This is a genomic window from Actinoallomurus bryophytorum, from assembly GCF_006716425.1.
Taxonomy (GTDB): domain Bacteria; phylum Actinomycetota; class Actinomycetes; order Streptosporangiales; family Streptosporangiaceae; genus Actinoallomurus; species Actinoallomurus bryophytorum.
This window is the reverse complement of the sequence record NZ_VFOZ01000001.1, coordinates 6,434,285-6,491,955: the sequence shown is the minus strand read 5'-3', so window position 1 is coordinate 6,491,955 and position 57,671 is coordinate 6,434,285. Positions and strand designations below refer to the sequence as shown.

General features: G+C 71.0%; 46 protein-coding genes (2 of these 46 running past the window's edge). 25 read left to right on the top strand and 21 right to left on the bottom strand.

What is annotated here, in order from left to right:
- The 4 genes from FB559_RS30355 to FB559_RS30340 all read left to right on the top strand — a co-directional run.
- A protein-coding gene (locus FB559_RS30355; protein WP_141960009.1) for an ATP-binding protein crosses the window boundary here: on the top strand, positions 1–2,374 show its 3' portion. Its footprint begins 1,073 nt before the window's first position; the window shows 2,374 of its 3,447 coding nt (coding positions 1,074–3,447); its start codon lies off the left edge, out of view; it ends in the stop codon at positions 2,372–2,374.
- Between the two features lie 250 nt (positions 2,375–2,624).
- Positions 2,625–3,245 (top strand): response regulator transcription factor, encoded by a 621-nt coding sequence (locus FB559_RS30350; RefSeq protein WP_141960007.1) that lies wholly within the window; start codon positions 2,625–2,627, stop codon positions 3,243–3,245.
- A 213-nt stretch (positions 3,246–3,458) separates the two neighbouring features.
- Complete coding sequence (locus FB559_RS30345) at positions 3,459–4,226, top strand: DUF427 domain-containing protein (protein ID WP_141960005.1); 768 nt, start codon at positions 3,459–3,461, stop codon at positions 4,224–4,226.
- 45 nt (positions 4,227–4,271) lie between these two features.
- Positions 4,272–4,691, top strand: a complete 420-nt coding sequence (locus FB559_RS30340) for a DUF5709 domain-containing protein (RefSeq protein ID WP_141960003.1) — start codon at positions 4,272–4,274, stop codon at positions 4,689–4,691.
- A gap of 398 nt (positions 4,692–5,089) precedes the next feature.
- Here the strand turns inward: FB559_RS30340 and FB559_RS30335 are convergent, their stop codons facing one another.
- The 4 genes from FB559_RS30335 to FB559_RS30320 all read right to left on the bottom strand — a co-directional run bounded on the left by FB559_RS30335 (position 5,090) and on the right by FB559_RS30320 (position 8,781).
- Complete coding sequence (locus tag FB559_RS30335; protein WP_141960002.1) at positions 5,090–6,571, bottom strand: ketol-acid reductoisomerase; 1,482 nt, start codon at positions 6,569–6,571, stop codon at positions 5,090–5,092.
- An 85-nt stretch (positions 6,572–6,656) separates the two neighbouring features.
- A complete protein-coding gene (locus FB559_RS30330; RefSeq protein ID WP_141960000.1) occupies positions 6,657–7,112 on the bottom strand; it encodes an MEKHLA domain-containing protein in 456 nt (151 codons plus the stop codon).
- 26 nt (positions 7,113–7,138) lie between these two features.
- On the bottom strand, positions 7,139–7,573 hold the full coding sequence (locus tag FB559_RS30325) for a cupin domain-containing protein (protein ID WP_141959998.1): 435 nt from the start codon (positions 7,571–7,573) through the stop codon (positions 7,139–7,141).
- A gap of 353 nt (positions 7,574–7,926) precedes the next feature.
- The gene (locus FB559_RS30320) at positions 7,927–8,781 is read right to left on the bottom strand and encodes a helix-turn-helix transcriptional regulator (RefSeq protein ID WP_185792463.1); all 855 of its coding nucleotides are present in this window, start codon (positions 8,779–8,781) and stop codon (positions 7,927–7,929) included.
- Positions 8,782–8,932: 151 nt separating this feature from the next.
- Between FB559_RS30320 and FB559_RS30315 the strand changes: the two genes are divergently transcribed.
- A complete protein-coding gene (locus FB559_RS30315) occupies positions 8,933–9,925 on the top strand; it encodes an aldo/keto reductase (protein WP_141959994.1) in 993 nt (330 codons plus the stop codon).
- A 65-nt stretch (positions 9,926–9,990) separates the two neighbouring features.
- The gene (locus tag FB559_RS30310) at positions 9,991–10,764 is read left to right on the top strand and encodes an SDR family oxidoreductase (RefSeq protein WP_141959992.1); all 774 of its coding nucleotides are present in this window, start codon (positions 9,991–9,993) and stop codon (positions 10,762–10,764) included.
- 63 nt (positions 10,765–10,827) lie between these two features.
- Here the strand turns inward: FB559_RS30310 and FB559_RS30305 are convergent, their stop codons facing one another.
- Complete coding sequence (locus tag FB559_RS30305; RefSeq protein WP_141959990.1) at positions 10,828–12,876, bottom strand: choice-of-anchor P family protein; 2,049 nt, start codon at positions 12,874–12,876, stop codon at positions 10,828–10,830.
- Between the two features lie 144 nt (positions 12,877–13,020).
- Here FB559_RS30305 and FB559_RS30300 point away from each other — a divergent pair, with 144 nt between their 5' ends.
- From FB559_RS30300 to FB559_RS30290, 3 genes are read left to right on the top strand one after another with little or no spacing between them, the layout of a single operon-like run.
- On the top strand, positions 13,021–15,540 hold the full coding sequence (locus FB559_RS30300) for a carboxylate--amine ligase/circularly permuted type 2 ATP-grasp protein (protein ID WP_141959988.1): 2,520 nt from the start codon (positions 13,021–13,023) through the stop codon (positions 15,538–15,540).
- 36 nt (positions 15,541–15,576) lie between these two features.
- Entirely contained in the window at positions 15,577–17,343 is a 1,767-nt protein-coding gene (locus FB559_RS30295; protein ID WP_141959986.1) for an N-acetylglutaminylglutamine amidotransferase, read from the top strand.
- Between the two features lie 54 nt (positions 17,344–17,397).
- Positions 17,398–18,171 carry a class II glutamine amidotransferase domain-containing protein gene (locus tag FB559_RS30290; protein WP_141959984.1) on the top strand — a complete coding sequence of 258 codons (774 nt, stop codon included), beginning with the start codon at positions 17,398–17,400 and terminating at the stop codon, positions 18,169–18,171.
- Between the two features lie 26 nt (positions 18,172–18,197).
- On the opposite strand, the gene FB559_RS30285 is transcribed toward FB559_RS30290, so the two are convergent.
- From FB559_RS30285 to FB559_RS30265, 5 genes are all read right to left on the bottom strand, one after another.
- The gene (locus FB559_RS30285) at positions 18,198–18,629 is read right to left on the bottom strand and encodes a VOC family protein (protein WP_141959982.1); all 432 of its coding nucleotides are present in this window, start codon (positions 18,627–18,629) and stop codon (positions 18,198–18,200) included.
- Positions 18,630–18,897: 268 nt separating this feature from the next.
- Positions 18,898–19,890 carry an NADPH:quinone oxidoreductase family protein gene (locus FB559_RS30280; protein WP_141959980.1) on the bottom strand — a complete coding sequence of 331 codons (993 nt, stop codon included), beginning with the start codon at positions 19,888–19,890 and terminating at the stop codon, positions 18,898–18,900.
- A gap of 44 nt (positions 19,891–19,934) precedes the next feature.
- Positions 19,935–20,561 carry a TetR/AcrR family transcriptional regulator gene (locus FB559_RS30275; protein ID WP_141959978.1) on the bottom strand — a complete coding sequence of 209 codons (627 nt, stop codon included), beginning with the start codon at positions 20,559–20,561 and terminating at the stop codon, positions 19,935–19,937.
- A 19-nt stretch (positions 20,562–20,580) separates the two neighbouring features.
- Complete coding sequence (locus FB559_RS30270) at positions 20,581–22,002, bottom strand: aldehyde dehydrogenase family protein (RefSeq protein ID WP_246122198.1); 1,422 nt, start codon at positions 22,000–22,002, stop codon at positions 20,581–20,583.
- 121 nt (positions 22,003–22,123) lie between these two features.
- On the bottom strand, positions 22,124–22,672 hold the full coding sequence (locus tag FB559_RS30265) for an EF-hand domain-containing protein (RefSeq protein ID WP_185792462.1): 549 nt from the start codon (positions 22,670–22,672) through the stop codon (positions 22,124–22,126).
- A gap of 302 nt (positions 22,673–22,974) precedes the next feature.
- Between FB559_RS30265 and FB559_RS30260 the strand changes: the two genes are divergently transcribed.
- Together FB559_RS30260 and FB559_RS30255 are read left to right on the top strand one after the other, a co-directional pair.
- On the top strand, positions 22,975–23,832 hold the full coding sequence (locus tag FB559_RS30260; protein ID WP_141959974.1) for an SGNH hydrolase domain-containing protein: 858 nt from the start codon (positions 22,975–22,977) through the stop codon (positions 23,830–23,832).
- Positions 23,833–24,110: 278 nt separating this feature from the next.
- Positions 24,111–24,761, top strand: coding sequence for a hypothetical protein (locus tag FB559_RS30255; protein ID WP_141959970.1), 651 nt, complete (start codon positions 24,111–24,113; stop codon positions 24,759–24,761).
- 108 nt (positions 24,762–24,869) lie between these two features.
- Here the strand turns inward: FB559_RS30255 and FB559_RS30250 are convergent, their stop codons facing one another.
- Entirely contained in the window at positions 24,870–25,337 is a 468-nt protein-coding gene (locus FB559_RS30250) for a MarR family winged helix-turn-helix transcriptional regulator (RefSeq protein WP_141959968.1), read from the bottom strand.
- 110 nt (positions 25,338–25,447) lie between these two features.
- Here FB559_RS30250 and FB559_RS30245 point away from each other — a divergent pair, with 110 nt between their 5' ends.
- Both FB559_RS30245 and FB559_RS30240 read left to right on the top strand, forming a co-directional pair.
- On the top strand, positions 25,448–26,431 hold the full coding sequence (locus tag FB559_RS30245; RefSeq protein ID WP_141959966.1) for an NAD-dependent epimerase/dehydratase family protein: 984 nt from the start codon (positions 25,448–25,450) through the stop codon (positions 26,429–26,431).
- A 221-nt stretch (positions 26,432–26,652) separates the two neighbouring features.
- Positions 26,653–28,752, top strand: coding sequence for a M6 family metalloprotease domain-containing protein (locus FB559_RS30240; RefSeq protein WP_141959964.1), 2,100 nt, complete (start codon positions 26,653–26,655; stop codon positions 28,750–28,752).
- Positions 28,753–28,949: 197 nt separating this feature from the next.
- On the opposite strand, the gene FB559_RS30235 is transcribed toward FB559_RS30240, so the two are convergent.
- From FB559_RS30235 to FB559_RS30225, 3 genes are all read right to left on the bottom strand, one after another.
- Positions 28,950–29,822: a LysR family transcriptional regulator gene (locus tag FB559_RS30235; RefSeq protein WP_141959962.1), complete on the bottom strand. Its 873-nt coding sequence runs from the start codon at positions 29,820–29,822 to the stop codon at positions 28,950–28,952.
- A 133-nt stretch (positions 29,823–29,955) separates the two neighbouring features.
- Positions 29,956–30,876 carry a LysR family transcriptional regulator gene (locus FB559_RS30230; protein ID WP_141959960.1) on the bottom strand — a complete coding sequence of 307 codons (921 nt, stop codon included), beginning with the start codon at positions 30,874–30,876 and terminating at the stop codon, positions 29,956–29,958.
- A gap of 142 nt (positions 30,877–31,018) precedes the next feature.
- Positions 31,019–34,300, bottom strand: coding sequence for a glycoside hydrolase family 3 C-terminal domain-containing protein (locus FB559_RS30225; RefSeq protein WP_141959958.1), 3,282 nt, complete (start codon positions 34,298–34,300; stop codon positions 31,019–31,021).
- Between the two features lie 330 nt (positions 34,301–34,630).
- Here FB559_RS30225 and FB559_RS30220 point away from each other — a divergent pair, with 330 nt between their 5' ends.
- The 3 genes from FB559_RS30220 to FB559_RS30210 all read left to right on the top strand — a co-directional run bounded on the left by FB559_RS30220 (position 34,631) and on the right by FB559_RS30210 (position 40,187).
- Entirely contained in the window at positions 34,631–37,546 is a 2,916-nt protein-coding gene (locus tag FB559_RS30220) for a glycoside hydrolase family 3 C-terminal domain-containing protein (protein ID WP_141959957.1), read from the top strand.
- 35 nt (positions 37,547–37,581) lie between these two features.
- A complete protein-coding gene (locus tag FB559_RS30215; protein WP_221640242.1) occupies positions 37,582–39,237 on the top strand; it encodes a glycoside hydrolase family 99 protein in 1,656 nt (551 codons plus the stop codon).
- 152 nt (positions 39,238–39,389) lie between these two features.
- A complete protein-coding gene (locus FB559_RS30210) occupies positions 39,390–40,187 on the top strand; it encodes an SCO4651 family lipoprotein (protein WP_483902903.1) in 798 nt (265 codons plus the stop codon).
- A gap of 73 nt (positions 40,188–40,260) precedes the next feature.
- Here FB559_RS30210 and FB559_RS30205 read toward each other — a convergent pair whose 3' ends face one another.
- Both FB559_RS30205 and FB559_RS30200 read right to left on the bottom strand, forming a co-directional pair.
- Positions 40,261–40,464, bottom strand: a complete 204-nt coding sequence (locus FB559_RS30205) for a PspC domain-containing protein (RefSeq protein ID WP_141959951.1) — start codon at positions 40,462–40,464, stop codon at positions 40,261–40,263.
- 183 nt (positions 40,465–40,647) lie between these two features.
- Entirely contained in the window at positions 40,648–41,529 is an 882-nt protein-coding gene (locus FB559_RS30200; protein ID WP_141959949.1) for a LysR family transcriptional regulator, read from the bottom strand.
- 105 nt (positions 41,530–41,634) lie between these two features.
- On the opposite strand from FB559_RS30200, the gene FB559_RS30195 reads away from it, so the two are divergent.
- Positions 41,635–43,011, top strand: coding sequence for an amidohydrolase family protein (locus FB559_RS30195; RefSeq protein WP_185792461.1), 1,377 nt, complete (start codon positions 41,635–41,637; stop codon positions 43,009–43,011).
- A 7-nt stretch (positions 43,012–43,018) separates the two neighbouring features.
- Here the strand turns inward: FB559_RS30195 and FB559_RS30190 are convergent, their stop codons facing one another.
- A complete protein-coding gene (locus FB559_RS30190; RefSeq protein WP_185792460.1) occupies positions 43,019–44,017 on the bottom strand; it encodes an AraC-like ligand-binding domain-containing protein in 999 nt (332 codons plus the stop codon).
- A 503-nt stretch (positions 44,018–44,520) separates the two neighbouring features.
- On the opposite strand from FB559_RS30190, the gene FB559_RS30185 reads away from it, so the two are divergent.
- The 5 genes from FB559_RS30185 (at position 44,521) to FB559_RS30165 (ending at position 51,875) form a co-directional block, all read left to right on the top strand.
- Positions 44,521–45,324: a LytR/AlgR family response regulator transcription factor gene (locus FB559_RS30185; protein WP_141959943.1), complete on the top strand. Its 804-nt coding sequence runs from the start codon at positions 44,521–44,523 to the stop codon at positions 45,322–45,324.
- A 301-nt stretch (positions 45,325–45,625) separates the two neighbouring features.
- Positions 45,626–45,997 (top strand): hypothetical protein, encoded by a 372-nt coding sequence (locus tag FB559_RS30180; RefSeq protein ID WP_141959941.1) that lies wholly within the window; start codon positions 45,626–45,628, stop codon positions 45,995–45,997.
- Between the two features lie 11 nt (positions 45,998–46,008).
- On the top strand, positions 46,009–47,772 hold the full coding sequence (locus tag FB559_RS30175) for a sodium/solute symporter (protein WP_246122196.1): 1,764 nt from the start codon (positions 46,009–46,011) through the stop codon (positions 47,770–47,772).
- The gene (locus tag FB559_RS30170; protein ID WP_246122194.1) at positions 47,769–48,989 is read left to right on the top strand and encodes a sensor histidine kinase; all 1,221 of its coding nucleotides are present in this window, start codon (positions 47,769–47,771) and stop codon (positions 48,987–48,989) included. Before FB559_RS30175 ends, FB559_RS30170 begins: the two co-directional genes overlap by 4 nt.
- 93 nt (positions 48,990–49,082) lie before the next feature.
- Positions 49,083–51,875 (top strand): AfsR/SARP family transcriptional regulator, encoded by a 2,793-nt coding sequence (locus tag FB559_RS30165; RefSeq protein WP_141959939.1) that lies wholly within the window; start codon positions 49,083–49,085, stop codon positions 51,873–51,875.
- 44 nt (positions 51,876–51,919) lie between these two features.
- Here the strand turns inward: FB559_RS30165 and FB559_RS30160 are convergent, their stop codons facing one another.
- The 3 genes from FB559_RS30160 to FB559_RS30150 form a co-directional block, all read right to left on the bottom strand.
- A complete protein-coding gene (locus tag FB559_RS30160) occupies positions 51,920–52,561 on the bottom strand; it encodes a sigma-70 family RNA polymerase sigma factor (protein WP_246122192.1) in 642 nt (213 codons plus the stop codon).
- Positions 52,562–52,738: 177 nt separating this feature from the next.
- Entirely contained in the window at positions 52,739–53,371 is a 633-nt protein-coding gene (locus tag FB559_RS30155) for a hypothetical protein (protein WP_141959937.1), read from the bottom strand.
- 187 nt (positions 53,372–53,558) lie between these two features.
- Positions 53,559–54,008 (bottom strand): hypothetical protein, encoded by a 450-nt coding sequence (locus FB559_RS30150; protein ID WP_141959933.1) that lies wholly within the window; start codon positions 54,006–54,008, stop codon positions 53,559–53,561.
- A gap of 194 nt (positions 54,009–54,202) precedes the next feature.
- Here FB559_RS30150 and FB559_RS30145 point away from each other — a divergent pair, with 194 nt between their 5' ends.
- From FB559_RS30145 to FB559_RS30135, 3 genes are all read left to right on the top strand, one after another.
- Complete coding sequence (locus FB559_RS30145) at positions 54,203–55,027, top strand: patatin-like phospholipase family protein (protein WP_246122190.1); 825 nt, start codon at positions 54,203–54,205, stop codon at positions 55,025–55,027.
- A gap of 60 nt (positions 55,028–55,087) precedes the next feature.
- Positions 55,088–56,041: a 1-acyl-sn-glycerol-3-phosphate acyltransferase gene (locus tag FB559_RS30140; RefSeq protein WP_246122188.1), complete on the top strand. Its 954-nt coding sequence runs from the start codon at positions 55,088–55,090 to the stop codon at positions 56,039–56,041.
- Between the two features lie 69 nt (positions 56,042–56,110).
- Positions 56,111–56,779: a DUF2238 domain-containing protein gene (locus FB559_RS30135; RefSeq protein ID WP_141959926.1), complete on the top strand. Its 669-nt coding sequence runs from the start codon at positions 56,111–56,113 to the stop codon at positions 56,777–56,779.
- Positions 56,780–56,788: 9 nt separating this feature from the next.
- On the opposite strand, the gene FB559_RS30130 is transcribed toward FB559_RS30135, so the two are convergent.
- Positions 56,789–57,671: the 3' portion of an SDR family oxidoreductase gene (locus tag FB559_RS30130; protein WP_141959924.1), read on the bottom strand. The gene runs 38 nt beyond the window's last position; 883 of the gene's 921 nt are visible here — the last part of the coding sequence; its start codon lies beyond the right edge, outside the window — the gene reads right to left on this strand; its stop codon occupies positions 56,789–56,791.

The window sequence follows — 57,671 nt, the reverse complement described above, 5'->3', positions numbered from 1 at the left end:
GACCGCGGAGACCGAGCGCGCCCTGCTGGCGCAGAACCTGTGGGAACCGGAGCCGGCGGGTTACGGATTCGCCACCCAGGACCCGACGTACGCCCCGAGCCGGCGGCTACGCGAGCACATCGAGGCGCTGTGCGCCGAACGTCCCCTGGTGCTGGTCCTGGACGACCTGCACTGGGCGGACGCGGTGACCCTGCGCCTGGTCGAGCGTCTCCTGCCGGCGAGCGGTGAGATGCCGTTGCTCCTGGTCACCACCGCGAGGTCCGGCTGGAAGGGCACCGGCATGTCCGCGGTGCACGACCGTGTCGCGGCCACCGGCGGGACGGTCGTGCGGCTCGGACCGCTGTCCGCGGGCGAGGCGGACGAGCTCACGGGACACCTGGTCGGCGCCCGGCAGGGGCCGATCCTGCGGCGGCTGACCACCCGCGCCGAGGGGAACCCCCTCTACATCACCGAGCTGGTCCGCGGCCTCATGCGAACGCAGTCGATCGAGATCGTCGACGGCATGGCGACGGTCGAGCCCCGGCAGGCCGGTCTCGCGCCGCGTACATTGCAGTCGGCGCTCGACCGGGCGAGCCGTACGGTGTCCGAGCACTCCCGGGACATGCTGCGCTGGCTCGCCGTCCTCGGCGATGACGTGCCGGTCCAGCGGCTGTTCGAGGTCCTGATGCCCGCCGGGCGGAACGAGCTTCAGGACTCGATCGAGGAGTCCGTCTCCGCCGGTCTGCTGGTCGACGCCGGCGACCGGCTGCGCTTCCGCCACCCGTTGCTGAGAGAGGTCGTCTACGAGGAGATCGCCCGGTCCTTCCGCGGCGTCATGCACGCGCAGGCGGCGAGGGCCCTCGCCGTCACGGGAGCTCCCGGGGTCTCGGTGGCCGAACACCTGGTGGGTGAGGACACCGACATGGACGACTGGGCCGTGGAGTGGCTCTCGGCCAACGCCCCGCACCTGGGAGACACGGCACCTGAGGTGACGGCGCAGCTCATCGAGCGTGCGCTCCTCGAATGCCGGATGGACCGGGCGACCAGGGAGACGCTCCGCATGATCCTGGTCCGCCTGCTCTTCCGGCTGGCGCGACTGCCGGAGTCCTCGATCAGGCAGGTCCTCGCGACCGCGGTGGATCCCGTTCACCTCGCCGAGCTCAACCTGCTCCTGGCGGCGGTACAGCTGAGAGCCGGCCGCCCCGAGGCCGGCGTCGAGACCCTGAATCGCACCCGTTCCGGCCCCCTGGTCCCGCAGGTCTGGGACACACGCCGGCGCCTGCTCATGAGGCACCTGGAGAGGGCGGTCGACGCGAGCAGGTTCCGCGTACCGCGGGCCGAAGGCTCACCTGGAACGCCCGCGGCGGATCCCGTCGCGGTCGTGCACCGGCTCACCGCGTCCTGGTACTCCAACACGGCGGCGAGAAATCATCCGGCCGCGCTCGAGAACGTGCGCGACGCCATCGAGCTGATCCGCGCGCACCCGGAGGCCGACGGCCCGCAGGCCGACCTCCACGAGTTGCTGGTGCACTCCCTGCACTACGTCGACCGGTTCCCCGAGGCCGCCGAGGTCATCGAGCGTTGCCACGCGGACAAGGACCGGACCGATCCGGCGTTGATGTGGATACCGGAGGCGTTGCACCACTTCTGGACCGGCGCGTGGGATGCCGACCTCGCCGCGCTCGAGTCGGTCCGCCGGCCCAGTGACGCGACGTCTCTGGGCGTGATGGCGGAGGTCGGCCCGTCCGCCAACCTGATCGGGCACGGTCTGGCCGCCTACATCTGCCAGCTCCGCGGCGACCGGCCGGCGGTGGCGCGCCACCTCGACACCCTTCGGCCGATCCCCATCGAGGGTGCGGTGGAGAGAGAGGCCTGCAGTTTCTTCCTCCGCGCCGAGGCGTTCGAGCTGGAGCACGAAGGAGACCCGGCGGCCGCGTTCGCGAAGCTGGGAGAGACCTCGCTCGACCCGGAGTTCGCTCCCCTGCAGACGCCCTACAAATGGTTTCCGTATCTCCTGCGCCTGGCACAGGAAATGGCGGACCAGGACAAGGTCGACCGCGTCATGGAGGCGGCGCGGCGCGAGGCCCGCCGGACGGTCGGATCCCGTGGGGCGCAGATGGCGTTGTACCGATGCCAGGCCCTGGCCCTCCGCGAGCCCGGCCTCGCCGTACGCGCGGCCGCGCACTATCGCGAGGTGGGGCGCCGCCTGGAGCGGGCGGAGGCGCTGGCCGAGGCGGCCGGGCTGTTCGCGGCGGGCGACCGGCCCGACGAGGCCCGCACCGCCGTGACCGAGTCGGTGCGGCTGTACCGGAGCTTCGGCGCCCACTGGTGGGCGGAGGATCTCAAGGCCAGGCTCACGAACCTGCGCGCCGTCACCTACCGTCCCGTCTCGTAACGCCCGTTTCTTTGTGCGGAGGGCGGTCTGGATGATCGCCGATCCGCCGTTCGCCTCATCGGACAATTATCCCCAGGCTTTCGTGCAGCGCTGTACATCTTCTTCGCGCGATGTCTTGGCGATGGCGAGTCCGGGGCCTAGAGTCGCGGCAACGCGCTGATACCGGACCACTCCATCCAGATCGCATCAAGACGGTCTGAAGGGTCGTTGTTCCACACTTCCGGAGATCGATCTAACATCCGGAGGAACGGTGAGTCAGGTCACTGTGCGCATCGTGGCCCGGGACCCGATCATCTCGATCGGCCTGACCACGATCCTGGGGAAGCATCCTCAGATCACTCCTGTCCAGGAGCCCGGCGACATGCCGGCCCAGGTCGTGCTGTTCACGGCCGGGACGCTGCTGCCATCGGCGATGCAGCAGCTCCACGAGATGGCCAAGCTGCAGCTGCCCGTCGTGCTCCTGGCCAACAGCTTCCGCGAAGCGTCCCTGCTGACGCTGATCGAATGCGGGGTGGTCGCCTTCCTGGACCGCAAGTCCACTACCAACGAGGACCTGACCGAGGCGGTCATCGCGGCGGCGGCCGGCGAGGGCGTGATGCCCAAGGCCACTCTGGGCAGGCTGATGAGCCTGGTCCAGCAGATGCAGACCGACGTGCTGGCCCCCATGGGCATCAACGCGGCCGGGCTGTCCCCGCGCGAGGTCGACGTCCTGCGTCTCGTCGCCGACGGCGCCGACACCAGCGAGATCGCCAAGGAGCTCGCCTACTCCGAGAGCACCGTCAAACATGTCCTGTACGAGCTCACGACCCGGCTCAAGCTCCGCAACCGCACCCACGCCGTGGCCTTCGCCCTGCGCGCCGGAGTCCTTTGACAGCGCGGCGGGCCGGTGGTGAGCCGGACCCCGTCGCACGATCGCCGTGTCACGAACGCGTCGCGGGCGGCGTGGGGCCTCTCGCCGGTCGAGCCCGGTCTGTCGTTGACGGACGCACCTGAGGTCCACGGACCGACGGCCGCAGGATTCGAGCCCGCTTGTTGTACATGCCGCGGCTGAACCCTGGGCAGCGGCCCGGTGGAGACTGAGGTCATGAGCGACTACCCGATGATGATCGCTGAGGTCGACCGGATCGAGCCCGTGCCCCGGCGCATCCGCGCCACGCTGGGCGGTGAGGTGGTGCTGGACACGACCCGCGCGCTCTACGTGTGGGAGTGGCCGCCGTATCCCCAGTTCTACATCCCGGCGGCCGACGTCAAGCCCGGCGTGCTCGTCGACGAGGAGCACGTCCAGCGCCTGAAACGGGGAACGGCCCGGCGGCACGGCCTGCGCGTCGGTGAGGTGACCAGGCCGGGCGCCGCACGCGTCTACACCGACGACGCGGCCGAGGGGCTCGCGGGCACCGTGAGGTTCGAGTGGGGGGCGCTGGACTCCTGGTACGAAGAGGACGAGGAGGTGTTCGTCCATCCGCGCAACCCGTACGTCAGGGTGGACGCGCTGCGCTCGACCCGGCACGTACGCGTGGAGCTGGAGGGCGTAAGGCTGGCCGAGTCGACGTCGACCGTGATGGTCTTCGAGACGGGACTGCCGACCCGCTACTACTTCAATCGTACCGAGGTCGATTTCACCCGCCTCGAACCCAGCGATACCGTGACCTCATGCCCGTACAAGGGCATGACCACGGGTTACTGGTCGATCCGGATCGGTGACACCGTGCACAAGGATCTCGTCTGGGCCTACGATTTTCCGACCAGGCAGCTGATCCCGATCGCCGGTCTGGTCGGCTTCTACAACGAGAAGGTCGATGTGATCGTCGACGGGGAGACGCTTCCCCGGCCCGTGACGCACTTCTTCAAGTGACCCCGCCGAATACCGGCGGCTCAAGACCACACGAGGAGTCCTGAAATGACAGCGTCCGACGGAGACGTCGATCCCGCCCTGCTCTCGCCCGAGGAAAGCCTCGACGACGACGAGCTCGGCGACATCGAAGCGGGATACTCCCCCGCCGAGCGTCCCCTGGGCAGCACCGCCTGGGGCACCACAGAGCGCGAGCAGAGTACGCGTGAGGACCTCACGCACCGCCTGGCCCGGGAAGAGAGCGACCAGAGCCCCGATGACGGCGACGGACTCGGCGACAGCTCCGACACCGACGGGGAACTGATCGACGACGAGGTCGGCGACGTACGCGCCGGCCGCCTCGTCGCGTCCGACCTCGACGACTTCGACAGCCAGTCCGACTCCTGGGCGGACGACGTCGGCATCGACGGAGGCGCCGCGTCGGCGGAGGAAGCCGCCGTTCACGTCGTTCCCGAAGACGAGGAATAAGGCCTGTCTCGAAGTCATGCTGGTTGCCCTGTGGCGCCGCCTGGGCGGCGCCACACGGCGTTATCCACAGAACCCCGCTCTACTTCCGTGCGCCGCTGTTCCGGCTGGACAATGAGAGTGGGATGGCACCCCCGGGCGGGTGGGCTCCAGGTGGGTGGGCTCCAGGTGGGTGGGCTCCAGGTGGGTGGGCCCCATGCGGGTGGGCCCCAGACCGGACGGGCCCCAGACCGGACGGGCCCCAGACCGGACGGGCCCCAGACCGGACGGGCCCCAGACCGGACGGGCCCCAGACCGAGGGCTTCGGGAGAGGTTCCAGGGCCAAGGCCCACAGGCTCAGAATCGGCCGAGGCCGGCTCACTCGTCGAGTGGGCCGGCCTCGTACTGTTCGGCGGCGTCGGTCACTCGACGAAGATGTCGACCGAGGGGCGCATCTCCGCGCAGATCCGCAGCACCTCGTGGATCACGTGCCCCTCGAACGCCTCGAACGGGGCGGTGTCGATGGTCTCCTGCTCCAGGTCCACCGCGGGGTAGGACTGCTGCGTCAGCAGGTAGTCGAACCTCGCCGCCCACTTGCGGGCGCCGAGACGGGCGGTGGTCGAGCAGTTGTCGACCATGTACGCGACCCCGCGCGCGTGCATGTAGGGGTTGAGGGAGTCGACGGCCTCGATGACCGACTCGTTGGCGATCTCCGAGTACGGGTGACCCATCTCCAGCAGCGTGTCCACCTGGGCCATCATGACGCCGCAGAAGACGCCGGCGGTGAAGGGATCCAGCGGGATCTCGCTCTCGACGCGATTGCCGCGGACCTTCTGGCCGACCTGCCACATCGTGGCCTGGTCGATCTTCCCCATCGGGAAACGCCCGAACCGCTTGCCGGCCAGGACCACGCTCCGGATCTCGTTGCCCGACCGCACCTCGTCGTAGATCTCGTAGGTGAGCTCGAGACCGACCGGGTACGCGGCCGAGTACGCCTGGGCGAAGACGGCCTTCCCGTCCGTGTCCAGCCGCTGGTACAGGCCGGCGAGGCCGTCCTTGGAGATGGTCTTGGAGATCGGGCCGGTGACCGACTCCGCCGAGTGGCGGAACGCCTCCTCCTGGCTCATGCCCTGCTCGCGGAAGCGGCGGAACAGGCTCTCGACGAGGCCGTGCACCCCGGCCAGCAGCATCGCGCGCTCGCCGGTCAGGTCGGACAGGTATTCGGAGCGCAGGGTGGTCTGGAAGGTGTACGGGGCGCCCAGCGCCACCGACCAGGCCAGGGCGCGGTCGGTCGCGTGCCCGGTGACGTCCTGGTGGACGGCGAAGCTGGCGTTGATACCCGCGCCGTTGACCTCGGCCCCCTGGAGGTAGAGCGCGCGCACCGAGGCGCCCATGCCCTTGGGGCAGACGCCGACGACGTCCACCTCGGCCGGGAACTCCTTGCCCGCGTCGGTGAGGTAGCCGAGCAGGAAGCCGTGGGAGAGCCCCAGGGTGGTGCCCGGCCGTAGGGCCGCGAAGATCTTCTCGTACAGGTCGGTCTGGGCCGAGTCGGAGATCAGCAGGAGGACCATGTCGGAGCCGGCGATGACCTCGAACATCTCTCCGAGGGTGCCGTCCTCCTCGCTGAAGCCGGCCGCGCGTGCCGGTTCGAACGACCGCGACCCGGCACGCAGGCCCACGGCCACCTTGACCGCGCCGTTCAGCGAGTCGCGCAGGTTCTGCGCCTGCGCCGACCCCTGCGGGCCCCAGCCGATGACACCGATCTGGCTCACGCCCTCGAAGGCACGCGGCAGCCGGTCGAAGAGGTCGCGGCCACCGCGGACGATCGCCTCACGGCGCCCGCCGAGAGTGATGTACTCCTTGTCGAAGATGGTGGTCTCGAAGTCCAGGTTCTGTTCTCGCATGACCTTCTCTAGTCAGATCGATGAATCGATGAATCGATGATGAGCCCGGCCTCACCGGGCCGGTTTCCCGGGCGGCCGGCGCCGGTCAGACGTCGGCCCATCCGCGGATCAGTGCGGCCTGCCCCCGGAGGCCGCCGTCGCGGTCGAGGAGGTTCCACACCGTGGTGTCCTCGATCCAGAAGCGGCGGCCCGACTTGGCGATGCGCACGCCGCGGTAGCCGCTGACGTACCCCTGCCGCAGGACGCCGTCCATGAACTCCTGGCGCTTGTCCCGGTTGTCCGCCTCGGCCGACAGCCGGGACGGCATGCCCGCGAACTCCTCCCAGGAGTACTCGAAGCATTTCTGGGCCGTGGCGTTCGCGTACACGAAGGCCGGGTCCGCCGACGTGTCGTGCGCGAGCAGGCCGAACGGGGCCTCGCCGTACAGCCAGCGGGCCGCCTCCGCACCGGCCAGGCCTTCGGGCAGGATCCGCGTGCCGACGACACGCTCGTGGCTGGCGGCCAGCAGTTCGGCGAACGCGACGTCGTCCGGTGACGTCACCGGAGCCCCCTCCGCGGCCGGCCGGTTCACTGGAAGTCGCAGCCGGGGTTGGGCGCGTCCTCGGCCAGGGCGCTGCCGTGCGGCAGCACGTACAGCACGTCGAGTACGACCGGGGTGTCACCGAGGTTGCGGCCGATGTGCACGTGGTTCGACCCGCTCGGCTCGACGATCGGGCTGCCCTGCCGGTAGACGCCGTCGGACTCGCAGGTGGAGTCGTAGTGGCTCAGCGTCCCCTTCTTCACCACGCCGTACAGGGTGCCCTTGTGGAAGTGCCAGCCCGTGCTCTGGTGGGGAGGAAGGGTGATCTCCCGGAGGATGTAGTCCCGCGTGCCCACCGTCTCCTGGGCGATGATCGTGCCGGTGACCCCCGGCCCGGGCGGAGTGGCCCCGGCCGTGCCCGCCGTGACACAGAGGCCGGCGACGGCCGTTCCGACGAGCCCGGCACGAAGACTGTTGCGCATGCTCAGTGAATCTTTCCGTCGAGGGGTTCGGTGATCGGGCCTCCAGAGTGCGGCGCGGGGGTGGGCGCCGATCCCGTACGACAGCGGCCGGAGAGGCTCAGGGGTTCGAGACTCCGGCACGTACGGCACATCCGAGGCGTTGACTGCGGTTGTCAACCATAGCGAGCCGGATCGGGGCCGCCTGCAGGCGGACGCCGGCCGGGAACGCCGTCGCGGAGCCTGTGCCCGCGCTGCGCGGGGATGCCCGTGACGTGCACGGACTTTCAGCCGGGAATCTCTGGCCCGTCGTTCAGGGGCTTCGCCGGAGCCGGGCACTGTCGCGCCGTCACCGACCAGAGCCTTACTCGTCCTCGTCAGGACTCAACTGCGGACCGTACGGTCCTGGATCGGCGAAGGGCCGTCTCGAAGGCCGTCACGTCTTCGGGGACCACCAGGTAAATGACCTGGTCCGGGACGCCGCTCACCGTTATGGACGAATTGAAGAAGCGCAGGGCGCCGGCGGCCGGATGGTGAAGGGTCTTTTCATCGGTCTGCCATGCGGAGACGCGATGCTCCGTCCAGAGGCGGCGGAACAGCGGACTCTGGTCGAGAAGCTCGTCCACGATTTCGGCCACCCGCGGATCGCCCGGATGGCGGCCGACCTCGAGCCTGAGCATGCCCACCATCTCACCCGCGGAGTTTTCCCATTGATCGCGATAGAGCTCGCGCGCCAGCGGTGAGAGCAGCATCCAGCGGACGGCATTGCGTTCGCGCGGCGGGAGTTCGCCGAAGTCGGTGAAGAGAAAGCGGGCCGCCTCGTTCGCCGTGAGGATGTCGACGTACGGACCGCACAGGATGGCGGGTGTGTCGCCGAGAACGTCCAGCACACGACGGACCCTGGGGTCGATGGTGTCGCCCGGCGGCACCGGGGAGCTCACGCCCGGCTCCGCCTCGCCGGCGAGGGTGTACAGGTGCGACCGCTCCTCGGCCGAGAGCCGGAGTGCCCTGGCCACGGCGTCGAGCACCGAGGGTGAGGCGGTCGGCTGGCGTCCCTGTTCGAGGCGCGTGTAGTAGTCCGGGCTCACCCCCGCCAGCAGGGCGAGCTCCTCCCGGCGAAGACCGGGGACCCGGCGGCGGCCCTGTGCCGGCAGCCCGACGTCCGCCGGGCCGAGGCGGGAACGGCGCGTGTGCAGGAACGCCCCGAGCTCGGGATTTCGCTTCGCGCTCACGGTCAGGACCCCTGGGGAAACGCCTTCATCCGAAGGAGCGTAGCACTGGCGTTCCTAGGCACGGCCCGGCCACCTCACAGGGTCACCGGCCGCCGAATCCCGTGTTTGACTGACGCCGGACGACGATCGTGAAGACGGGGGAAAGACGGAAATGGAAAAGCGTGCGATCGGTGGCCAGGGGCTGACTACCTCCGCCCTGGGACTGGGATGTATGGGCATGACGGGATCCTATGGACCGGTGGACGACGCGGAGTCCACCGCGACCATTCATCGGGCCATCGACCTCGGCGTGAATATGTTCGACACGGCCGATGTGTACGGTCCCTTCACCAATGAAAGGCTGCTCGGGCGCGCGCTCGCCGGACGCCGCGACAAGGTGATCGTGGCCACCAAGTTCGGTGGCGCGGAGATGGACGACGCCGGCACGGTGACCGGCGGCGCGAACGGCCGTCCGGAGTACGTGCGCGCGAGTGTCGAGCGCTCTCTCCGCAATCTGAACACCGACCGGATCGACCTGTACTACCAGCATCGCGTCGACCCGAAGGTGCCGGTCGAGGAGACCTTCGGCGCTCTGGGCGAGCTGGTCGCCGCCGGAAAGGTCCGCTATCTCGGGATCAGCGAGGCACGGTCCGGCACCATTCGCCGCGCCCACGCGGCCGCGCCGCTGTCGGCGGTGGAGAGCGAGTACTCGCTGTTCTCCCGCGACGTCGAGTCCAACGGCGTGCTGGAGACCGTACGGGAGCTGGGCATCGGCTTCGTCGGTTACGCACCGCTCGGCCGGGGGTTCCTCACCGGCGCGGTGCGGTCCGCGAGCGCGCTCGGCCCGACCGATCTGCGCCGTATCTTCCCTCGCTTCGAGGAGGAGAACCTCGAGGCCAATCTCGCGCTCCTGAGGCGGATCGAGAAGATCGCGGCCGACCTCGGGGTCGGCGGCGGCCGGCTCGCCCTCGCCTGGGTGCTCGCCCAGGGCGAGGACATCGTCCCCATCCCCGGCACGCGACGGCGTACTCACCTGACGGAGAACGTCGAGGCCGCCACGGCGCCCCTGGACGCGGACACGCTGGCGGCTCTCGCCGAGGCCGTCTCCGGCGGCGAGATCGCGGGCGCGCGTACCTCTCCGCAGGACGCCGGCATCGAGCGATAGGCGACGCGGCAATAGGCCGGCCGCCCCCGCGGGGGCGGGGCCGATCGGTATTGGGGTGACAAGAAGTGGATCTCAAGCTTCGAGGGAAGACCGCGCTGGTCACCGGCGCGTCACGGGGCATCGGCGCGGTGACCGCGGAGGTGCTGGCCGAGGAGGGCTGCGCACTCCACCTGGCCGCTCGCAGCGCGGCCGCTCTGGACGCGCTGGGCGAGCGCCTCCGGAACGCGTACGGCACGCATGTGCGTACTCATGCGGTGGACCTGCGAGACGGCGAGCAGCTCACCGCGCTCACCGCGTCCGTCTCCGAGGTCGACATCCTCGTCAACAACGCCGGCGACATCCCGGGCGGCACGATCGACGCGATCGACGAGGCCACGTGGCGTCACGCGTGGGACCTCAAGGTCTTCGGCTACGTCAACCTCACCCGCGTGTTCTACGCGGAGATGAAGAGCCGGGGACACGGTGTGATCGTGAACAACATCGGGAGCGCGGGCGAGCGCGTGGACGGCCGGTACATCGCCGGCAGCAGCGGCAACGCGGCACTGATGGCCTTCACCAGAGCCCTCGGAGGCCGCAGCCTCGCCGACGGCATCCGTGTCGTCGGGGTCAACCCCGGCCCGGTGGCGACCGACCGCGTCATCGGCCATCTCAAGGGCCGCGCGCGTACCGAGCTGGGAGACGAGGACCGCTACCTCGAGCTGACGGCCGGCTACCCGCTCGGCCGGCCGGCGACGCCGCGGGAGGTCGCCGACCTCATCGCCTTCCTCGCCTCCGAGCGCTCGGCGTACACCAGTGGCGCCGTCTTCACCGTCGACGGAGGCCTGTCCGCGACGGCCTGACCCGGGGCGTGGACGGCGGGCGGAGCCGTCCTGGTGGCTCCGCCCGCCGTCAGATGGTGGGTTTCAGGAACAGTTGTGGGTCGCGCTGGTGCTGGACGCGACCACGATGTCGATGCCGGGCGCGGTCAGGTGCGCCGCGTTGACGGTCAGGCCACCGTCGGCGTTCCTGGTCTGCTCGTCGACGACGAGCTTGGTGCCGAGGACGCCCAGGTCGACGTTGAGGTTCGGCGTGTCACCAAGGGTGACCGGGACCCCGGCGACCGTGAGGCCCATGTCGACGTCACCCGTCTGCGCCGTGCACGTGCTGGTCGAGCTCGCCTTGACGCCGGACAGGCCGATCACCGGCAGGCCGACCAGCCCGATGGACGCCTCCTGCAGGTTCGCGGTGGACGTCACGGTGCCCGGGCCCGCGGCGACCTTCGCGCACAGGGCCTTGGCCGACAGCAGGAGCGTGCTGATGTTCTGCGTGCACGCGGGCGCCACCGTGGTGGTGTCGGCCGTACGCACCTCGCCGGTGTCGGGCGTGGGCTTGACGGAGACCAGTGGTGCGGTCGCCGACAGCCCGTAGGCGCGGCCGGTGACGTAGGTCAGCTTGACCGTGGCGGTGACGTTCGACGCGTTGTACGCGTCGTCGCCGGCGAACTCCGCCTTCACCGGCACGGTGGCGTCGCCGGTGAGCGGCTGCCTGACCGGGTCGATCGTGCAGCCCGCCTGCCCCTGGGCGTCCGTGGTGCCCTTGCACGTCTGCGCTGAGGCCCCCGAGCCCAGCGTGAACGTGACCGGGCGGCCGGCGACGGCCTTGCCGTCCGCGTCGGTGAGCTTGGCCGACGGCTTGGCCGCCGCACCGTTCGCCACCGTGGCGGGACCGGCGTACGCGAGCTTGGTGTCCTTCTTCGCCGGCGGTGTGGTGCCGCCCGCGCCCACGTCGAGCGTGTCGCTGTCGACGTTGATGGTCGCGCCGCCGTACGTCTCGTTGTGACCACCCTGGTACTGCTTGATCCGCTGGTGGTCGGGCCACAGGTTCGCCGGGATCTGCGAGTCGCCGGTCCCGCCGTCGCCGTCCCAGTGCGCGAAGTCGATGACGTCCGGCATGGTGTACCGGCCGCCGCCGGCCGCGTCCACGAGGTCGAGGATGACGCCGGACACCTGACCGTAGACACCGGATCGGTAGCCCAGCTGGTGCAGGGTGTCGCTCCAGGCGTCCAGGAAGGTCATCGACCGGGTGGTGTTGGAGCCGCCGCGGTCATAGGACTCCATGTCGAAGTAGAGCACCGACCCCTTGGCGAAGCCGAGCGCGGCCGCCTGGTCGGCCACGTCCCTGGCCGCATCCGCGCCCTGCGGCGCGGGGTCCGTGATCAGCTCGCAGCTGCCGCAGCTGTCGGTCCGCTGCACCTGCAGGCCCACGTACAGGGGGAAGAAGCGCCAGCCGTTGCCGTACTGGGCCGTGACCCAGGCGGCGTTCAGGTTCGGCTGGTCGCAGCTGCGGTTCACGCCGCCGATGTAGACGCCGACGGCCCCGTACGGCGAGGGGCCCTTCCAGGCGTTCATCTGCCCGGTGCTCGGCGCGGCGCAGGCGTCGAAGCCCTTGCCCTGGAAGGAGGTCGCGTCGGCGGGAACCGCGGCGGGTGCGGCCGGCTGCCGCTGCGCGGAGGCCGCGTCGACCGGAAGGGCGTCGCTGCGCAGGACCTTCTCGATCCGTGCCCGGTCGGCGCCGTACGTCGCGGTGACCGCGATGCCGTCCGTGGTGGCCTGGTACGTCCGCGAGGTGCCGTTACGCGCGACGCGGGCCGCCCGGCCCGTGGGCGCGGCCGGCTGGACCAGCAGGGCCTCGGTGCGGCCCCGGGCCCTGGACGGGCAGTTCTGCTGAGTGCCGGGAGTACCGAGGTAGACCGCGTGCCGGTCGAACCGGACACACGTCGTGGGGGACTTGGCCAGGTCGATGACCTTCCACGTGCTGGGCACGGTGAACCGGTGTCCCCGGTACGAGACCGTGGTGTCGGACGTGGAGGCGGCGTGGGCGGTGCCCAGGGAGCCGAGGGTGAGCGTCATCGCCACCGTGGCGGCGGCGTAGACGCCGGCGCGCGTCCTGTGTCTGGAGAGTAAAGATCGCATGCCTCTCAGTGTTGGTACGGAGACGGACCGCGGTCATTGACGATCCGTGCCACCCACTTGAGGATCCGCGCCGGGTCACCCTGACACGCGGATGTACGCATTTTGTGACATACGTCCGTAACACGTCCGACGTACTCTCTGCCAATGGCACAACGGACCGAGCTCGTGGCGATCGGTGTCGAGGAAGAGTTCCACACCGTCGACCTGGAGGATCGCCGGCTCATCCCGAGGGCCGACAGCCTGCTCGCACAGCTCCCGCAGGAGCGCTTCGGCGCGGAGTTGCAGCGGTCGGTGGTGGAGACCAACAGCCGCCCGTACGTCCGGCTCATCGACCTGGCCGAGGACCTCGCGGCGCTGCGCCGCGGTGTCGTGGCGGCGGCCGAGGGGCTCGGCATGGGCATCGTGGCGGCCGGCACCGTGCCCGTCGCGGACCTCGAGTCGCTCAAGGTCACACCCGACCCGCGCTACGAGAACATGCTGGACGAGTACCAGCTGCTCGCGCGCGAACAGCTCATCTGCGGCGCCCAGGTGCACGTCGACGTCGGCGACCGCGACCTCGCGGTGGCCGTGGCACACCGGGTGTCGCCCTGGCTGCCGGCGCTCCTCGCGCTGTCGGCCAGCTCACCGTTCTGGCTGGGCACTGACACCGGGTACGCCAGCTACCGCACGCTGCTGTGGTCGCGCTGGCCCACCACCGGACCGCTCGGCGCGTTCGGGTCCGCCGCCGAGTACGACGCGATGGTCGCCGACCTCGTGAGCTCCGGCGCGATCACCGATCCCGGCATGATCTATTTCGATGTCCGGCCGTCCGCGCACCTGCCCACACTGGAGCTGCGGATCGCCGACGCCTGCCCGCGCCTGGAGGACGTCGTCCTGCTGGCCGGCCTGTTCCGCGCGATCGTCGTCGAGGAGATCGACGCCGTGACCGCCGGGCGCCCCGCGTCCGCGACCCGTACCGAGGTCGTACGGGCCGCGACGTGGCGGGCCGCGCGTTCCGGTCTGGAGGGCGAGCTCGTCGACCCCGCCGACGGCACCCCGGTGCCGGCCCGGCAGTTGCTGCGCAGGCTTCTGGAGCGGCAGCGTCCCCGGCTGGAGGCCGCCGGCGACTGGGAGCTGGTCACGGAGCTGACCGAGGCCGCGCTGGCGCGTGGCAGCTCGGCCGCCCGCCAGCGCGAGGCGTTCGCGCGCGGCGGCCTGGCGGAGGTCGTTGACCTGCTGGTCGCCGAGACCCGTGCCAACACCGACTGGGTGCCGGGCGCCGGTCCGGCACGCCGTGCGGTGACCGAGATGCTGGCCGGTTACGACGCGTCGTGCGACGAGGCGATCGTCTTCGACGGCAGCGCCCGCGGGCCCTACGGCATGGTGCTGACCGCGCTGGACCGGATCGGCGCCGACGGGCTGCGCGACCGCGAGCGGCGGCGCGACGAGGTCCAGCGCGGGCTGGGCATGACGTTCCACCTCGAGGGCGAGGAGGACCGGCTGTTCCCGTTCGACCTGGTGCCCCGGGTGGTCACCGCGGAGGACTGGGAGTTCCTGCGGACCGGGCTGACGCAGCGGGTGCGCGCCCTGGAGGCGTTCCTGCAGGACGCCTACGGGGAGCGTTCGGCGGTACGTGACGGCATCGTCCCCGCCTGGACGATCGACGACTCCCCCGGCCTGCACCAGGCCGGATACCGGGTGCCGCACGGCGTCGTACGCTGCGCCGTGGCAGGCATCGACCTGGTCAGCGACGGAGCCGGCCGCTGGACCGTGCTCGAGGACAACCTGCGGGTACCCTCCGGCATCGGGTACGCGATGGCCAACCGCTGGCTCGCCGGCCGGGTGCTGCCCGAGCTGGTACTGGCCGCGCACACGCCCTCACCCGCCCGGGCGGTGTCCATGCTGAAGGCGGCGCTGACCGCCGCCTCGTCCGACGCGGCCCTCATCACCCTCGGTCCCGAGGACTCGGCGTTCTTCGAGCACCGGCTGCTCGCCGACGAGATGGACATCCCCCTGGTCCGGCCCGGCGAGCTGGTCGTGGACGGCGACGGCGTGCGGACCACCGGCGGCGACCGGTTGTGCGTGCTCTACCGGCGCATCGACGAGGACGAGCTGTTCGGCGCCGAGGGGGCGGACGGCCGCCCGCTGGGCCCCGGCCTGCTGGACGCCCTCGAACGCGGGACGCTCCGGCTCGCCAACGCCCCCGGCAACGGGGTCGCCGACGACAAGTCCCTGTACGCGTACGTGCCCCGGCTCGTGGAGTACTACCTCGGCGAGCGGCCGCTGCTGCCGAACGTGCCGACCTACCTCTGCCGTGACTCCGGCCAGCGCGCCGAGGTGCTCGACCGGCTGGAGGAGCTCGTGGCCAAGCCGGTGGACGGGTACGGCGGCCAGGGCGTGGTCATCGGCCCGGACGCCTCGCCCCGTGAGCTCGCCGAGGTCCGCGGCCTGATCGAGGCCGACCCCGATCGCTGGGTGGCACAGGAGACCGTGCGCCTGTCGACCCATCCGACGTTCGTGAAGGGCGGGTTGGAACCGAGAGCGGTCGACCTGCGAGTATTCGTCTGCGCCGGAGACGACCCGGTGGTGGTACCCATGGCACTGACCCGTGTGGCGCCGGCCGGCAGCCGCATCGTCAACTCCTCGCAGGGAGGCGGATCCAAGGACACTTGGCTGATGCAGTGACACTTCGCGAAGAGGACGGTAAATGGGGATGCGCCGATGTGCGGACTGAGCGGAGAGATCCGGCTGGACGGTGACGTCGCCGACGTCACCGCCGTGGCGGCGATGACCCGGGCGATGGAGCCCCGCGGCCCGGACGGCAGCGGCCTGTGGTCCCAGGGCCCGGTGGCGCTCGGCCACCGGCGCCTGAAGATCATCGACCTGTCGGACCGTGCCGCCCAGCCGATGACGGACAGCGACCTGGGCCTGACCGCGGTCTTCAACGGCTGTCTCTACAACTACAAGGACCTGCGCGAGGAGCTGCGAGCCGAGGGCTACCGGTTCTTCTCCACCTCTGACACCGAGGTCCTGCTCAAGGCCTACCACCGATGGGGTGCCGAGTGCGTCGGCCGCTTCATGGGGATGTTCGCCTTCGCCATCGTCGAGCGCGACTCCGGGCTGGTCGTCCTCGGCCGTGACCGCCTGGGCATCAAGCCCCTGTACGTCACGCGGGACGCGCGGCGGCTGAGGTTCGCCTCCACCCTGCCCGCGCTGCTGGCCGGCGGCGGCATCTCCACCGACATCGACCTGGCGGCGCTCCACCACTACATGACCTTCCACTCGGTGGTGCCGCCGCCGCGCACGATCTTCACCTCGGTGCAGAAGCTCCCTCCCGCCACGGTGCGCACCATCCGGCCGGACGGCAGCGCCGAGGACCTGGTCTACTGGCGGCCCTCGTTCACCCGGGACCTGAGCCGCGACGACTGGAGCGACGCGGTGCTCGCGGCGTTGCGGACCGCGGTGGACCGGCGGATGGTCGCCGACGTGCCCGTCGGCGTGCTGCTGTCCGGCGGACTGGACTCCAGCTTCATCGTGGCGCTGCTGGCCGAGGCCGGGCAGCGGGACCTGAAAACGTTCAGCATCGGGTTCGCCTCGGCGGGCGGCGAGTCGGGCGACGAGTTCGCCTACTCCGACCTGGTCGCCGAGCGGTTCGGCACCGACCATCACCAGATCCGGATCGAGGACTCACGGCTGCTGCCCGCGCTCACGGGCGCGGTCACGGCGATGAGCGAGCCGATGGTCAGCCACGACGCCGTCGCGTTCTACCTGCTGTCCCAGGAGGTCGCACGCCACGTCAAGGTCGTGCAGTCCGGTCAGGGGGCGGACGAGGTCTTCGCCGGATATGACTGGTATCCGCCGCTCGCCGGCGTCCCGCGGGCCGGTGTCACCGATGCCTACGCCAAGGTGTTCTTCGACCGGCCGCACTCCGCACTGGCCGGCGTGCTCAGCCCGGCGTACCTGCTGGAGAACGACGTCAGCGGCGACTTCGCGCGCACGCATCTCGGCGCGCCGGGCGCGGATACCGCGCTCGACGCAGCCCTGCGGCTCGACACCACCGTCATGCTGGTCGACGACCCGGTCAAACGCGTCGACAACATGACGATGGCCTGGGGCCTGGAGGCACGCACCCCCTTCCTCGACCACGAGCTGGTCGAGCTGGCCGCGTCCTGCCCGCCCGAACTCAAGCTCGCCGCCGACGGCAAGGGCGTGTTGAAGGACGCCGCGCGGGGCATGGTGCCCGACGAAGTGATCGACCGGACCAAGGGGTACTTCCCGGTGCCCGCGATCCGTCACTTGTCCGGTCCCTATCTTGAATTGGTGCGCGAGGCGCTGCACGACCCGGCGGCGAAGTCACGTGGGCTGTTCCGGCAGGACCACGTCGACGAGCTGCTGGCCGCGCCCGACGAGCACCGGACGACTCTGGGCGCCAGTGCGCTGTGGCAACTGGCGCTGCTGGAGCTCTGGCTCCAGGCGCACGGAGCATAAGGGTGTCAGACACCCTCTTGGCCAACGTAATCAGCGAAAGGGGAACCCACGTAGATGTGCCGTCACTTCGCCTGGCTGGGCAGGCCACGGACCCTGGCCGAACTCATCCTCGAACCCTCGTACGGGCTGCCGCGCCAGGCCGCCAGGCCGCGCTGGCAGAACATCGACCTCGTCAACCGTGACGGGTTCGGGGCCGGCTGGTTCCCGCCCGGTGAGCCGGTTCCCGCGATGTCCTACCGTCGGGCGGTGCCGTTCGAGGCCGATGAGGGGTTCGCCGCGCTCGCCGCGCAGATCTCGGCGTCCTGCGTGCTCGGCGCGGTCCGCGGCGCGAGCCCCGGCATGCCGATCGAGGAGGCCGCCACCGCGCCCTTCACCAACGGCGGCTGCCTGCTCAGCCTGAACGGCCACGTCAGCCGGGAGAAGACCACACATCTGCTGGAGCCGGGATACGTGCCGGAGTCGACGTGCGACGCGGCGCTGCTCGCCACGCTGCTGTGGCAGCGCCTCGACCGCGGCCTGTCGCTGGAGTCCGCCGTGACCGGGCTCCTGCACGAACTGGCCGCACTCGACCCGGGCGCCTGCCTGAACCTGCTCGCCACCGACGGCACCCGGATCGTGGCGACGACATGGGCCGAGACGCTCTGCTACCGGGCGGAGGAGGACGGCGTACTGGTGGCCAGCGAGCCGCACGACGACGACCCCGGCTGGATCCCCGTACCGGACCGCCACGTCGTCGTCGCGGACGCACTCGGCGTCGACGTCCGCCCGCTGCAAGGGGACGCGGTGACACTGTCCGACAACCCCCTCGCCGGCGACCCCGCCGCCTGAGCCGTGGTTCTCGTGGCACCCCTCGTTCAAGTGACGTCGAAGCCGCGCTCCTGGACGATCCAGGTGTTGCCGTCCGGGTCGGCGAAGTCGACGAAGCTCGCGTAGTCCCGCCGCCGGGGATCGGCTCCGGGCGCGTGGTCCCCCTGCCAGTCGCCGACGGAGGTCTTGTGCCGGAGCGGGCCGACCGCGAGCCCGCGCGCGGTCAGCTCGCGGCTCGCGGCCTCGATGTCGTCCACCACGAGGTAGATGGCGCGGGCCGAGGCCGGCATCGCGGTGGTGAGCCCGATACCGAACTGCACCGAACAGGACGATCCCGGCGGCGTGACCTGGACGACGCGGAATTCGCTGTTCGGGTGGTAGTCGACATCGAGCGTGAAGCCCGCTTGCTCGGTATAGAACCGCTTAGCCCGGTCGACGTCGCCGACGGGCAGGGTGATGACCTCGATGCGGTAGTCCATCAGCGCGCGTAGAGATCTCGGTGCGTCGTACCGTCGACCGGCCACTCCCCGCCGAACCGCATGTGCATCCGCCCCATCGCCCGCTCCCTCGCTCGCAGCCGATCGCGGTGTCCCGCGACCCGACACCTAACCCTCTTAGCAATTCTAGATGGTTAGAATTCAAGCGCGATCCGATGTAACCTGTCAAATGAACTTTGGCGGTTAGGCCGTGCGCGACGGCTTCGGCCCCCGGTGCGACGTGCCCCCGCCACGCCGCACCGGGGAGGTGTCAGGAGACGCGGATGATGTGCTTGCCCGCCGGGCCGCCCGAGGTGAGGCTGCTGAGTACGTCCGGCACCTCGCCGAACTCGCTGACCGTGCCGACGGGGGTACGGATGGCGCCCTCCTCGACCAGGCCGATGAGCCTCCGGTGGGCGGCGGCGTCCTGCTCGGGTGCGGTTCCGCCGCCGTACACGCCGACGACCGAGTAGTTGCGCATCAGCAGGTCGGCGGCGTCGACGGTGAGGAACGAACCGCTGGCGAAGCCGGCCACGAGCACGCGTCCCCCGAATCCGACGCCCTGCAGGGTCCGGGTCGCCAGCTCGCCGCCGACCGGGTCGAGGAGCACGTCCACGCCGGCACCGCCGGTGAGCCGCTTCAGTTCCGCCGCGACGTCCTGTTCGCGGTGGTTCACGCCGTGGTCGGCACCGGCGGCCACGCAGAACTTCAGCTTCTCCTCGCCGCCCGCGATCGCGATGACCGTGGCGCCGAGCGCCTTGCCGAGCTGGATCGCGGCGCTGCCCACGGCCCCGCCCGCGCCGAGGATCGCCAGGACCTCGCCTGGCTCCATCCGGATGCGTTCCGCGAGCGCCTGGTGGGCGGTACGGAACGGGATCACGAACCCGGCCGCCTCCTCGAAGGAGAGCGCCGCCGGGATCGGGAGCGTCCTTTCCTCGCGCACGTACGCGTAGTCGGAGTAGCCGCCGTACGGCTCGGCCATCGCGGCGGGTGTGATCCCCATGACCCGGCCACCGACCGCGAACCCCGAGCCCGCCGGGACCGCGACGACCTCGCCGGAGACCTCCAGGCCCGGCACCACCGGCGGGGTCACGCCCGGGTAGTGGCCGAGGACCTGCAGCACGTCGGCGTACCCGACGCCCGCCGCGCGTACGCGGACCAGCACCTGCCCTTCGCGTGGTTCGGACCACGCGGCCTCCACGACACGCATCACGTCCTTGGGCGCGCCGAACTCGGCCGCCTGCCAGGATCGTCCTTCGTACATGGGTGTATCCCCCTGTCGGTTCGGTATCTCTGTACAACTCGGCGCTACGGCGCCTCGGCCGTACGCGCGTACACCCCGTACCAGCGCTGCATGGCCAGCTCACGGGCCAGCTTCGCGTCGTCGGCCGCGTCGCGGACCGTCACGTGGCGGGCGATGACCGACTCTCCGCTCCAGGACATGACCCGCGCCGCCGTGTCGGGGTCCATGTCCGCCGCCACCCGCCCGGCGCACTGCTCCTCCACCAGCGTCGTGCGCATGCGCTCGATGAAGCCGGTGAGCCCGCCGTCCCAGAACTCACGGACGACCGGGTCGTAGGCGATGGTCTCGTGGATCGCGGCCACCACGGCGACACGCTCGCGGTAGATGGCGATGATGGCCGTGAACCCGTCGATGAGCGCCTCCAGACCACCGTTGGTCGGCAGCCAGTTCTCCCCGACCTCGAAGATCTCCCGCCGCGTGTCGCGAGCCAGGCGGACCATCAGATCCGTCTTGTCGCGAAAGTGCAGGTAGAACGTTGACCGCGCGATGCCCGCCTCGTCGGCGATCTGCTTGACGCCGAGCTCGGTGAAGCGCGCGCCGCCGGCGAGCAGCCGCTCGGTGGCGGCCAGCACGGCGGCCTCGACGGCGGCGCGGTGGTCGGGGCCCTGGGGGCGTCTGGTGATCGAAGGCATGACCGGATCCTAGGAGTGCCTACTTGGCCCGGTGGAGGACGCGTACGTCGGTGTAGGCGTCGAGACCGAGCTCGCCCGCCTCGACGCCGATGCCGCTCCACTTCGCCCCGGCGAACGGCTGGTCGAACGCGATCGCGGTGTGGGTGTTGATCCAGGTCATCCCCGCGTCGATCTGCTCGGCGACGGCCGCGGCCCGGTCGGCGTCGGCGCTCCAGACCGACGCCCCGAGGCCGAACATCGTCCCGTTCGCGCGGTCCAGCGCGTCCTCGACGTCGCGGTAGGCGATCACTGGCAGAGCCGGGCCGAACTGCTCCTCGTCGACGATCCGCGCTCCGTCGGAGACGTCGGTGAGGATCGTCGGCTCGTAGAAGTAACCCGGGCCCTCCGGCGCCCTGCCGCCGGTCACCGCGGTGGCGCCGCCGGCCACGGCGCCGTCGACGAGCTCGCGGACACGGTCGCGCTGGGCGGCGTTGTTGAGCGGCCCGAGGTCGGTGCCGGCGTCCGCGCCGTCGCCGACCTTGGCGGCGCGCGCGTGCTCGGCGAGCGCCTCCACGAGAGCGGGGCGCAGAGCCTCGGCGACGTAGACGCGTTTGGGCGCCACACACGCCTGGCCGTTGTTGTTGAAGGCGGTGGCGAAGAGCTGCTCGGCGACAACGCCCGGGTCCGCGTCGTCGAGCACGATCGCCGGGTCGTTGCCGCCGAGCTCCAGGGTGAGCCGCTTGAGGTCGTCGGCGGCCGCCGACGCGACCTTCTTCCCGGTCGCGATGGAGCCGGTGAAGCTGATCTTCCGGGCCAGCGGATGCGCGGACATCGCGGGCCCGAGCGCGTCGCCTCCGCTGATGACGTTGAACACGCCTCCGGGCAGCAGGTCGCGTACGAGCTCGCCGAGCCTCAGCGTCGCCAGCGGTGTGTACGGCGACGGCTTGAGCACGACGGTGTTGCCGGCGCGCAGCGCGGCAGCGACCTTCGCGACGGCGATGAAGATCGGGAAGTTCCACGGCACGATCGTGGCGACCGGCCCGATGGGGGCGTGTACCAGCTCGACCAGGGCGGTCTCGTCGTCGCGGAGCACCTGACGGCCGCGTTCGAGGTCCGCGTAGTACCGCAGCCAGCCGGCCGCGCCCTGGACCTCGAACTCCGACCAGGGCAGGGGCTTGCCCTGCTCCGCGGTGAGGATCGGGGCGAGCTCGCCCGTGGCGCCGGCGATCGTGTCGGCCATCGCGTGCAGGGCCGCCCGGCGGGCGTCGTCGTCGGTGCGCCAGGTACGGAACGCACGCGCGGCGGCCTCGAAGGCCGCGTCGAGCTGCGCAGGAGACGCGTCCGGCGCGCTCGCGAACCGCTCTCCCGTGGCGGGATTGGTCACCTCGAAACTCTGACCGGCGGTGACCCCCGCACCGTCGATCGTCAGGCTCGGAATGCCGGGCAACAGGAATCTGGACACGATGGCGTTTCCCCCGATTCGATCCGGTCATGTGCCAGGTCGGCGGCGCATGACCCTTGAACGGGAGTCAATATAGCCCAACATCGGACAGCATGTCCGACATGGTGTCCGAAAGGTCAGATCACCTGCTCGGAGGCGGTTCCGTCAGGACCGGATCGTCGTCGACGAAGGTGCTGCTCGCGGACCGCACCAGCTCGTCGAGGGTGAGGAAGCCGTCGCGGTCGGCGTCCAGCCGGCCGAACAACGCCTCGGCGTCGGACTCGCCGGCGTTGTACCAGCTGCCCATCAGACGGGTGTACTCCTCCTTGCCGAGCCGTCCGTCGCCATCGACGTCGGCGAGCCTGACGACGTTCTCCAGCAGTGACCGGAACACGCCGTCGAAGGCGGCGGGGTCGGCCATCACCCCGTCACCGAAGGCGGTGACGTACTCGTCCTGGCTGATCCGGCCGTCGCGGTCGGTGTCGGCGTGCTGGACGAGGACCTGCCAGTAGCGCCGGCAGGACTCGGCGAGCGCGCCCCACTCGCGCGAGTCCTCGGTCCGTCCGAACGCCTCGCCGAGCCGTCGCACGGCGTTCTCCATGTCGGACCACTCCATGTGGCCGTTGTGGTCGCGGTCCCAGTGCTGGAAACGCACCGCGAGCGCATGTGCCTGGGATTCGGTGACGGGCATGAGAGTCCTCCGTAGCCGTAGGTGACCGGCCTCCTGAACGTTCATAACCCGGCCACGACGCAAAGAACACCGGGCGTAGCCGGATGGCCACAATCGGCACATGGTCCGTCACGTCCCCGCGGTGGTACGCCGGACCTGGCGTCCAACGCGGGACGGGGCGAGCAACACGTGCCGGTGGTCTTTCCGTGAAGGCCCCCGGATCTGTTGAGACGTTCTTTGCGCCCGGCCGCCGATCGGTTGCGACGCCGATCGCTACTGTCGATCTGCGTGACGGCAGTAACGATCATCGGTGAGCCACGGTGATGTGGGGCGCTGCGCTGGTCCTCGTCCTGATGACGCCGGGCGGACCGCTGCTCGCCGCACCGGTGGGTGCCGGCCCGCCGCCGCCGGGTTCACCGCCCGGCGCGACCCTGGCCGGACCGTCGGCGGTGAGCTCACACGCGGCTCCGCGTCTGTGGGTGCTGCGTGCGGAACCCCAGAGCCCGGCGGCCCCGTACGTCGGCGTCATCGGCGATTCGACCGGCAGCCAGCTCGCCGGCGCGCTGGCCGATGAGCTGCGCCACCGTGACGTGGGCGTGGTCATCGCGACCGTGGGCGGCTGCCAGCCGACCGACGTCGTGCTCACGTTCCAGAACCTGGACTATCTCCGAAGCCACCAGAACTGCGTCTGGGAGGGGCCGGCGAAGCAGCGCGAGATGACGAGCCGGTACCGCCCGAAGGTCGTCGTCTGGTCCGACATCATGGAGTGGTCCGGCATCCAGGCCGAGGACGGCCGGACCATCACCGCGGGCACCGGCGAATGGCAGCGCAGGATCCTGGAGAGCTGGGACCGGCTGCTGGCCCGCCTCGGCGACGCCCACCTGGTCCTCGTCCTGCCGAGCTGGTGGGCCGGGGCGCCCGCGGGCCACCCTGCCGCGTTCCCCGTGGACCGGCAGCGCGTGCTGTTCCGCTCGTGGGCTCGCCGCCATGCGGACCGGGTCACGGTGGTCGACCTGACGCCGGTGGTCTGCCCCGGCGGTCCGCCGTGCCAGCAGGTGGTCGGCGGCGTACGGCTGCGCTCCGACACCGTCCACTACACGCCCGAGGGCGCGCGCCGTGCCGGCCAGAAGATCATTAACGACGTCGACGGCCTGAGAACCCTGCGCGGCCCCTCCGCCTGAACGGCATCGCCGTGGCTCGCGGCTCCGTCGCCGAGGGCCACGGGGCCGTCGCCACCCGTGGCCGGATCCTGCCATCCATCCGGTGAACCGTCCGGCGGCGTTCATCGTGCAACGCCCGACCGATTCGCTACCACCCGGGGGCAGACATGATGGGGACAGCCGACGACCGTACCGACCGAACCGACCGTTCAGGGCGCGCCGCCGCCCGTCCGCCATCCGGCGCCGGACCGGGCCGCCGCAAGGCGCCGTCCGGCGCGCGAGGGGACGAACGGTCACGGATGAGGGCAGGCCGTGCCGCGGCGGGTATCGGGGTCGCCGTACTCGCCCTCGCCGCGTGTGGGGGAAGCGGCTCCGGGGGGAGCTCCGGCACGAGCGCCGCCGCCACGCCTACGCCGACGGCGGCCGCGATCGCGGGCCACCTGACCCCGCCCGGGACGCATCTCAAGTTCGGGCAGCCGGCGACCGCGGGATGGGTCCCCACGTCGCTCGACACCGGCACGGCCGCACACAAGGCGCTCAAGCTCCAGGTCACCGTCAGGTCCGTCGAGAAGGGCACGATCGCCGACTTCAAGAACGTGCGGCTGAAGTCGGCCGAGCGGACCTCGACCCCGTACTACGTGAAGGTGCGGATCAAGGCGCTCGGCAGCACTCCGCCGTCGGGGACCAACGACGACCCGGACGTCACGATCGACGCCATCGACGACCGCGGCCAGCAGCAGAGCAACATCATCTTCCTCGGGACCTTCGCACGGTGCGACGACGCCAGGCCGCCGAAGCCCTTCGCGAACGGGAAGTCGTATGACAGTTGCCTGGCCTACCTGATGCCGGGCGGCGGCTCGATCCAGAAGGTCCAGTGGAACAGCGGGCCGTCCAAGGCCAACGAGGTCACGCCCTACTTCGACAAGCCCATCGTGTGGGCGGCGACCTGACATAAGGATCAGGCCGGGAGGGCCGCCCGGCGTCCGCGTGAACCGCCGGTGAACCTCCCGGCCGCCTCGGCGGCCGGGAGGCCCCGGAGCCGGAGATCCCCGGCCGGCTCACTCGTGCTCGGGCCGGATCAGGAGCCGCAGGGCCTGTCTCAGCTGCTCCGCGTCGCGCTGGGTGAGCGGGGCGAGAAAACGGCGTTCGGCCTCGTCACCGGCCTCGGTCGCGCGCTCGAACACCTCGCGGCCCGTCGCGGTCAGTTCGACGGCGTTGCGCCGCCGGTCCTCGCTGTGGGCCCGGCGCGTGACCAGTCCCCTGCGCTGCAGCCCGTCGAGGAGGGCGACCATCGTCGTGCGGTCGACGCCGAGCCGCCGGGCGAGTTGCAGCTGCGACGCCTGTTCGTTGGCGGCCAGCACGGTCAGCACCGCCAGATCCCTGCCGTCCACTCCGTACGGCTCCAGGGCGGCGCCGGTCAGCTCCGACAGCCGCAGCCGCGCGTGCTTGAAGAGATAGCCGAGCCGGCTGGTCAGCTCCGGGCTCGGCCCGTCCTCGTCTCCCCGGTCCCGTGCTCCGCTGGACATGCCGGGATGCTATCGCTACCGTAATCGTCAGCGTCACTGACGATCAGAGGTACTGATATCGGCACCGCCACCTGCGCGGCAGGTGCCGGCGAGGGACGGAAGGCACGGAGATGATCCTTCTCATCGGCGGTCTGGGCTTCATCGGATCGCACGTCACGCGGGCGCTGGTCGACCTGGGCCGGCCGTGCGTCCTCGCCCAGCGCCGTACCGGTGGTGTGCCGGACCTGCTCGCCGGCGAGATCGGCGGCCCGGTCTCCGTCGAGCAGGCGGACGTGACCGACCTGAAGTCGCTGCTCGCGGTCGGCGAGCGGCACGAGATCACCAGCATCGTGTACCTCGCGGGAGCGTTCGGCACGGACCCGGCCGACCCCGTCGGCGGCGTACGCGCCGGGGTCGACGGCCTGGTCAACCTGTTCGAGGCCGCCGTCGAGTGGGGGGTGCCGCGCGTCGGCCTGGCGAGCACGATCGGCGTCTACGACGTCACCGGCGACGGCCCGCTGCGCGAGGACATGCCGCTGCCGATGACCGCGGGCCACCCGATCCCGGCGGCCAAGAAGGTCGGCGAACTGATCGGCGACCACATCGGCGGCGCCGCCGGTCTCGAGGTCCTGCACTACCGCATCGGCGCGGTCTGGGGACCGCTCGGCCGGCCGGCGTCACGGTTCTTCGCCGTCCCCCAGCTGGTGCACCGTGCGGTTCGGGGGACGGTGCCGGCCCTCTCCGGTCCGGGCCCCGCGGGCGCGGCCCCTGCGGGTCCGGCCGCGTACGCCGACGACGGCATGGACACGATCTACGTGAAGGACTGCGGACGCGCGATCGCGCTGCTGCACACGGCGGAGCGGCTCGGCCACCGCACCTACAACGTCTCCGGCGGGCGCGCCACGACGTACCGGGAGTTCGCGACCGCGATCACCGGAGTCATCCCGGACGCGGAGATCGACCTTCGCGAGGGCCGCGACCCGAACGGGCTGGGCCGGGACGTCCACCTCGACATCTCCCGCCTCCGGCAGGACACCGGCTACCGGCACGCCTACGACACCGAGGCCGCCGTGCGCGACTACGTCGACTGGCTGCGGGCGGGCCACGAACGGTAGCCCCGCCCAGACCCGCGGCGCCCGCCTCGTCCAGGAGTCCCCGCGGGCCGTGTCATCTGACCGGTTCCGGCACCTGGGCAGACCCTGGCGAAAAGTAAAGCGACAGTAGATCATCGGGGATGTCCGGGCCGCTTCCACGGCTCCTACCGCCGGCATCCACCCTCCGCCGCCCGAAGCGGCAACGACGCCACACGCCCCTGGCCCGCGAAAAAGGAACTGTCATGGGTAATCCCTTCACCGGCACGCGCACCCCGCGTGCCGTGTTCAGCGGATGGACGGTGATCGGAGCGCTGCTCGCCGTAGCGGCGCTGCTGCTGTCCGCGACACCTGCCACGGCCGCGCCCGTCAGCCATCCGAAGCCGACCACGAACCCCTGGCAGATGCGGCACTGGCCGCAGACCCAGCCCTGGCAGCAGAAGCAGACCTCGCGGTCCTTCGGGCAAGGCGCGCCCAAGCCGATCGATCCGCAGAACTACGAGCTGCCGGACACGATGACCTGGGACGACTACAAGGCGATCCCGGACACGACGTGGAACGACCCGGCGCGTAAGGGGTCGATCAAGAACTTCAAGGGCGCGCTCGTCCTGGTGGACTACCCCAACGAGTCGTTCGTCGTGTCGCAGCCCAAGAACTCCACCATCTACGGCAACCCGACGTCGGTCAGCGACGTCCCGCGGGACCAGGTGCCGGGGTTCTACAAGGACTTCCTCAACACCCCGAACGCGCTCAACCGCGGGCACACGATCAATGAGTACTGGATGGAGGACTCCGGCGGGCGCTACGGCATCGACCTGGGCGACTTCGGCCCGTACCAGATGCCCGCGAAGAGCCATGAGTACGGCGTCGAGGGCAGTTTCCAGGGGACCATGGGCTGCCCGGCGGGCGACACCTGCAACCGCGACTTCCGCAAGGACGCCCGCGCGGCGTGGGTCGCGGACGTCGGCGAGGACGTCGCCGCGCAGTACGACTTCGTGTTCTTCCTCAGCGCCGGTCAGGACGAGAGCTCGACCTGGCAGGAGTTCGGGCAGATGAAGTTCAACACCCAGGACGAGGTCACCGACGCCTGGGGACCGCCGGACCCCGCGCTGCCCAACTGGAACAAGACCCGCTACGTGCCCTGGACCTCGTGGCAGGCCTCGGCCAACATCTGGCCGAACGCCGCCTCGGGCAGCTCCATCCAGGCGGAGAGCTCGGGCATGGGCACCTTCGCCCATGAGTTCAGCCACATCCTGGGCATCGGCGACAACTACAACAACCCGTACTCGATCCCGGCACGCCGCGACTACTCCGGGCCCTGGGACATGCTGAGCCGTGGCACCTTCAACGGCCCCGGCGGCCCGCACAGCCGATGGCTGATCCCCGGCACCGCGGGCAGCTCGATGGGTGCCGAGCACATGCTCCGCGAGAAGGTGAAGCTCGGCATCGTCGACCCGTCGACCGTCCTCAACCTGACCCGCGACGGCGTGGCCGGCTCCGGCGTGGTGGTGGCCAAGGTGAAGGCCCGCGAAGTGCAGGCCGGACCCGGCGAGCTGACCGGCGTCAACCTGGCGATGGGCGATGACCGCGATCCGACCTGCGACGTCTCCACCGATCCCATGTGCGACGGCGGCGGCTACAACAACTACACCGTCGAGGTCGTCGACCGGATGGGGTTCGACTCGTTCACGCCGGACAGCGGCGTGCTGCTGTCCAAGACCAAGGACCGCGACGCGGCGCCGTTCATCTGGGTCGTGGACGCCCACCCGGAGGACATCGACAAGGTGGACTTCGTGCTGCCGAACGGCACGCCGCAGAAGATGACCATCGGCGACTACCGGCAGCTGTCCGACGCGCTCTTCCACGCCGGCGCCGACTCGGGCAGCCAGTACGAGTACACCGACCAGGCCAACCGGCTCCACTTCTACGTGCTGGACATCAAGCGCGACAAGTCGGGCGTGCTGTCCTACACGGTGGCGGTCCGGTCGCTGGACGGCTCGGGCTCGCAGGCCCGAGGCGTACGGCTCTCCCCCGGCATCGGCATCGCGGCGCCCCAGCGAGGATGGGCGAAGTGCACGCTGCCGCTGACCAACACCGGTAAGGCCGGCACCGCGCCCTACGCCGACTCCGACGTCTACCGGCTGTCGGCGACCGCCTCGGGCCGTGGCTGGTCGGCCTGGCTGCCCAACGCACTCGCCACGGCGAAGGCCGGGCAGCGTACGACGGTGCAGGTCTACGCCGAGCACGCCACGGGCGGGGCCCATCTGGGCCAGGTGAAGCTGACCGCCACCTCCGAGAGCGACCCGGCGAAGAAGGCGACGACCACCTGCGCGGTCGTCGGCTGATCCGGACAGGCCGCGGCCGGCCCAGCGCCGGCCGCGGCCTTCGGGCCGGATACGCCCGGCGGAACCCCGCTGGACACCGAGGGGCCACGCCTGGTCGTGCCCGGCGACGGCAAGGGCGGCCGTTACGTCAGCGCGGTCGCGCAGATCTACGTCGGCGATGCCGACCACCTCGTCCGGAACCACTGAGCTCGACCCGTCTACGCGTCGGGCAGGAGAAGTGCCCGCATGGCCCGCGCCGCCGGTGAGAGCGAGCCCGTACGGCGCAGCAGGTAGACGTTTCGGCGCAGCGGCGGGTCCAGCGACCTGAGGATCACTCCGTACGAGCGGCACATCTCGGCCATCGGCAGTGGCAGCACCGCGACCCCGGCACCCGCGATGGCGAGGTAGGCCGCCGAACCGCGCAGCGCGACCTCGACGACCGGGGTGACCTCGATGCCGAGCCCGGCGGCGTGGAAGGCCAGGAAGTCACGGACGGTCGTGCCGACCGGCCCGGTGACCACGTCCATGCCGAGCAGCGTGCGCAGGGGCAGGTCCCCCTCCGGAACGGCGCTGCCCGGCGGAAGCACGGCGAGGAACTCCTGGTCGGTCACCAGGTCGACGGCGAGCTCTCCGCTGCCGGGTTCCTCGTCGGTCATACCGAGCTCGGCCGTCCCGCCGCGCACCGCCTCCCGGATGGTGGCGGGGGTCTCGGCGGGCACGATCCGGATCTGCACCTGCGGATGGAGGGCGCGGAACCGTCCGATCGTCTCCGCCAGCGGGTCCACCAGCAGGCCCGGCAGGGCGACCAGGTCGAGCCGGCCGATCACCACGCCCGCCACGTCGGCCACCCGGGCCCTGGCGATCTCCGTCTCCCGCACGATGCGGCGGGCGGACTCGGCGAGTACCTCGCCGGCGGCCGTGAGCCGCGCCCCACGCGGCAGGCGGTGGAACAGGGCCGCCCCGAGCTCGCGCTCCAGCGTCTTGATCGCATGGGAGAGGCCCGGCTGGGACACATGCTGCGCGGCCGCCGCGGCGGTGAAGCCACCGGCGTCGATGACGGCAAGGAAGTACTCCAGCTGGCGCCGCTCCATTCATCACCTCCCGCCGGAACCCGATGGGGATCACCGATGAACTACCCATGCCGCGGGGTGTTCGTCACCTGAGCGGCAGGGATGACCGCGCCGGTCACCACCCTGCCGCCCGCCGATCCGCGGTGACGCCGTCCTAGGACGGCGGCTTCGGGGCGGGGACGAGTTTGGGGCCGAGGTCGCGGGCGATCATCACGGCCAGTGCGCGAAATGCCTGTACCTCGGGTCGCGGGTCGTTTCTGCGTGTCGCCAGGACGCTCGCCTCCCACGGTGCGTCGACCACGGGGACGCAGCGGATGCCGGGCCAGCGGTAGAAGCGGCCCAGGGAGTAGAGCGTGGCGCCGATTCCCTGTCCGGAGGCGACGCTGTTCAACAGGTCCTGGGCGGTCCGCACCTGGTCCAGTCCGAGGGGCGGGCGCATGCCGTCGCGCGCCGTCGCGAAGTAGGCGTACTCCATGAAGCCGCGCGGAGTGGCGTCGGGGAGGCGGACGTAGTCGACCTCGAGCACGTCGGCGAGCCGGAGCTCCTCCGCGTCGGCGAGCTCGCTCGTGGCCGGGGCGATGATGACCCGGGGTTCGGCGGTGAGCACCTCCGCCGCGATGCGCTCGTCGTCGGGAGCCGGGCGTACGAAGGCGGCGTCCACCCGGTGCTCGAGCAGCGGGGTGATGTAGTCGGTGAAGCCCAGGCTCTCGATGGTGATACGGGTCTGCGGCTGGGCCTGCCGGAAGGCACGCAGGACCGCGGGGGTCAGCTCGGCCGAGCCGGGCGCCATCACCCCTACCCGTAGCGGGGCCGGGCCTTCGGTCCGGATGTCGCGAACGGCGTCGGAGGCCGCCTTGGCCGCGCCGACGATCGCGCGGGCGTGCGGGATGAGGCGTTCGCCCGCCGGTGTCAGCATGACCGGGGAGCGCTGGAGGATCGGCATCCCGATCTCGCGCTCGAGCTGGCGGATGTGACCTGTCACCGCGGGTGGTGACAGGAAGAGCCGGCTGGCCGCGCGGGCGAACTGCCCCTCCTCCACAACGGCGAGGAACGACTCCAGTTGACGGAGCTCCACACAAACAAGCTATATGACCACCAACGGTGAGAAAGTCCAGCTCAGAGGCTGTTCTGTGACGAGAATTCCGCGCCGATACGGCTGTTCGTGAAGGTGTACGGTCCCGGCGATAGAACTTCGTTATGGCCCTCCGGCAGGATCGCTAATGGTCGGCCCTCGGCCGGTCCGCGGCCTTGGTCGTGGTCCAGACGAAGGTGGCGGTACCCGCGGCTCCGCCGGCGTCGGTGGCCGTCACGGTGACCGTCCCGGTGCCCGCGTGGTGGGCCGCGCCCGAGATGATCCCGGCCCTGCTGATCGACAGGCCGGCGGGCAGGCCGGTGGCGGAGAAGGTCAGCCGCCCGCCCGCGGTGCTCCGCGCCGTCACCGGCAGCGAGACCTTGGCGCCGACGGGGCTGCTCATGCCGTACGGATTGGCGACGGTCACCGTTCCGCCACGGCTCGGCGTCCCGGCCACGTCGCTCCTGAGTGTGCTCGCGACGTTGATCGATCCGCTCAGTGGCAGATTGCGCGAGGAGTCGCCGACGAGGATCTGGTAGGTACCCGGCGTGGTCGTCCAGCCGCCGGCCGAGTCCGCCCAGTGCGCGAGGTCGCGTGCGGTCACGGTGAACCGCACGGTCTGGCTCTCGCCGGGCTGCAGCTCGACCCGCTGGAAGCCCTTCAGCTGGTGCACCGGCTCACCGGTCGAGGCGGGATCGCCGACATAGAGCTGGGCCACCTCCGCGCCGGCCCGGCTTCCCGTGTTGGTGACCGTGGCCGTCACGGTCGCGCCGCCGGACCCGAGCGCGCCGACCTGCAGGCCGCCGAAGCCGAAGTTCGTGTACGACAGGCCGTACCCGAACGGGAAGAGCGGCGTGATGTTCTTCGCGTCGTACCAGCGGTAGCCGACGTCCACGCCCTCGGAGTACTGCACCTGGTTGTTCGCGCCGGGCCACTGCGCGGTGGTGTGCGCCGGCACGTCGGCCAGACTCGCGGGGAAGGTCACCGGCAGCTTGCCGGACGGGCTGACGTCGCCGAACAGGATCGCGGCCAGCGCGTTGCCGACCTCCTGGCCCGAGTACCAGCCCTCGAGCACCCCGGCGACCTGGTTCAGCCACGGCATGGTCACCGCGGAGCCGGTGTGCAGCACCACGATCGTCTTCGGGTTGGCCGCGGCCACCGAGGAGATCAGCTGGTTCTGCTGGCCGGGCAGATCGATCGAGGTGTTGTCGGTGCCCTCGTTCTGCGGGTACGTCCCGAACACGATCGGCACGTCCACGGTTTTGGCCAGGGCGACGGCGCGGTCGATGCCCCCGGACCCGTCCGCCGCCTCGTACTGCACCGTCGCGCCCGAGCCGGCGCGGGACGTGATCCCGGTCAGCGGCGAGACCGTGCCGGAGGAGGTGACGGTGGCGCTACCGCCGCCGACGCTCGCCACCCCGGCGCCGCCGTCGGTGCCGATGACCGCGATCTTCTTCGTGGTGGAGGTGGACAGCGGCAGCACGCCGGCGTTCTTGAGCAGGACGGTGCTCTCCTCGGCGATCTGGCGGGCGGTGGTCTTGTGCGCGTCCGTCGTGACGATCGCGCCGGGCGTGCCCGTCTTGGCGTGGTCGAAAAGCCCGAAGGCGAACATCTGGGTCAGCACCCGGCTGACCATCGTGTCCAGGGTGGCCTGGCTGACCTGGCCGGACGCCACGGCCTGCCGGAGCTGGTCACCGAAGAACGCCGAGCCGGGCATCTCCATGGTCATGCCGGCGTTGGCCGCGGGGGCCGCCGAGTGCAGCGCACCCCAGTCGGAGGTGACGAACCCGCCGAAGCCCGCCTGCTGGTAGAGCGCGGTGTTGAGGATGTACGGGTGCTGGCACGCGAACGTCCCGTTGATCACGCTGTAGCCGCACATCACCGAGGCCGTGGCGCCCTGCGTGACGGCCGCCTGGAAACCGGGCAGGTAGATCTCCTGCAGCGTGTGGGTGTCGACGATCGCGTTGTCGGAAGCACCGTTGCGGTAGGTCTCCTGGTTGTAGACCGCGGCGTGCTTGGCCTGCGCCATGACGCCCTGGCTCTGCACGCCCTTGATCTGGGCGACGGCCATCTGGCTCGTCAGGTACGGGTCCTCGCTGAAGCTCTCGAAGCCGCGGCCCCAGCGCGGGTCCCGGTCGATGTTCAGTGTCGGGCCGAGCGCGACGTCCGCGCCCTTGCCCTTGAACTCACTGCCGGCCACCACGCCGTACTGCTGTTCCAGCGCCGTGTCGAAGGTCGCGGCGCCGGCCACCGGGGCGGGCAGCTGGGTGACGCCGCCGAACCCGTCGCCGACGCCACCCGGACCGTCATGGAGGCCGAGCGCGGGGACGCACAGCGACGGGATCGCGCTCGTATTGCCGATGTAGGGCGAGGAGCTGCCGTTGCCGTGCAGCATCGAGATCTTCTGGTCCTGGGTCATCTGCGCCATGAGCTGCGCGACCCGCTGTGACACCGGCGCGGTCGAGCCCACCCACGGGCAGGAGCCGTCGCCTCCGCCGCCCCCGCCGTCGCCGCCACCCACGGTGAACACCGCGAACTCCCACAGCGAGTAGCCGTACGGGGTCGCGCGTGCGGTGCCGTACATCCGCACGTAGCGGCCGGTGCCCGTGATGTTCAGGGCCTGGGCCCCGCCCGTACCCGTCGTGGTCGAGTAGATCGTGGTCCACGTCGACGCGTTGTCCGACACCTGGATCTGGAACGCGGTGGCGTACGCGGCCTCCCAGTCCAGCCGGGCCCCGCAGACCTGCTGTGACGAGCCGAGGTCCACCTGCAGCCACTGCGGGTCGCCGAAGCCCGAGGACCAGCGTGTCCCCGCGTCGCCGTCGGTGGCGGAGGTGGCCGGCGTGCCGGCGTTCTCGGCGGAGGAGGCGGTCGCCGGCCGGTGCAGGGCGGTGTCGGCGGTGCCGCAGGTCGCGGACGCCCCCGCGCCGTACACCTTGAACTCCCACAGCGAGTAGCCGTACGCGGTCGCGCGGCCGGTGCCGTACATGCGCACGTAGCGGCCGGTGCCGGTGACGTTCAGGGTCTGGGTGCCGCCGGTGCCCGCCGTCGTCGAGTAGATCGATGTCCAGGAGTTCCCGTCGGTGGAGGTCTGGACCTGGAACGCCGTCGCGTACGCGGCCTCCCACTGGAGGACCACCTGGCTGATCGCGGAGCTCGTGCCGAGGTCGACGCGTACCCACTGCGGGTCGGCGGCCGCGCTGGACCAGCGGGTGCCCGCGTCGCCGTCGGTGGCCGCCGACGCCGGGGTGCCGGCGTTCTCGGTCGACGAGGCGGTGGTCGGCCGGCCCTGGGACAGCAGGACCGGCGCGGCGTGACCGGGCGGTGCGACGGCGGCCGACGCGGCGATGAGCCCGGTGAGGGTCACCAGCACGACGATCAGCGAGCGCAGCGAGTCGAGGGTGCGTCTGGGGCGAACGCGCGGCATGAAAGCTCCTCGGCCGGTGGAGGTGCGGGGCACCGGCGAATCGAGGTGGTGGCCGGGTCCGGGCGTCGCGCGGCACGGCTTCGCGGGCGCCTGCCCGGAGGAAGGGCGAGCGTCCAGAGCCGGCACGCCGTACCGGTCCTGCCACACCTGGCGGGGTGTGAGGCGGGGGGCGGGCGGAGGGCGGAGGGACACTCTCGGCACTGAGAGCGCTCTCAGACAGAGTGACGCCCGTCACAGCCCCTGTCAAGAACGTCCTGACTTGGCAACCTTGACAAAGTCTTGCAAAAGCTGGATAAGTACTTGCAAAATCCGAACAGTCCGATCGGAGTCATGGTGAGAAGACATCTGTTCGCAACCGTCGCCGTCATCGGGGCGCTGATCGGAGGGTTGCTGGGCGCCACACCCGCGACCGCCGCGCCACGGCCGTGGAAGAACGCGGCCCTGGCTCCGGTGGACCGGGCGAACGCGCTGCTCGCGCAGATGACCCTGGCGGAGAAGATCACCATGATGCACCAGGGCGCGGCATGCGACTACGGCGCCTGCGTCGACGGCAACACCCGCCTCGGCATCCCCCAGCTGCGGCTGCAGGACGGCCCGGCCGGCGTCGCCGACGGCGCGACCGGTGTCACGCAGCTGCCCGCGCCGGTGGCCGGCGCGGCGACCTGGGACACCGACCTGATGGGCGAGTACGGCAAGGTCATCGGCGCCGAGGAGTGGGGCAAGGGCGCGAACACCGTGCTCGGCCCGACGATCAACATCGACCGCGACCCGCGCTGGGGACGGTCGTTCGAGTCGCTGAGCGAGGACCCGTACCTCGCCGCCCAGCTCGGCGCCTCCGAGATCCAGGGGATCCAGAGTCAGGGCCCGATGGCGCAGGTGAAGCACTACGCCGTCTACAACCAGGAGACCTACCGCAACACCGCACAGGACAACGCCGTCGTCACCGACCGCACCGAGCGCGAGATCTACCTGCCCGCCTTCGAGGCCGCCGTCAAGCAGGGCAAGGCCGACTCGGTCATGTGCTCGTACGCGTCGGTCAACGGCACCTTCGCCTGCGAGAACGGCCTGCTGCAGAACACGATCCTCAAACAGCAGTGGGGTTTCTCCGGGTTCATCACCTCCGACTGGGGCGGCACCCACTCCACGGTGGCCTCGGTTGACAACGGCCTGGACCAGGAGATGACGGGCAGCACGTACTTCGGCGACGCCCTCACGGCCGCGGTGAACAGCGGGCAGGTCTCCCAGGCGACCATCGACGACCACGTACGCCGGATCCTCACCTCGATGTTCACGCGCGGCCTGTTCGACTCCCCGCCGACCGGCACGATGGGCGCGACCGTCACCTCCGCGGCGCACGTCTCGACCGCGACCAAGGTCGCCGAAGAGGGCAGCGTGCTGCTGAAGAACGCCGGGACCCTGCCGCTCGGATCCTCGGCGTCCTCGGTCGCGGTGATCGGCGACGACGCCGGGGCGAACGCGATGACCGCCGGCGGCGGCAGCGCCCACGTGAACCCCTCGACGCTGGCATCCGTCGTCACGCCCTACCAGGGCATCAAGGCACGGGCGGGCGGCACCGTCACGTACGCCCAGGGCGTGGCCTCGCCGAACGGTCAGATCGTCGACTCCTCCTACCTGACCCCCGCATCGGGCTCCGGCAGCGGGCTGACCGGCCAGTACTACGACAACACCGGCCTGTCGGGTACCCCGGTCGTCACGAGGACCGACCCGAACGTCAACTTCCTGTGGGGCGGCCAGCCCCCGATGTCCGGCATGCCGGGGAACGGCTGGTCGGCGAAGTGGACGGGCACGCTCAAGCCACCGACCACCGGCACGTACCAGTTCGCCCTCACCAGCGACGACGGCAGCCGGCTGTTCATCAACGGCCAGCAGGTGATCGGCAACTGGGCGAACCAGCCGCCGACGACCAAGACCGCGAGCGTCTCGCTCACCGCCGGGCAGCCGGTCAGCATCGAGGTCGACTACTTCCAGGACGGCGGCGGCAGCCAGGTCGGCCTCGGCTGGCAGATCCCGAACCAGAACCTGCACGACCAGGCCGTCGCCGCGGCCCGCGCCGCGCAGGTCGCGGTGGTCTTCGTCTCGAACGGCGAGGGCGAGGGGGGCGACCTCGGCAACATCGACCTGTCCGGTGACCAGAACAAACTCGTCAGCGACGTGGCCGCAGCGAACCCGAACACCGTGGTCGTGGTCAACAGCGGCTCGGCGGTCACGATGCCCTGGGCGAACGCGGTGAAGGGCATCGTCGAGAACTGGTACCCGGGACAGGTCGACGGGACCGCCATCGCGGCACTGTTGTACGGCGACGTCGGGTTCTCCGGGAAGCTCCCGGTCACCTTCCCGCAGAGCCTGGCCGACGTGCCCGCGAGCTCGGCGGCGCAGTGGCCCGGCCAGAACGGGACCGTGCAGTACTCCGAAGGTCTCGATGTCGGCTACCGCTGGTACGACGCGAAGAACAAGACGCCGATGTTCCCGTTCGGCTACGGGCTTTCGTACACGACCTTCGGCTACAAGAACCTGACCGTGGGGACGCCGGACTCCTCCGGCAACGTCGCGGTGGGCTTCGACGTCACCAACACCGGGTCGCGCGCCGGGACCGAGGTCGCCCAGGTCTACGTCGGCCAGCCGTCCTCGGCCGGCGAGCCGCCCAAGAACCTGCGCGGCTTCTCCCGGGTCACGCTCGACCCCGGCCAGACCAAGCACGCGACGGTGACGCTGGACGCCCGCAGCTTCCAGTACTGGGGCGGCAGCGGGTGGACGACGGCGAGCGGCACGAACCAGATCTTCGTCGGCGCGTCCTCCCGCGACATCCGCCTCACCGGCCAGGTCGGCTCGTCGCCGCCCGCGAACCAGGTGGTCAGCCTGCGGGCGCGCGTCAACGGCCAGTACGTGACGGCGGACGACGCCGGCGCCTCCCCGCTGATCGCCAATCGCGGGGCGATCGGGGCCTGGGAGCAGTTCGACCAGGTCGACCAGGGCGGCGCGATCGCGCTCCGCTCACACGCCAACAACCAGTACGTCACGGCCGGATCGGCACCGCTGATCGCCGACGCGACCAGTGCCGGCGCGGCGCAGACCTTCGACGTCGTGCACAACTCCGACGGCAGCGTCAGCCTGCGGGCGCACGCGAACAACCAGTACGTGACGGCGGAGAACGCCGGGGCCGCCGCACTCGTCGCGAACCGCGGCGCGATCGGCCCGTGGGAAGAGTTCGACCTCATCAACGACTGAGAGGGACAGACGTGAGCATTTCACGACGGAGGTTCATGACCTCCGCGATGGCCGGCTCGGTCCTCGCAGCGACGTCCTCGCCGCTGATATCGGCACTGACGAACCCGGCGAGCGCGGCGAGCCCGGCCGGCGACGTCGTCGGCAAGATCACCGTGGGCTACCAGGGCTGGTTCGCCTGTGCCGGTGACGGCTCGCCGATCAACGCCTGGTGGCACTGGAGCCAGGACTGGAGCCGGCCGCCCTCTCCGACCAACAACGGCACCCTCAGGGCCTGGCCGGACATGCGCGAGTACGCCCACGGGTACCAGACGGCTTACCCGAACCTGAACAACGGGCAGCCCGCCACGCTGTTCTCCTCCTATGACCAGCAGACCGTCGACACGCACTTCGGCTGGATGCGGGACAACGGCTGCGACACGGCCGCGCTGCAGCGCTTCAACCCGACCGGCGGCGAAGGCCCGACCCGTGACGCCATGGCGGCCAAGGTGCGCGGCGCCGCCGAGTCGACCGGCCGCAAGTTCTACATCATGTACGACGTCAGCGGCTGGGCGAACATGCAGCCGGAGATCAAGTCCGACTGGACGTCGAAGATGTCGGCGCACACCTCGTCACCGGCGTACGCCCGGCAGAACGGCAAGCCGGTGGTGTGCATCTGGGGCTTCGGCTACAACGACGACAACCATCCGTTCAGCGCCGCCGCGTGCCTGGACGTCATCAACTGGTTCAAGGGACAGGGCTGCTACGTCATCGGCGGGGTGCCGCGCGAGTGGCGTACCGGGACCGGTGGCTCGCGCCCCGGGTTCGGCGACGTGTACCACGCGCTCAACATGATCTCGCCGTGGATGGTGGGCGCCATCAGCGACGCGGCCGGGTCCGACGCGATCTACCAGGACATCAACGTCCCCGACCAGGCGGACTGCAACGCCCACGGCATCGACTACCAGCCCTGCGTGCTGCCCGGTGACGTCTCGGGCCGCCAGCGCAGACACGGCGACTTCATGTGGCGGCAGTTCTACAACATGGTCCGGGTCGGCGCGCAGGGCATCTACATCTCGATGTTCGACGAGTACAACGAGGGCAACCAGATCGCCAAGACCGCCGAGAACGCCGGCATGGTGCCCGCCGGCTCCGGCCTGCTGGCACTGGACGAGGACGGCACACCCTGCTCCTCGGACTACTACCTGCGGCTGACGGCCGACGGCGGCCGGATGCTCAAGGGCCAGATCGCCCTGACGCCGAACCGGCCGACGCAGCCCGTCGTCGGTGGTGGCAACGGGAACGGCGACCTGGCGGCGGGCAGGGCGACGGCGGAGAGCAGCCACACGCAGAACTACGCGTCGGCGAACGTCGTGGACGGCGACGCGGGCAGCTACTGGGAGAGCGCCAACAACGCCTTCCCGCAGTGGGTGCAGGTGGACCTGGGCTCGGCGGCGAGCATCGGCCGCGTGGTGCTGAAGCTGCCCTCCTCGTGGGGCGCGCGCGGGCAGACCCTCGCGGTGCAGGGCAGCACCAACGGCTCGTCGTTCAGCAATCTCAGCGGACCAGCCGCCCGTACGTTCGACCCGGCGTCGGGCAACGCGGTGACGGTCACCTTCTCCCCCACGACCGCCCGCTACGTCCGGGTCACGGTCACGGCGAACACCGGCTGGCCCGCAGGCCAGCTCTCCGGAATGGAGGTCTACGCGACCTGACGCCCGGTCGCCTTTTCGCAATTATCACACCGGTGCGTCTCGGCCAAAAGGCTGAGTCGCACCGGTGAATACCGGCCCTCGGATCGAGGCGCAGTCCCCTGATGTCGGAAATGATGATCAACAAGAAGAGAGGACATCAGTAAGCAACGAATATGGAGGAGATTTCGGTGCGACGCTTCGCGTATTGCGCTGTGGTGACAGGGACCGCCATGACGGCATTGACCGGCTGCGGCGGCGAACACACCGGCGATGACAAGGCCTCCCCCACCTCGGCCTCGTCGCCCGCCGGCGCCTCACCGCTCGCCGCCGCGTACACGAACACGGTCAATTCCGGGTCCGCCGGTCTCTCGCTGACGGGGGAGGTGACCGGCGGCACGACGAGCACCAAGGTCACCGGAGAGGGAAAGATCTCCTTCAAACCGCCGGCTTCGTCCCTGACGTTCTCCAGTAAGGGAAAGTCGACGGAGATCCGCGCGATCGGTGATTCCGCCTATCTCCGCACGAGCGCCGGGAGCTGGCACAAAGTAGAGGGCGACCAGATGACGGGGGGCATCACACGGGACAGCTCACCTACGGCCGGCCTGTCCTTCCTCAACAGCGTCACGCGGACGACACCGATCGGCGCCGCCACGATCAGAGGCGGCCAGGCCCAGGGGTACCGGGCGGCGGTCGACCTGAACAAGGTCGCCGCCGGGCAACGGTCGCCGGCCGAACAGCAGGTCTTCCGATCGCTGATCAAGGAGACCGGCTCCAGCACGCTCTCGGTCGATATCTGGCTGGACGCACAGAAACGCGTCGCCCGTGAGAAGTACAGCGTCACCTTCCCCACGGGCAAGACGCCGACCACGACGACCAGCACGCTGGACCTCTACGACTACGGGACAAAGGTCAGCATCACCCCGCCGCCCGACTCGGCGGTCAAGACCACCGACACCCCCAGCCCCGGCTGATCCGCGGCCGAACGGCCGGCGGCCCCCGGACTCGCCGTGAGTCCGGGGGCCGCTCTATGGGTGCTCGCCGCGCTCAGACGCGCGAGGCGGCGTACTTCTCCTCGTTCGGCATCATGATCCACAAAACGATGTAGACCACGAACTGCGGTCCGGGAAGCAGGCAGGACAGGACCGCCAGCAGCCGTACGGTCCCCGCGCCGAGCCCGTAGCGGCGGGCGAGACCTGCGCACACGCCAGCGATCATCCGGCCCTGGCGCGGACGGTAAAGACCGTTCATGTCACGTCCTCCTTGCATCGGCTACCTCCTACGTTAGGTAACGTCCGGGAGCCGGCACATCACCCGCCGGCACGGTTCTCGTGTCCTCCTGGGGACTGACCTCCGGCCGCCGGCGCGGCACCCGGCGGGACAACGCCCAGCCCAGAGCACTCATCGGTGTCCTCCGCCAGCACTACCGCACCGTCAGCGGGCCAGCGCGATGCGGAGGAACCGCTCGGAGACCGGACTGAGCCTGCGCGCCCGCGACGCTCCGATCGCGATCTCGTACGTCACCGGGTCCGGCCGTACCGGCAGGAAACGCAGGTCGCCGGCGTTCGCGGTGATCGGCTCCGGGACGAACGCGACGCCGAGCCTCAGCCGTACGAGGTCCAGGACGGTTGACATGTCGTTCATCTCGAATGTGATGTGACGCTGCTGGATGCCGGCCGCCGAGAACGCGCGGTCCACGGCGCTGCGGACGCCCCAGCCGAGCGGGAAGTCGATGAACGACTCGTCGGTGATCTCGACGAGGCCGACGTGGGATGCGCCGGCGAGACGGTGGCCGGGAGCGCAGGCCAGGACCACCTGCTCGCTGACCAGCGGATACAGGTTGATGCCCGGCAGTGAGCCGACAGAGATCACCACGGCGAGGTCCATGCTGCCCTCGCGCAGCCGCTCGGCATGGCTGCTGGAGCCGTGTGCCCCCGGCGCGATGAGCTTGATCTCCACCAGGGGGTACCGCTCGTGGAACGCGGCCAGCGACTCCCGTACGTCGCCGGGCGTCAGGCCGAACAGGATCCCGAGTTCGAGGGTGCCGCGCAGCCCGGTGCGCGCCCCCTCGACGGCCTGCCGTGCCTCGCGCACCGCCGTCAGCACCCGCCTGGCCTCGGGTGCCAGGGCACGTCCCGCGTCGGTCAGGTCGACGCGCTGTGTCGTGCGGTCGAACAGCGGTGTCCCCAGCTCCCGCTCCAAGGACCGCACCGAGGTCGAGACCCCCGACTGCACGGTGTGCAGGCGCTCGGCCGCCTTGGTGAAGCTCCGCTCCTCGGCCACCGCCAGGAACACCTCGAGCTTTCGCGTGTCCATGGACCATTATCGGCGATCGAGATGGAGCCATCCAAGTTCGATGTTGGACATCGATGGACGGGAGTGCCGAACATCGAGGGAGGAGCGGCCGAAAACGGGAGAGCGTTGTCCACCACACTTCTGCGCAACGGGCACATCATCAGCCTCGATGACACCATCGACGACCTTCCGCGCGGTGACGTGCTCATCGACGGCGACACCATCGTGGCCGTCGGCACCGACCTGGACGTGTGCGGTCCCGGCCGTACCACGGTCATCGACGCCGCCGGCAAGATCGTCATCCCCGGCCTGGTCGACTCGCATCGGCATGTCTGGCAGAGCGCGATCGGCGGCAGGCGGTCACCGGGCGGGCACCTCGACCTCGCCCTGGCGAGGCTGCGCGACGGCTACGCGCCCGAAGACGTGTACGCGGGGGTGCTCTGGGGCGCGCTGCAGGCGATCGACGCCGGGATCACGATGGTCGCCGACTGGTCCCCCATCGGCACGACGCCCGCCCACGCCGACGAGAACGTCCGCGCCCTGGAGGACTCCGGGATCCGCGGGTTGTTCCTGTACGGCCCGCCGATCGGCCGGAACGTCATGAAGTGGTTCGTGGAGAGCACGGAGCGGCATCCCCCCGACGTGGAACGGATGCGGGCCGAACGGCTGTCCGACGACACGGCGCGGGTCACGATGGGGCTGGCGCTGCGCGGCCCGGAGTTCTCCACCCCCGAGGTCACCGAGCACGACTTCCACCTGGCGCGGGACCTGGCGCTGCCGATCAGCATCCACTCCGGGCTCCCGGCGTACCTGGCGAGGTACCGCACGATCGAGACCCTCGACGAGCGCGGCCTGCTCGGCCCGGACGTGCACCACACCCACGGGGTGCGGTTCTCCGGCGGCGACCTGGACCGGATCGCCGCCACCGGCGGGTCCGTCACCCCGTGCCCGATCGTCGACATGTCCATGGCGATGAGCACCTATCCCGTCACCGGCCGGGCCGTGGCGCACGGCCTCCTGCCCGCCCTCGCGACCGACACACCGACCGGCACCGGCCCCGACCTGTTCGGGGAGATGCGGATCGCGCTGACGGCCGAGCGCGCACGGGCGAACGCGGCCGCTCGCGGACGCGCCGACCCCGACGAGCCGGTCGAGCTCGGCCAGCGTGACGTCCTGCGGTTCTGCACCGTCGCCGGCGCGGCGGCGTGGCACCTGAGCGACCGGATCGGCACGATCACTCCGGGCAAGCGCGCCGACCTGGTTCTCATCGATCCGGCACAGCCGCAGCTGTGCCCGCTGAACGACGCGGCCGGCACCCTCGTGCTCAACGCGAGCGCGGCCGACGTCGACACGGTCATCGTCGACGGAAGGATCCTCAAACGGGACGGCCGTCTCACCGGCCCGGCCGCCGCACGGGTGCACCGCCTCATCGAGACGTCCCGGCGGCGTCTCCTCGCCCGCGCCGACCTCTCCGGCGTCGTCGACGACACCCGGGCCGGCTGATCCTGCCTCAGCCACGGGCGCGGCCGGCCGTGCGGAACTCCTGCGGGCTGAGTCCGTACGCCGCGCGGAAGACCCGGCTGAAATGGGCGGCGCAGGGCAGGCCCCATCGCGTGGCGATGGCGTGGATCGGCCGGTCGTCCATCGAAGGGTCGGCGAGGTCGCGTCGGCAGCGTTCCAGCCGGCGGAGGCGGATCCATTCGGCGACGGTGCGGCCCTGCGGTTCGAAGAGACGGTGCAGGGTGCGCGCGGAGACGTGGTGGGCCACGGCGACGGAGGCCGGTGTCAGGCCGGGGTCGCCGAGCCGCCGCTCGATGAAGGTCTGGACCTGCAGAAAGAGCACCCGCTGCCGGGACTCGGCCGGAAGCGTCTCGGCGGCCTCGAGCTCGTGCGCGAGGGCGGCGCCGATGAGGTCGGTCAGCGTCGCGGACACACGCGCGGCGTCCGACGGCCGGTAGCCGTCGATGTCACGGGCGAGCTGGGTGGTGAAGGCACCCAGGAGGGCGCCCACTCCGCTGCGGGCGCACAGGCGCGCGCCGCAGAGCCGGTCGACGGAGGCCCCCGGCAAAGGGAGGGCCTCGCGGGGGAAGACGATGCTGAGCAGCCGGCCGTGCCCTGACACGTACGACCCGTCGTAGGGGCGCGAGGTGTCGATCAGGGTCATCTCGCCGGCGGTGAGCTCGACCTGGCGGTCGCCGTGCGTCAGCACGGCGGACCCCTGCTCGTACATGACCAGGCCGTAGTTGCCGGGATCACCGCGGCGGATCAGACCGGGAGTACGCCGCAGGCCGTGGCGGCCGGGGGTACGCCCGGTCAGCCGCCTGAGTGTGATGGGCCCGAGCCTGTCGGCCTCCAGATGTGCCGAGAAGCTCGCGCTCGGGTCTCCGTAGATCTCCACCGGCATCAGGTCGTGCAGCAGGGCTTCCCGGAAGTAGGCCAGCCGGTCGGCGGCGGGGACCCGGTCGGTGGACAGCGATACGTGCTCTGAAGGTGAAGTGTCGCGACGCAAGACCGTCGACCCCCCAAGTCGCATTCCCAACGTCATGAATCAGGACGTTCTCGGATGGGTCTGGGACGTCACCATGGCCGGATCCGGACTGGTATTCGACAAACCCTGACTCGGCGGAGTCATATGTGCGTCCGGGCCGCGCGGACGGGGGTTCGAACGACGCGCTAGAGCAGAGCCCAGCGGCGTACGCGGGCCGGCCCCGCGGCGGACTGGGGGCGACGCGGTGGCACAGGCGTTCCCTGGCCTTCTTCGGCTGGGTCGCTGTTCATCGGTCCTGGCCCTTCTTCGCGTCCGGTCGAGCGGGGTGGTTCGCTTGCCCTGACGTTACGAACATGGCCCCACCAGCGGAATCCCCCGGGGGCCCGGCCGCGGTCAGCGGTGCCGGGTACGCGTCGAGCGGATGGGCGACGAAATCCGGCCCGTCCGGCGTACGACGAATGGCGGGACGAACGCACACAATGAACGACGAACGGTCAGGCGGTGAACCCGTAGACTCGGCAGTCATGCTGCGCGTGCTTGCCGTCGAAGACGAGGCGCCCCTGCTCGAAGAGCTCCTCTACCTCCTGCGAGCCGATCCCCGCGTGACGCACGCGGAGGGTGCCTCGGACTCCACCGAGGCGCTCCGCCGGATCGGACGAGCGGTCGACGGCGGGCCGGACGGCGAGGCGGCACTCGACGTCATCTTCCTCGACATCAACATGCCGGGACTGACCGGGCTGGACGTCGCCCGGCTGCTCGCCGGGTTCGCCGATCCCCCGCTGGTCGTCTTCGTGACCGCGCACGACGGCTTCGCCGTGCAGGCGTTCGACCTCAAGGCCGTCGACTACGTGCTCAAGCCGGTGCACCGGGAGCGGCTCGCCGAGGCGGTACGCCGGGCCGCGGAGCAGGTCGCGATCGCCAGGGCCGCCCGCGACAGGGGCACCGACCCCGCCGGCCCGCCGCCACGCGCGACGGTGGCCGGGACCGACGACCTGGACCACATCGCGGTCGAGCTCGGGGGCGTGACCCGGTTCGTCTCCATCGAGGACGTCCTCTACGCCGAGGCCCACGGCGACTACGCCCGGCTCTACACGGCGGACGAAGCCCATCTCGTGCGTATTCCGCTCTCCGCGCTGGAGGAGCAGTGGCGGTCGCGCGGGTTCGTCCGGGTCCACCGCAGCCACCTGGTCGCCCTCCGGCGCATCGACGAGCTCCGTCTCGACCGCGGGAGCATGAGCATCCGCGTCGGCACGGCCGTCCTGTCGGTGAGCCGGCGGCACGCCAGCGAGCTGCGCGAGCTGCTGATGCGACAGGCCAAGGGCGGCTGAGCGCCCGTCCGCCGTGCCCGCCCGCCGTTCGGCGCGCGAGACGCACCGCTCGGCGCTGGAAACCGCCCGCCCGCCGATTGCGCGGCGCGGACCTCGCGGCCGGGCGGCGTGGCGCCCTTACGGTGGCGGGCACGACGTGGAAATCGGAGGCTCGATGACCCTTCTTCCGGGGGCGTAAGCCCACCGGAGACCGCCGGCACGACGCGACGGTCCCATAACGGCACGGCGGCCGGTCTAGCCGTCGGGCTCGCCGCTGCATACACTCCTGGCGCTGGCATATGTGCGCCAGGAGGGAGTTGCCGTGAGCGTCGAGCCGGTTCCGCGGCGAGAAGTGGTCACCCGCTCCCCCCGGCGGTCACGCAGAACGGTGGCCGGTGTACCCCTGGCCGCCGACGACGGGGCCGCTCCCGGCGCCGTCCAGCTCCGCTCCCTGATGCGCAGCCAGTTACGTTCGTCGCTCGTCTCGTTCGCGGTCCTCGCCGTGCCCACCGGGGTGCTGCCCCTGGTCCTCGCGCTGGCGACGCCGTCCACCGGCTGGCTGTCCGGGCCGTCGCTGGCCTGGATCATCCTGGGGTTCGCGGGCTATCCGCCCCTCGTGCTGCTGGCCTGGTGGTACGTCCGGCGCGCGGAACGACACGAAAAAGACTTCGCGCGCCTGGTCAAGGGCGGCTGAGCGGTGACCGCGTGAGCGACGCGATGAATCCCGCGTACACGATCCCCGCGATCACAGCGATCATCCTGGCGACGGTGCTGATCGGCGCGCTCGGCCTGCGCATCTCCCGTACGACCTCGGACTTCTACGTCGCCTCCCGCTCGGTCGGGCCGGGACTGAACGCCGCGGCCATCAGCGGTGAGTACCTCTCCGCCGCGTCCTTCCTGGGCATCGCCGGGCTGCTGCTGGTGTACGGACCGAACATGCTCTGGTATCCGTTCGGGTTCACCGCGGGCTACCTGGTGCTCCTGCTGCTGGTCGCGGCGCCGCTGCGCCGCTCGGGCGCGTACACCCTGCCCGACTTCGCCGAGGCACGCCTGGAGTCGCGGTACGTCCACCGGATCGCCAGCGTGTTCGTCGTCGGCGTCGGCTGGCTCTACCTGGTGCCTCAGCTGCAGGGCGCCGGCCTCACGATGACCGTCATCACCGGGGCGCCCCGGTGGGCCGGCGGCCTGCTCGTCGCGACGGTCGTGACGATCATCGTGGCGGCCGGCGGCATGCGCAGCATCACGTTCGTCCAGGCGTTCCAGTACTGGCTCAAGCTCACCGCTCTGCTCGTGCCCGCGGTCTTCCTGTTGTTCGCCTGGCAGTCCCACCAGGGGCACCACGCGGACCTCGGCCGGCAGCTCCGGTTCACCGAGCGGACCCAGGTGACGCTCTCCTCCCCCATCAGCGTCTCCCCGGCCTCCCCGCTGCACGTCACCGTGACCGGGACGGTCGACGGCCGGCGCTACGACGCGGCCCCGGTGGACCTGACACCGGGCCGGCACCGCATCGAGCGGGGTGCACGGCTGGACTTCGCCGCCGGCACCCCGGTGCCCGACACCGACGTCCTCTCCGGCGGCGACACCTCCGGAGCGAGCCAGACCGGCCCGCAGCCGCACACCCTCTACACGACGTACAGCCTGATCGTCGCGACGCTGCTCGGCACGATGGGCCTGCCGCACGTGGTGGTGCGCTTCTACACCAGCCCCAACGGCTCCGCGGCCCGCCGTACGACCGTGGTCGTCCTGGCCCTCATCGGCGTCTTCTACCTGCTGCCGCCGGTCTACGGGCTCCTCGCCCGCCTCTACGCTCCCGACCTCGTGCTCAGCGGCGACGCCGACGCCGCGGTGCTCATGCTGCCCTCGCGGATCATCGGCGGCGTCACCGGCGAGCTCCTGGGCGCGCTGCTGTCCGCCGGGGCCTTCGCCGCCTTCCTGGCCACCGCCTCCGGCCTGACGATCGCGGTGACCGGAGTGCTCACCCAGCATGTGCTCCCCTCCCGCAACCGGCCGGCATGGGGGGTGCGGCGGTTCCGGTGGGTGACCCTTCTGGCGACCGGCGTGCCGACGGCGGCCCAAACGGTGCTGGGCGACCTGCCCGTGGCGGACTCGGTGGGCATGGCGTTCGCGCTGTCGGCCTCGGCGTTCTGCCCGCTGCTCCTGCTCGGCATCTGGTGGCGGCGGCTCACACCCCAGGGCGCGACCGCCGGCCTGCTCATCGGCGGCGGGGCGGCGTTCGCCGCGGTCCTGGCCACCATCGCGGGCGGAGCGGGAAGCGGCTGGTGGTACTCCCTGCTCGCCTCGCCTGCCCTGTGGTCCGTTCCGCTGGCGTTCCTCGCGATGGTGCTGGTCTCGCTCGCGACGCAGCGCAGCGTCCCCCCGAGCACGGCCGCAATGATGAGACGGCTGCACCTGCCGGAGGACCTGACGAGTCTCCCCACGCCGCTCGCGGCACGAGAGGCGGACGCGTGATCGTGCTCACCGCCGTGGGCGGTGTCCTGCTGCTGGTCGCAGGAATGCTGACCGGCCGGTGGACCACGCGGCCCCGCCTGGCCCAGGGTGCCGACGCCGGCGCCGGCACGCCCACCGAGGCCGCCACCTTCTCCACCCTGCACACCGCCTCGCTCGCCGCGCCTCCGCTGCGTGCCGGGCTGACCGAGAGCACGGCGCGAAAGTCCGCCCGGCGGCTCCGCGACCTGCTCGGGACACAGGCGGTGTGCCTGACCGACCACAAGGCCGTGCTCGCCTGGGACGGCGTCGGCGAGGACCACCATCGCGCGAACGCCATGGACCACGCACGCCCCGTACTCCAGGGAGGCCGGGGAAAGGTGTTCCCCACCGGCTGCGACCAGCACGACTGCTCGCTGCGCTGGGCCTTCGTCGCGCCCCTGACCGTGGACGACGCCGTGCTCGGTGTACTCGTCGCCTACGGCGCCAACGAATCGGCGGTGCTGGTACGCGCCGCCGACGAGGTGGCCCGGTGGATCTCGGTCCAGCTCGAACTGGCCGAGCTGGACCACTCACGTACCCGCCTGATCGAGGCCGAGATCCGGGCGCTGCGCGCGCAGATCTCCCCGCACTTCATCTACAACTCCCTCGCCGCGATCGCCTCCTTCGTGCGCACCGACCCGGACCGGGCGCGCGAGCTGCTCCTGGAGTTCGCCGACTTCACCCGCTACTCGTTCCGCCGCCACGGCGACTTCACGACGCTCGCCGAAGAACTGCACTCCATCGAGCAGTACCTCGCCCTGGCGGGCGCGCGCTTCGGCGACCGGCTGGCCGTCACCCTGCAGATCGCGCCCGAGGTGCTCCCGGTCACGCTGCCGTTCCTGTGCCTGCAACCGCTGGTGGAGAACGCCATCAAGCACGGCCTGGAAGACTCCAAGGGCGCCAGCCACATCACCATCACGGCGCAGGACGCGGGCGCCGACGCGATCGTCGCGATCGAGGACGACGGCATCGGGATGGACCCGCAGCGGCTCGGCCGGATCCTCGACGGCGAGGCCGGTCCCACCACCGGGATCGGCCTGCGCAACGTCGACGAACGGCTGCGCCAGGTCTACGGAGACGGTTACGGACTGGTCGCGGAAACGGCCGTGGAGGCGGGCATGAAGATAACCATCCGGCTGCCGAAGTACCGCAAGGGCGTGCTGCCCTCGTCCGAAGCGGCTCCGGCACGCGACCGCTGACCGCCTTTGGGCCGATCTCATCCCTTACGGCGTGATGTGAGCGTCGATACACTCAATGTGCGGCTTCGCGGGCGAAGTCGGAGATGGGACTACATGCGAATACGGCTGCTCGGTCCGGTGGAACTCCGGCGTGAAGACGGTGCTCGTGTCGAGGTCTCCGGGCCGAAACGACGCGCGGTTCTCGCCCTGCTCTCCCTCGAACTCGGCCGGTGCGTGCCACTCGAACGCCTCTTCGAGCTGCTCTGGGGTGACGACCCGCCCGCCCAGGCCAGAGCCGCGCTGCAGGGACACGTGGCGGCGCTGCGCAAGGCCCTCGACGGATCCTCGTTCGTCCTGCTCACGCGTACGCCCGGATACGAGCTGACCGGTACGCCGGCCGACGTCGACGCCCTGCGCTTCGACGCGCTCGCCGCCGAGGCCGCCACGCTGGACGACGACGCCGCCGCCTCGGTCCTGCTCGAACGCGCCCTCGGGCTGTGGAGCGGCGCCGCCCTCGCGGACCTGCCGGACACCGAACTCCGCGGTGTGCTCACCGACCGGCTCGACGACGCCAGGAGCGCCGTCATGCGCGGCTGGGCGGAACGCCAGCTGCGGCTGGGCAACGGGACGGTGGCCATACCGGCGCTGGAGCAGTGCGTACGTGCCGACGGTCTCCAGGAGCCGATGATCGCACTGCTGGTCCGCTGCCTGCACCAGGCCGGGCGGGTCGCCGACGCGCTGGCCGTCTTCCACCACGCGCGGGCGAGGCTGGACGAGGATCTCGGCGTCACGCCCGGCCCGTTACTCCAGGACGCGCTCGCGTCGGTGCTCGCCGATGACCGTACGCCCGCCGCGCCGCCACCTCCCCGGCCGGCGCCGTCACGGGCGCCCGCCGCCACGGTCAACGCCTGCGCGCTGCCCCGGTCGCCGGCCGGCTTCGTCGGGCGGAACGAGGAGTCACGCTGGCTGGACCGCGAGTGCGGCCCCGACCGGGCCGGGAGCGGTCTGGCCGTGGTCGTCGGGCCGGCCGGTGCCGGCAAGTCCGCCACGGTGATCCGCTGGGCGCACGGCGCGGCATCCGGCTTTCGTGACGGGCATCTCTTCGCTGACCTGCGCGGCTTCGACCCGGCGGGGCCGGCCGACCCGGCCGAGACGCTGGCCGCGTTCCTGAGGGCGCTGGGTGTGACGGAGTACGCGATCCCCGAGGACCCGGCCGCGCGTGCCGTGCTGTTCCGTGAGCGGACGCTCGACCGCCGGCTGCTCCTGGTCCTGGACAACGTACGCTCCGCCGGCGACGTCACCACGCTGCTGCCGGACGGTCCCGGATGCGCCACGGTCATCACCAGCCGCAACCGCCTGGAGGACCTGCTCGTCACCGACGCCGCGGCCTCGCTCCACCTCGACGCCCTGCCCTCCGCCGACGCGCACGGCCTGCTGGAACGCCTGCTGACGCCGGAGCGCGTGGGCGCCGAACCGGATGCGGCCACCCAGCTGATCCGGCTGTGCGACCGGCTTCCCCTGGCGCTGCGGATCGCCGCCGCGCGGCTGGTGGCACGCCCCACCTGGACCCTGTCCGACCTGGTCGAGGAACTGACCGACGAACGCACCCGGCTGCTCAGCCTCGACACCCAGGGTGCGATGAGCGTCCGCGGCGCCCTCGCCATGACGTACCGGCACCTCTCCCAGCCGGCCGCACGGCTGCTGGCATTGCTGACCGTGCATCCGGGAGCCGAGGTCGACCTGTCCTCGGCCGCGGCGCTACTGGAGACGGACCTGCCCCGCGCCCGGCACGCACTGGGCTCACTGGCCGCCTACCATCTGCTCGCCGAGAGCACTCCGGGGCGGTACGCGCGGCACGACCTCGTCCGGTTGTACGGGGAGGAGCTCCTGTCCGAGCAGGGTCACGACGCGTACCGGCATGCCCTGGCCCGGCTGCTCGACCATCACCTGGCGTCGACGCGCGAGGCGGCACGCCGGGTGCAGCCGCTCTCGGCGCCGTTCGACCCGCTGGAGTTCGAGCCGCGGTCGGTGGTGCGGATGCCCGACGTACGCTCGGCTCTCACGTGGTTCCGCACCGAGGAACCGGTGATCCGCGGCCTGGTGGGCCTGGCCGCCGAACGGGGTGAACACGAGCGCGCCTGGCGGCTCGCCCAGTCGGCCAACTCGCTGTACTACGGCGCGGGCCGGCTGACCGACCGGCTGACCTGCCTGCGTTCGGGGCTCAGGGCGGCCCGGCTCAGCGGAACCAAGGAAGCGCTCGCGACGATGGAGGCGTCCACCGCGAGCGCGCTCTGCGGCAGCGGGCGGGCCGAGGAGGCACTGGACCTGGCCGCCGAGGCCGTGGCGCGTACCGGACCGGGCGACGGTGACCTGCACGTCTACGCGCTGGCCGTACAGGCGCTCGCGACCGGTCTCGCCGGGGACCTCGCCTCGGCGGACCTGCTGTCGTCCAGGGCCCTCGACCTGATCAGGACGGGCGGGTACCGGCAGTATGCCGACTCCACGTTGAGCAACGCCGCCGCCCTCAAGGGCATGGCCGGCGACGCCGGTGCCGCACTGCTCCACGCGCGCGAGGCGCGGAGCCTGCTGAGCGAGCACCCGGCGGCCACGTTCCAGCTCTCGGCCATGGTCAACGAGGCACAGGCACTCCAGGTCCTGGGCCGGACGGAGGAGGCCGGACGCGTCTGGCAGGAGGCGCTCGAACTCTGCCGTACGGCGGGTTCGCTGCAGATGCACGCGCTCACGGAGCACCAGTACGCGGAGTTCAACCTCGAGGCCGGCCGGACCGACGACGCCATCCAGCACCTGCGGGCCGCGGTCGAGCTGTACTCCCTGCGCGGCGAGTCCGAACTGGCCGATGAGCTCGGCAGACAGGCCTCCACGCTCGAGGCCCATCCCAGCGGGTGAGGCCGCGATGCCGCCCGCCGACCGGCCGTCGCGCCCGGTGGCGCTCACGCGGCGACGCGCAGTCCCGCCGCCTCCAGCATCGGGCGGAGGGCCCGGACCGCATAGTAATTGCGCGACTTGACCGTACCGACCGGAATGCCGAGCACACGGGCCGCGTCGACGACCGACCGGCCGTTCAGGTGGAGCTCGACCACCACCGCACGGTGGTGCGCCGGAAGCTTGGCGAGCACGACCTCGAGGTCACACGCCGCCAGTACGTCGTCGTACGGGTCGTAGGCGGGGGTCCGGTCCTCCGGTGACTCGTCGGAGATCTCCGCGGGCCGGGCGGCCACCATGCGGAAGTGATCGATGGCGATCCGCCGCGCCACCGTGAACAGCCACGGCCGGCACGAGGCGGGGCCCCGCGCGATCGCCCCCGGGTTGCGCCAGGCGCGCACCAGCGTCTCCTGCAGGATGTCCTCGGCCCGCCCGCGGTCACCGTTGGTGATCCGCATGAGGGCCCGCAGGAGATAGCCGCCGTGCAGGCGGTACAGCTCGGCCAGCGTGGCCTCGTCGAGGGTGGCCTTGTCGGGGGTGGCCATCGCGTGGGCCGCCCTCTCGCGAGTCGCCGTCTCGGGGGTGGACACGGCCGCGTCGGGGTCCGCGTCGCCGTGGGCGGTGCCGTTTCCCTGCGCGTTGCTCGTCATCGTGGCAACCCCTCTCCCCTTTGTAGCCGGGTTTTCTTTAGCCATGAAAGAAGGGTGCGACGCGCCGCCAACGATGCCCCAACGAAAGCCCAACGCGCGGGACCGGGCCAGAGCGTGGCGCCGTCAGTGTGCTGGTTCCGTGCCGTCCGGCGGGTCCCTGTCAGCGTGCGGGTGTTGTCAGCGGTGCTCGTTCAGCTCGGTGACCAACCGCTGTACTCCGTCCTCACCGAAGCGGGCGATGATGAGCGCGATCCAGTCCAGCGCGTCTCTTCGCTCGGCGAGCGTCCACTCGGGAGCGGACGGGTGTTCGTCCAGCACCATGGCCTCGGCCACCGAACGGAGGCCGGGCGCCGGATCCGGACGGGGGCCGACGAGCCGTCCACTCGTCGCGACACGGCGAGCGGTCGCGATGACGACCTCCGCCGGTGCGGGGGGTACGTCCAGGCCGGTGCCACGGTCCGGCCCGGGATCATCGCTTGGAGCCACGCCCGGCACCGACCACGGGTCACCGTTCAGGACGTAACCCGGATCAAGGCCAGGACGGCCGTCCGAGACGGCACCCGGCCCGGGCTCGGCGGCCTCGTCCAAGGCGGCATCGGGCCCGGAGCCGCCGTCCTCGGCGGAGGCCGGCCCCGGCTCATCGTCCGGACCGTTGCCGCGCCGCGGCGCTGGACCCTCGTCCCGGCCCGTGGCCCACCTCGGCTCGGGGTCGTCCGAGCTGGACGGCAGGCCCGCGACGGACCTGCTCAGCCAGGAGTCGACGAGACGGCGCACCGCCATGTCGCTGTTGATACGCCGCTCTATGTCCACTCTGTCCTCATCCACAGGCTCGTTACGTGCCCGTTCACGACGTTCTCAACCACGCGCCCTGACCATGGAACGTGGCTGCCCAGGCCCGAGGTTCACCGTTCGCCCGCTCATCCGTTCATCGCAGCGGCCGTCGCCGGCTCGCCGCGCCGCCGAACCGCCGGTCGGCCCGGCCGCGCGGGCGGCGGGGTCAACGGCGGGTGCTGTCCATTGTCCAGTTGGTCAGCCAGGTCCTGTCTCCGTCCAGGGAGAACGCCTGCTCCCAGCGGGCCGACGTGGCGGTGATGTCCGTCCACAGGAAACGCACTCGGATCCGCTTGCCCTGGTACTCATCGTCGCCGAAGAACTCACCCCTGCCGCCGGTGAAGCGGCCGACGACCGGAGGGGTCAACCTGCCGTCGCGCTTGCTGGCCCAATAGAGTGACCACTCCTCCCGCTCCGGGTCGTACAGGCGCAGGGTCAGTCCCGCGTACCCCTTGGTCGGGAACTCGATCTCGTCGAAGTTCGCCGCCCCGCCGAAATGCCGGCCGGCCCGGCTGACGGCGGGGAACTCCTCCCACGCGCTCGCCTCGTCGAGGAAGTCGGTCCGCCGCCGGTTGGTGACGTCCCACGTGCCGGTGAGGAAGTCGAAGTCGTTCATGAAGGGTCTCCCGGTCCGATCTGCCCGAAGCCCCCGCGGGGCTCCGCGAAGGCCACCTGCCGGACGGTAGGGCCACTCCACTGCCACCCTGTGTCAGTGGAAGCCGAACTTCCCCAGGCGATCGCCGTCTCATGATCAATCGTCCCGATCAGGGGTACGACCGTCTAACCTGTGAGCATTCGACGGGAGACGATGTGGAACATCCCAAGACCGCGTTCGTGCTGGGTGGCGGTGGTCTGCTGGGCGCCCATGAGGTGGGTATGCTGCGCGCGCTCGCCGAGGCGGGCATCCGTCCCGACCTTGTCGTCGGCACGTCGGTGGGCGCCTTCAACGGCGTGTTCGTCGCCGCCGACCCCGCCAACGCCGCCGATCTGCTGACCAAGGCGTGGCAGGGTGACGGCGCCGGCTCGGTGTTCGCCGGCTCGTTCTTCAACCGCGTGTCGACGCTGATCCGCTCGGGCACCCACCTGCATTCGACGGGCCTGCTGTCCACGGCGCTGGACACCTTCGTGCCGGTCGACCTGATCGAGGACCTGGCGGTGCCGTTCCACTGCGTGGCGGCCAACATCGAACGCGCGGAGCCCCGGTGGTTCACCCGTGGTCCGATCGTGCCGGCGGTTCTGGCCTCCTGCGCCGTGCCGGGGGTCCTTCCGCCGGTCCGCATCGGCGACGAGCACTTCTACGACGGCGGGCTCGTGCACAGCATCCCGATCGGCCGTGCGGTACGCGAGGGTGCCCGGACGATCTACGTGCTGCAGGTCGGCCGGATCGAGACTCCGCTCACCGCGCCGCGCCGCCCCTGGCAGGTCGGGCTGGTCGCCTTTGAGATCGCACGACGGCACCGGTTCGCCGAGGAGATGGCGGAGCTACCGGAGGACGTGAGCGTCCACGTGCTGCCCACGGGGGCGACCGGGCAGGGGTCCGGCCTCTCCCAGCTGCGTTACCGCGACGCGTCGCGCGTCGAGACCAACATCGACCGGGCCTACGCCGCAAGCAGTGCCTACCTCGCGGGTGATTGAGCTGAGAACGGTCCGATGGTCCCGCCGCGACTCGTAAGACGACTGGTCCTGGTCCCACTGATGTTCGCGCTGACGATCGTCGTGGGCGTGGCCACGCCGTTGCTCCTTCTCATCGGCCTGGTCGCCTCCCACGGCCGGCACCGGTTCCTGCGGGTCGCGGTGATCGGCGTGACCTGGACGGTGATGGAGTGCGCCGCGCTGCTCGCCTCGTTCGCCCTGTGGATCCGCGGCCGGACGTCCGACTACGACGAACGGCACTACGCGCTGTGCGGGTGGTTCCTCCGCCATGTGTACGCCGTGTCGGCGCGCGTCCTCGGTCTCACCGTGGAGATCCAGGAGCCGTTGAACGCCTCGGCGGACCGCCCGGTGATCGTGCTGAGCCGGCATGCCGGTCCGGGCGACTCCTTCTTGATCGTCCACTACCTCATCAACGTCTACGGCCGGCGGCCGCGCATCGTCATGAAGACGACCCTGCAGCTCGATCCGACGCTCGACGTGATGTTCAACCGGCTGCCCAACGCGTTCATCACCGGCAGCGCGGCCCCGCGCGGCGAGGCGGCCGGAGAGATCGGGCGGCTGGCCGCCGGACTCGACTCGCGCGGAGCCATGCTGATCTTCCCGGAGGGCGGGAACTTCACCCCCCACCGCCGCGTACGTGCGATCCGGAGGTTGCGCCGGCAGGGCGACCACGCCGAGGCACGGCGTGCCGGGCGGATGAAGAACGTCCTGCCGCCGCACGTGGCCGGGACGCTCGCGGCGATCGAGGCCGCCCCCATGGCCGACGTCATCTTCGTTGCCCACACCGGCGCCGACGACCTGCTGTCGGCGGGCGACGTGTGGCGCGAGATCCCGATGACGCAGCCCCTGCGCGCACGCTGGTGGCGGGTCCCGTACGAGGAGATCCCGGAGACCGACCGGGAACGCTGGCTCTACGACTGGTGGGCGACGATCGACGCGTGGATCGCGGAGAACCGCCCCGAGTCCGAGGCAGCTCCGCAGCCGCGCGAGTCGTGACTCCTGGCAGAACGCCATCGATTGCGCATAAGGCCTGAGGCCGGGCCCTCCTGCCCGGATAATGCCGCCATGGCAATGAGCCCTCCCGACCGCCGACCCTGGTGGCCCTCCATCTCCCTGGCGCTGAAGGCGGCGCTGGCAGGACTGCTGATCTTCGCGCTCCTTCATCCGGAGTGGGAGCGTTTCGCCGCCAAGGCGATGGGCATCCGCGCCATGACCTACCCCGTCGCGGCGATACTCGTCCCGCTGATCTGGCTGATCTGGAACCGCCTCCGCGGGCCGGTCCGGTACCCCTGGGACGTCGACGCGCTGATCGTCGCGCCGTTCGTCATCGACGTCGCGGGCAACGCCGCGAACCTGTACGACACGCTCGGCTGGTTCGACGACTTCTGCCACTTCACCAACTGGGCGCTGCTGAGCGCCGCCGTCGGCGTGGCCCTGCGGCGCGGGCCGGTGATCCCGGCATGGATGCTGGCGTTCACCTGTGCCGGAGTCGGCGCGATCGCGGCGATCCTCTGGGAGATCGCCGAGTACGCCACGTTCATCATGAACACGACCGAGGTGGTCAGCATCTACCGCGACACCATCGGGGACGAGGCGCTGGGACTGTCCGGGGCGACGCTCGCCGGCGTGCTCACCGCGCTGGGCTCCCGCCGCCGGTCCGCGGCGCCGCCGGTCGGTGACCCGCCGGTCGGTGACCCGCCGGTCGAGGCCGCCCCGCCCGCGCTGGAGCCCTGAGCGCGGGCCTCAGGTGAACGCGGGCCGCCGCAGCGGCTTTCGGCGCGCGAGCTCGGACTGGTATTCACGGCCGATCTCGGCGGCGTGCTCGCGCAGGTAGCCGGTCAGCGAGGTGGGGCACGTCGCCTCGCCCTCGACCATGACGAGCTCGGCCATGAGGCCGTCGATCTCGTCGCGGGTGAGCACGACGTCCCTGGTCAGCAGCGACATCCCCCGCAACACGAGCGAGACGACGGCCGGTGAGAGATGGACGGGGCGGAACGCCGTCCCGATGGCTCCGGCGATGGTCGCGACCAGGTCCTCGAACGCGAACGACTCGGGCCCGATCGCGTCGACGACCACGTCGTCCCGCTCCGCTCCGAGCCGTACGCACAGGTCGGCGAGGTCCTCCACGTACACCGGACGCAGGCGGTAGCGCCCGTCCCCGGGGATCGCGAACACGTGGAACTGCCGGAGCAGCCACGCGATGTTGTTGATCAGGATGTCCTGCCCGCCGAAGATCACGCTGGGCCGGACGATGGCGTAGGACGTGCCGCCGGCCCTGATGAGGTCCTCCACCTCGGCCTTGCCGCGGTAATAGGCGTAGAACGAGGTGGGGTCCGGGTTGGTGATGCTGAGGTGCACCACGCGTTCGACGCCCGCACGTGCGGCGGCCGCCATCAGCGCCGCGGTGTTGGTGACGGCCTGCGGGTGAGTCGTCCCGCCCGGCTCGTACCGGGTCCAGTACGTGTTGTAGAAGGTCGTGACCCCCTCGAAGGCCGCGTCGAGCGCGCCGGGGTCGTCGAACCCGAGGGGGAACACCGCGATGTCCGCGTCCCGCGACGGATGGTTGGTCAGCGTGCGTACCGTGTGGCCCGCCGCCTCGAGCCGGCGCCTGAGATAGGTTCCGGAG

What these genes read in the sequence shown, in the direction of transcription:
- FB559_RS30345 (WP_141960005.1), top strand. Translation starts at nt 3,459, where the DNA reads ATGAGCGACTACCCGATGATGATCGCTGAGGTCGACCGGATCGAGCCC.
- FB559_RS30340 (WP_141960003.1), top strand. Translation starts at nt 4,272, where the DNA reads ATGACAGCGTCCGACGGAGACGTCGATCCCGCCCTGCTCTCGCCCGAG.
- FB559_RS30335 (WP_141960002.1), bottom strand. Translation starts at nt 6,571, where the DNA reads ATGCGAGAACAGAACCTGGACTTCGAGACCACCATCTTCGACAAGGAG.
- FB559_RS30325 (WP_141959998.1), bottom strand. Translation starts at nt 7,573, where the DNA reads ATGCGCAACAGTCTTCGTGCCGGGCTCGTCGGAACGGCCGTCGCCGGC.
- FB559_RS30315 (WP_141959994.1), top strand. Translation starts at nt 8,933, where the DNA reads ATGGAAAAGCGTGCGATCGGTGGCCAGGGGCTGACTACCTCCGCCCTG.
- FB559_RS30305 (WP_141959990.1), bottom strand. Translation starts at nt 12,876, where the DNA reads ATGCGATCTTTACTCTCCAGACACAGGACGCGCGCCGGCGTCTACGCC.
- FB559_RS30300 (WP_141959988.1), top strand. Translation starts at nt 13,021, where the DNA reads ATGGCACAACGGACCGAGCTCGTGGCGATCGGTGTCGAGGAAGAGTTC.
- FB559_RS30295 (WP_141959986.1), top strand. Translation starts at nt 15,577, where the DNA reads ATGTGCGGACTGAGCGGAGAGATCCGGCTGGACGGTGACGTCGCCGAC.
- FB559_RS30290 (WP_141959984.1), top strand. Translation starts at nt 17,398, where the DNA reads ATGTGCCGTCACTTCGCCTGGCTGGGCAGGCCACGGACCCTGGCCGAA.
- FB559_RS30285 (WP_141959982.1), bottom strand. Translation starts at nt 18,629, where the DNA reads ATGGACTACCGCATCGAGGTCATCACCCTGCCCGTCGGCGACGTCGAC.
- FB559_RS30280 (WP_141959980.1), bottom strand. Translation starts at nt 19,890, where the DNA reads ATGTACGAAGGACGATCCTGGCAGGCGGCCGAGTTCGGCGCGCCCAAG.
- FB559_RS30275 (WP_141959978.1), bottom strand. Translation starts at nt 20,561, where the DNA reads ATGCCTTCGATCACCAGACGCCCCCAGGGCCCCGACCACCGCGCCGCC.
- FB559_RS30265 (WP_185792462.1), bottom strand. Translation starts at nt 22,672, where the DNA reads ATGCCCGTCACCGAATCCCAGGCACATGCGCTCGCGGTGCGTTTCCAG.
- FB559_RS30260 (WP_141959974.1), top strand. Translation starts at nt 22,975, where the DNA reads ATGTGGGGCGCTGCGCTGGTCCTCGTCCTGATGACGCCGGGCGGACCG.
- FB559_RS30255 (WP_141959970.1), top strand. Translation starts at nt 24,111, where the DNA reads ATGAGGGCAGGCCGTGCCGCGGCGGGTATCGGGGTCGCCGTACTCGCC.
- FB559_RS30250 (WP_141959968.1), bottom strand. Translation starts at nt 25,337, where the DNA reads ATGTCCAGCGGAGCACGGGACCGGGGAGACGAGGACGGGCCGAGCCCG.
- FB559_RS30245 (WP_141959966.1), top strand. Translation starts at nt 25,448, where the DNA reads ATGATCCTTCTCATCGGCGGTCTGGGCTTCATCGGATCGCACGTCACG.
- FB559_RS30240 (WP_141959964.1), top strand. Translation starts at nt 26,653, where the DNA reads ATGGGTAATCCCTTCACCGGCACGCGCACCCCGCGTGCCGTGTTCAGC.
- FB559_RS30235 (WP_141959962.1), bottom strand. Translation starts at nt 29,822, where the DNA reads ATGGAGCGGCGCCAGCTGGAGTACTTCCTTGCCGTCATCGACGCCGGT.
- FB559_RS30225 (WP_141959958.1), bottom strand. Translation starts at nt 34,300, where the DNA reads ATGCCGCGCGTTCGCCCCAGACGCACCCTCGACTCGCTGCGCTCGCTG.
- FB559_RS30220 (WP_141959957.1), top strand. Translation starts at nt 34,631, where the DNA reads ATGGTGAGAAGACATCTGTTCGCAACCGTCGCCGTCATCGGGGCGCTG.
- FB559_RS30215 (WP_221640242.1), top strand. Translation starts at nt 37,582, where the DNA reads ATGACCTCCGCGATGGCCGGCTCGGTCCTCGCAGCGACGTCCTCGCCG.
- FB559_RS30210 (WP_483902903.1), top strand. Translation starts at nt 39,390, where the DNA reads ATGGAGGAGATTTCGGTGCGACGCTTCGCGTATTGCGCTGTGGTGACA.
- FB559_RS30205 (WP_141959951.1), bottom strand. Translation starts at nt 40,464, where the DNA reads ATGAACGGTCTTTACCGTCCGCGCCAGGGCCGGATGATCGCTGGCGTG.
- FB559_RS30200 (WP_141959949.1), bottom strand. Translation starts at nt 41,529, where the DNA reads ATGGACACGCGAAAGCTCGAGGTGTTCCTGGCGGTGGCCGAGGAGCGG.
- FB559_RS30185 (WP_141959943.1), top strand. Translation starts at nt 44,521, where the DNA reads ATGCTGCGCGTGCTTGCCGTCGAAGACGAGGCGCCCCTGCTCGAAGAG.
- FB559_RS30165 (WP_141959939.1), top strand. Translation starts at nt 49,083, where the DNA reads ATGCGAATACGGCTGCTCGGTCCGGTGGAACTCCGGCGTGAAGACGGT.
- FB559_RS30160 (WP_246122192.1), bottom strand. Translation starts at nt 52,561, where the DNA reads ATGACGAGCAACGCGCAGGGAAACGGCACCGCCCACGGCGACGCGGAC.
- FB559_RS30150 (WP_141959933.1), bottom strand. Translation starts at nt 54,008, where the DNA reads ATGAACGACTTCGACTTCCTCACCGGCACGTGGGACGTCACCAACCGG.
- FB559_RS30140 (WP_246122188.1), top strand. Translation starts at nt 55,088, where the DNA reads ATGTTCGCGCTGACGATCGTCGTGGGCGTGGCCACGCCGTTGCTCCTT.
- FB559_RS30135 (WP_141959926.1), top strand. Translation starts at nt 56,111, where the DNA reads ATGGCAATGAGCCCTCCCGACCGCCGACCCTGGTGGCCCTCCATCTCC.